The sequence below is a fragment of the Collinsella sp. AF04-24 genome (genome assembly GCF_003465685.1).
Classification (GTDB): domain Bacteria; phylum Actinomycetota; class Coriobacteriia; order Coriobacteriales; family Coriobacteriaceae; genus Collinsella; species Collinsella aerofaciens_AP.
This window is the reverse complement of sequence record NZ_QSBK01000006.1, coordinates 57,672-115,217: the sequence shown is the minus strand read 5'-3', so window position 1 is coordinate 115,217 and position 57,546 is coordinate 57,672. Positions and strand designations below refer to the sequence as shown.

General features: G+C 62.8%; 52 protein-coding genes, 1 tRNA gene and 2 pseudogenes (2 of these 55 running past the window's edge). 43 read left to right on the top strand and 12 right to left on the bottom strand.

Features of this window, described 5'->3' with window-relative positions:
* The 16 genes and pseudogenes from DWV32_RS10515 to DWV32_RS03690 all read left to right on the top strand — a co-directional run.
* Positions 1-97: pseudogene (locus DWV32_RS10515) on the top strand (topoisomerase DNA-binding C4 zinc finger domain-containing protein) (its annotated part extends 164 nt beyond the left edge of the window); the annotation flags it as partial.
* An 88-nt stretch (positions 98-185) separates the two neighbouring features.
* Positions 186-320 (top strand): annotated as a pseudogene (locus DWV32_RS03760) (chromosome partitioning protein ParA); the annotation flags it as partial.
* Between the two features lie 137 nt (positions 321-457).
* Positions 458-3,115, top strand: a complete 2,658-nt coding sequence (gene alaS / locus DWV32_RS03755; RefSeq protein WP_117757245.1) for an alanine--tRNA ligase — start codon at positions 458-460, stop codon at positions 3,113-3,115.
* Positions 3,116-3,124: 9 nt separating this feature from the next.
* Complete coding sequence (ruvX, locus tag DWV32_RS03750; protein WP_117583450.1) at positions 3,125-3,553, top strand: Holliday junction resolvase RuvX; 429 nt, start codon at positions 3,125-3,127, stop codon at positions 3,551-3,553.
* Positions 3,546-4,937: an endolytic transglycosylase MltG gene (mltG, locus tag DWV32_RS03745; RefSeq protein ID WP_233540392.1), complete on the top strand. Its 1,392-nt coding sequence runs from the start codon at positions 3,546-3,548 to the stop codon at positions 4,935-4,937. The genes ruvX and mltG overlap by 8 nt, the downstream gene beginning before the upstream one ends.
* Before the next feature lie 2 nt (positions 4,938-4,939).
* Entirely contained in the window at positions 4,940-5,437 is a 498-nt protein-coding gene (locus DWV32_RS03740) for a YqeG family HAD IIIA-type phosphatase (protein WP_117583452.1), read from the top strand.
* 8 nt (positions 5,438-5,445) lie between these two features.
* Positions 5,446-5,979 carry a shikimate kinase gene (locus DWV32_RS03735; RefSeq protein ID WP_089571747.1) on the top strand — a complete coding sequence of 178 codons (534 nt, stop codon included), beginning with the start codon at positions 5,446-5,448 and terminating at the stop codon, positions 5,977-5,979.
* Positions 5,976-7,085 carry a hypothetical protein gene (locus tag DWV32_RS03730; protein ID WP_117757243.1) on the top strand — a complete coding sequence of 370 codons (1,110 nt, stop codon included), beginning with the start codon at positions 5,976-5,978 and terminating at the stop codon, positions 7,083-7,085. The genes DWV32_RS03735 and DWV32_RS03730 overlap by 4 nt, the downstream gene beginning before the upstream one ends.
* Before the next feature lie 131 nt (positions 7,086-7,216).
* Positions 7,217-8,347, top strand: coding sequence for a Xaa-Pro peptidase family protein (locus tag DWV32_RS03725; RefSeq protein ID WP_117757242.1), 1,131 nt, complete (start codon positions 7,217-7,219; stop codon positions 8,345-8,347).
* 160 nt (positions 8,348-8,507) lie between these two features.
* Positions 8,508-9,071 carry an elongation factor P gene (gene efp, locus DWV32_RS03720; RefSeq protein WP_117757241.1) on the top strand — a complete coding sequence of 188 codons (564 nt, stop codon included), beginning with the start codon at positions 8,508-8,510 and terminating at the stop codon, positions 9,069-9,071.
* A 24-nt stretch (positions 9,072-9,095) separates the two neighbouring features.
* Entirely contained in the window at positions 9,096-9,458 is a 363-nt protein-coding gene (locus tag DWV32_RS03715) for an Asp23/Gls24 family envelope stress response protein (RefSeq protein WP_117757240.1), read from the top strand.
* A gap of 3 nt (positions 9,459-9,461) precedes the next feature.
* A complete protein-coding gene (gene nusB, locus DWV32_RS03710; RefSeq protein WP_117757239.1) occupies positions 9,462-10,049 on the top strand; it encodes a transcription antitermination factor NusB in 588 nt (195 codons plus the stop codon).
* A 2-nt stretch (positions 10,050-10,051) separates the two neighbouring features.
* Complete coding sequence (locus DWV32_RS03705; protein ID WP_006233978.1) at positions 10,052-10,291, top strand: exodeoxyribonuclease VII small subunit; 240 nt, start codon at positions 10,052-10,054, stop codon at positions 10,289-10,291.
* 35 nt (positions 10,292-10,326) lie between these two features.
* Complete coding sequence (locus DWV32_RS03700) at positions 10,327-11,130, top strand: TlyA family RNA methyltransferase (RefSeq protein WP_233540394.1); 804 nt, start codon at positions 10,327-10,329, stop codon at positions 11,128-11,130.
* Positions 11,127-11,987 (top strand): NAD(+)/NADH kinase, encoded by an 861-nt coding sequence (locus DWV32_RS03695; RefSeq protein ID WP_035138200.1) that lies wholly within the window; start codon positions 11,127-11,129, stop codon positions 11,985-11,987. Before DWV32_RS03700 ends, DWV32_RS03695 begins: the two co-directional genes overlap by 4 nt.
* The gene (locus DWV32_RS03690; RefSeq protein WP_117757237.1) at positions 11,977-13,605 is read left to right on the top strand and encodes a DNA repair protein RecN; all 1,629 of its coding nucleotides are present in this window, start codon (positions 11,977-11,979) and stop codon (positions 13,603-13,605) included. Before DWV32_RS03695 ends, DWV32_RS03690 begins: the two co-directional genes overlap by 11 nt.
* 59 nt (positions 13,606-13,664) lie before the next feature.
* On the opposite strand, the gene DWV32_RS03685 is transcribed toward DWV32_RS03690, so the two are convergent.
* Positions 13,665-14,522 (bottom strand): MurR/RpiR family transcriptional regulator, encoded by an 858-nt coding sequence (locus tag DWV32_RS03685; RefSeq protein ID WP_233540391.1) that lies wholly within the window; start codon positions 14,520-14,522, stop codon positions 13,665-13,667.
* A gap of 272 nt (positions 14,523-14,794) precedes the next feature.
* Here DWV32_RS03685 and DWV32_RS03680 point away from each other — a divergent pair, with 272 nt between their 5' ends.
* From DWV32_RS03680 to DWV32_RS03640, 9 genes are all read left to right on the top strand, one after another.
* Positions 14,795-16,804: a fructose-specific PTS transporter subunit EIIC gene (locus DWV32_RS03680; protein ID WP_117757235.1), complete on the top strand. Its 2,010-nt coding sequence runs from the start codon at positions 14,795-14,797 to the stop codon at positions 16,802-16,804.
* A 531-nt stretch (positions 16,805-17,335) separates the two neighbouring features.
* Positions 17,336-17,599, top strand: coding sequence for an HPr family phosphocarrier protein (locus tag DWV32_RS03675; RefSeq protein WP_022094575.1), 264 nt, complete (start codon positions 17,336-17,338; stop codon positions 17,597-17,599).
* A gap of 133 nt (positions 17,600-17,732) precedes the next feature.
* A complete protein-coding gene (gene ptsP / locus DWV32_RS03670) occupies positions 17,733-19,436 on the top strand; it encodes a phosphoenolpyruvate--protein phosphotransferase (RefSeq protein WP_117757234.1) in 1,704 nt (567 codons plus the stop codon).
* A gap of 74 nt (positions 19,437-19,510) precedes the next feature.
* Positions 19,511-20,443, top strand: a complete 933-nt coding sequence (locus DWV32_RS03665) for a 1-phosphofructokinase family hexose kinase (protein WP_117757233.1) — start codon at positions 19,511-19,513, stop codon at positions 20,441-20,443.
* Between the two features lie 188 nt (positions 20,444-20,631).
* The gene (locus tag DWV32_RS03660) at positions 20,632-21,564 is read left to right on the top strand and encodes a 1-phosphofructokinase family hexose kinase (RefSeq protein ID WP_117757232.1); all 933 of its coding nucleotides are present in this window, start codon (positions 20,632-20,634) and stop codon (positions 21,562-21,564) included.
* 164 nt (positions 21,565-21,728) lie between these two features.
* Complete coding sequence (locus DWV32_RS03655; RefSeq protein ID WP_117757231.1) at positions 21,729-23,123, top strand: CCA tRNA nucleotidyltransferase; 1,395 nt, start codon at positions 21,729-21,731, stop codon at positions 23,121-23,123.
* Positions 23,124-23,251: 128 nt separating this feature from the next.
* Positions 23,252-23,328 (top strand) — tRNA-Glu (locus tag DWV32_RS03650).
* A 150-nt stretch (positions 23,329-23,478) separates the two neighbouring features.
* Positions 23,479-24,786, top strand: a complete 1,308-nt coding sequence (locus DWV32_RS03645; RefSeq protein WP_117757230.1) for a lysylphosphatidylglycerol synthase transmembrane domain-containing protein — start codon at positions 23,479-23,481, stop codon at positions 24,784-24,786.
* 116 nt (positions 24,787-24,902) lie between these two features.
* Positions 24,903-25,514: a TetR/AcrR family transcriptional regulator gene (locus DWV32_RS03640; protein ID WP_158551920.1), complete on the top strand. Its 612-nt coding sequence runs from the start codon at positions 24,903-24,905 to the stop codon at positions 25,512-25,514.
* 111 nt (positions 25,515-25,625) lie between these two features.
* Here the strand turns inward: DWV32_RS03640 and DWV32_RS03635 are convergent, their stop codons facing one another.
* The 5 genes from DWV32_RS03635 to DWV32_RS03615 form a co-directional block, all read right to left on the bottom strand.
* The gene (locus DWV32_RS03635) at positions 25,626-26,942 is read right to left on the bottom strand and encodes an ABC transporter ATP-binding protein (RefSeq protein WP_117757229.1); all 1,317 of its coding nucleotides are present in this window, start codon (positions 26,940-26,942) and stop codon (positions 25,626-25,628) included.
* A complete protein-coding gene (locus DWV32_RS03630) occupies positions 26,943-27,965 on the bottom strand; it encodes an iron ABC transporter permease (RefSeq protein WP_117757228.1) in 1,023 nt (340 codons plus the stop codon).
* 22 nt (positions 27,966-27,987) lie between these two features.
* Positions 27,988-29,559, bottom strand: coding sequence for an ABC transporter substrate-binding protein (locus DWV32_RS03625; protein WP_147346208.1), 1,572 nt, complete (start codon positions 29,557-29,559; stop codon positions 27,988-27,990).
* Between the two features lie 4 nt (positions 29,560-29,563).
* Positions 29,564-30,097, bottom strand: coding sequence for a hypothetical protein (locus DWV32_RS03620; protein WP_117716075.1), 534 nt, complete (start codon positions 30,095-30,097; stop codon positions 29,564-29,566).
* Between the two features lie 146 nt (positions 30,098-30,243).
* A complete protein-coding gene (locus tag DWV32_RS03615) occupies positions 30,244-31,170 on the bottom strand; it encodes a sirohydrochlorin cobaltochelatase (RefSeq protein ID WP_117583469.1) in 927 nt (308 codons plus the stop codon).
* A gap of 458 nt (positions 31,171-31,628) precedes the next feature.
* Between DWV32_RS03615 and cobM the strand changes: the two genes are divergently transcribed.
* From cobM to cobK, 17 genes are read left to right on the top strand one after another with little or no spacing between them, the layout of a single operon-like run.
* Positions 31,629-32,420, top strand: a complete 792-nt coding sequence (cobM, locus tag DWV32_RS03610; RefSeq protein WP_117757226.1) for a precorrin-4 C(11)-methyltransferase — start codon at positions 31,629-31,631, stop codon at positions 32,418-32,420.
* Between the two features lies 1 nt (position 32,421).
* Positions 32,422-33,606: a cobalt-precorrin-5B (C(1))-methyltransferase CbiD gene (gene cbiD / locus DWV32_RS03605; RefSeq protein WP_222847436.1), complete on the top strand. Its 1,185-nt coding sequence runs from the start codon at positions 32,422-32,424 to the stop codon at positions 33,604-33,606.
* Positions 33,599-34,288: a precorrin-2 C(20)-methyltransferase gene (gene cobI, locus DWV32_RS03600; protein ID WP_117757225.1), complete on the top strand. Its 690-nt coding sequence runs from the start codon at positions 33,599-33,601 to the stop codon at positions 34,286-34,288. The genes cbiD and cobI overlap by 8 nt, the downstream gene beginning before the upstream one ends.
* A 42-nt stretch (positions 34,289-34,330) precedes the next feature.
* Positions 34,331-35,422, top strand: coding sequence for a cobalt-precorrin 5A hydrolase (locus DWV32_RS03595; RefSeq protein WP_233540389.1), 1,092 nt, complete (start codon positions 34,331-34,333; stop codon positions 35,420-35,422).
* Complete coding sequence (cobJ, locus tag DWV32_RS03590; protein ID WP_117757223.1) at positions 35,422-36,165, top strand: precorrin-3B C(17)-methyltransferase; 744 nt, start codon at positions 35,422-35,424, stop codon at positions 36,163-36,165. The genes DWV32_RS03595 and cobJ overlap by 1 nt, the downstream gene beginning before the upstream one ends.
* Positions 36,153-37,625 carry a precorrin-6y C5,15-methyltransferase (decarboxylating) subunit CbiE gene (gene cbiE, locus DWV32_RS03585; RefSeq protein ID WP_117757222.1) on the top strand — a complete coding sequence of 491 codons (1,473 nt, stop codon included), beginning with the start codon at positions 36,153-36,155 and terminating at the stop codon, positions 37,623-37,625. The genes cobJ and cbiE overlap by 13 nt, the downstream gene beginning before the upstream one ends.
* Complete coding sequence (locus DWV32_RS03580) at positions 37,622-39,004, top strand: cobyrinate a,c-diamide synthase (RefSeq protein WP_233502537.1); 1,383 nt, start codon at positions 37,622-37,624, stop codon at positions 39,002-39,004. The genes cbiE and DWV32_RS03580 overlap by 4 nt, the downstream gene beginning before the upstream one ends.
* Positions 38,997-40,139 carry a nicotinate-nucleotide--dimethylbenzimidazole phosphoribosyltransferase gene (locus tag DWV32_RS03575; RefSeq protein ID WP_117757221.1) on the top strand — a complete coding sequence of 381 codons (1,143 nt, stop codon included), beginning with the start codon at positions 38,997-38,999 and terminating at the stop codon, positions 40,137-40,139. The genes DWV32_RS03580 and DWV32_RS03575 overlap by 8 nt, the downstream gene beginning before the upstream one ends.
* Positions 40,136-40,684 (top strand): bifunctional adenosylcobinamide kinase/adenosylcobinamide-phosphate guanylyltransferase, encoded by a 549-nt coding sequence (locus DWV32_RS03570; RefSeq protein WP_117646458.1) that lies wholly within the window; start codon positions 40,136-40,138, stop codon positions 40,682-40,684. The genes DWV32_RS03575 and DWV32_RS03570 overlap by 4 nt, the downstream gene beginning before the upstream one ends.
* Complete coding sequence (cobS, locus tag DWV32_RS03565) at positions 40,681-41,448, top strand: adenosylcobinamide-GDP ribazoletransferase (RefSeq protein WP_089571795.1); 768 nt, start codon at positions 40,681-40,683, stop codon at positions 41,446-41,448. Before DWV32_RS03570 ends, cobS begins: the two co-directional genes overlap by 4 nt.
* Positions 41,449-41,489: 41 nt before the next feature.
* The gene (locus DWV32_RS03560; RefSeq protein WP_233540388.1) at positions 41,490-42,446 is read left to right on the top strand and encodes a histidine phosphatase family protein; all 957 of its coding nucleotides are present in this window, start codon (positions 41,490-41,492) and stop codon (positions 42,444-42,446) included.
* The gene (gene cbiB / locus DWV32_RS03555) at positions 42,446-43,420 is read left to right on the top strand and encodes an adenosylcobinamide-phosphate synthase CbiB (RefSeq protein WP_117757219.1); all 975 of its coding nucleotides are present in this window, start codon (positions 42,446-42,448) and stop codon (positions 43,418-43,420) included. Before DWV32_RS03560 ends, cbiB begins: the two co-directional genes overlap by 1 nt.
* Positions 43,417-44,640: a histidinol-phosphate transaminase gene (locus DWV32_RS03550; protein ID WP_158566048.1), complete on the top strand. Its 1,224-nt coding sequence runs from the start codon at positions 43,417-43,419 to the stop codon at positions 44,638-44,640. Before cbiB ends, DWV32_RS03550 begins: the two co-directional genes overlap by 4 nt.
* On the top strand, positions 44,633-46,132 hold the full coding sequence (locus DWV32_RS03545; RefSeq protein ID WP_233502355.1) for a cobyric acid synthase: 1,500 nt from the start codon (positions 44,633-44,635) through the stop codon (positions 46,130-46,132). The genes DWV32_RS03550 and DWV32_RS03545 overlap by 8 nt, the downstream gene beginning before the upstream one ends.
* Positions 46,129-46,644, top strand: coding sequence for a cob(I)yrinic acid a,c-diamide adenosyltransferase (locus DWV32_RS10290; protein WP_117583479.1), 516 nt, complete (start codon positions 46,129-46,131; stop codon positions 46,642-46,644). The genes DWV32_RS03545 and DWV32_RS10290 overlap by 4 nt, the downstream gene beginning before the upstream one ends.
* Positions 46,645-47,286 (top strand): precorrin-8X methylmutase, encoded by a 642-nt coding sequence (locus tag DWV32_RS10285; RefSeq protein WP_117646464.1) that lies wholly within the window; start codon positions 46,645-46,647, stop codon positions 47,284-47,286.
* A complete protein-coding gene (gene cobK, locus DWV32_RS03535; RefSeq protein WP_117646465.1) occupies positions 47,283-48,056 on the top strand; it encodes a precorrin-6A reductase in 774 nt (257 codons plus the stop codon). The genes DWV32_RS10285 and cobK overlap by 4 nt, the downstream gene beginning before the upstream one ends.
* A 212-nt stretch (positions 48,057-48,268) precedes the next feature.
* Here cobK and DWV32_RS03530 read toward each other — a convergent pair whose 3' ends face one another.
* The 6 genes from DWV32_RS03530 to metK form a co-directional block, all read right to left on the bottom strand.
* Positions 48,269-49,483 carry an ABC transporter permease gene (locus DWV32_RS03530; protein ID WP_117646466.1) on the bottom strand — a complete coding sequence of 405 codons (1,215 nt, stop codon included), beginning with the start codon at positions 49,481-49,483 and terminating at the stop codon, positions 48,269-48,271.
* Complete coding sequence (locus tag DWV32_RS03525) at positions 49,480-50,253, bottom strand: ABC transporter ATP-binding protein (RefSeq protein ID WP_117646467.1); 774 nt, start codon at positions 50,251-50,253, stop codon at positions 49,480-49,482. The genes DWV32_RS03530 and DWV32_RS03525 overlap by 4 nt, the downstream gene beginning before the upstream one ends.
* Positions 50,253-51,674, bottom strand: coding sequence for an efflux RND transporter periplasmic adaptor subunit (locus tag DWV32_RS03520; protein WP_158566046.1), 1,422 nt, complete (start codon positions 51,672-51,674; stop codon positions 50,253-50,255). Before DWV32_RS03520 ends, DWV32_RS03525 begins: the two co-directional genes overlap by 1 nt.
* Positions 51,675-51,806: 132 nt before the next feature.
* On the bottom strand, positions 51,807-53,522 hold the full coding sequence (locus DWV32_RS03515) for a L,D-transpeptidase (protein WP_158566044.1): 1,716 nt from the start codon (positions 53,520-53,522) through the stop codon (positions 51,807-51,809).
* Between the two features lie 149 nt (positions 53,523-53,671).
* Positions 53,672-55,279, bottom strand: coding sequence for an L-serine ammonia-lyase, iron-sulfur-dependent, subunit alpha (gene sdaAA / locus DWV32_RS03510; RefSeq protein ID WP_117757215.1), 1,608 nt, complete (start codon positions 55,277-55,279; stop codon positions 53,672-53,674).
* 312 nt (positions 55,280-55,591) lie between these two features.
* Positions 55,592-56,872 (bottom strand): methionine adenosyltransferase, encoded by a 1,281-nt coding sequence (gene metK, locus DWV32_RS03505; protein ID WP_117757214.1) that lies wholly within the window; start codon positions 56,870-56,872, stop codon positions 55,592-55,594.
* 283 nt (positions 56,873-57,155) lie between these two features.
* On the opposite strand from metK, the gene gltX reads away from it, so the two are divergent.
* A protein-coding gene (gene gltX, locus DWV32_RS03500; RefSeq protein WP_117757213.1) for a glutamate--tRNA ligase crosses the window boundary here: on the top strand, positions 57,156-57,546 show its 5' portion. The gene runs 1,085 nt beyond the window's last position; the window shows 391 of its 1,476 coding nt (coding positions 1-391); it begins with the start codon at positions 57,156-57,158; its stop codon lies beyond the right edge, outside the window.

Genomic DNA, 57,546 nt, shown 5'->3' with positions numbered 1-57,546 from the left:
GGTAAAAGGAATCAAAACGAAAGATAGAAAGTCCTACAATGCCGTTGTAAAAATCGGAGAAAAGGGATATATTGATTTTATCTCTTTTTCAAAATAAGCATAAAAGCCCTTTAAAGAGGGCTTTTATATATTAATCACAAATCACAAGTGATTAATCACAAATCACTTGTGATTTGTGATTCCTAATGATACAATATTACTATACAAAAAAAGAATGGGGCGTAGTTATGGAGAAGGAAGAACTCAAAATACTTGAAGAATTAAGACGTATTTTAAACAGTAAAAATGAAGCGATTGTTACTATAAACATTTTTTCAAAGGATTGCTTAGTCCTAAATAACATGCACTTTCGCTGGAGGGTCGCTGTTTGGCGGCCCTCTTTTTTGCACAGGCGCAGTGGGATGGTAATATCGTTACGTTTGAACTGTTTCGATGTGAAACCGAGGAGATTCCCTCTATGAGTGCTGACTACCCGTCAATGACTACGGCCGAGATTCGCTCTAAGTTCCTCAACTTCTTTGAGGAGCGCGGTCTTAAGCTCTATCCTTCTTCGTCCCTCGTTCCCGACGATCCTTCGCTGCTGCTCGCCAACGCCGGCATGAACCAGTTTAAGGAGTACTACCAGGGTAAGAAGACCATGAAGGAGATCGGCGCGATCTCCTGTCAGAAGTGCGTTCGCACCAACGACATCGACTGCATTGGCGAGGACGGCCGTCATCTGTCCTTCTTTGAGATGCTCGGCGACTTCTCCTTTGGCGGCGTCTCCAAGCAGCAGGCCTGCACTTGGGCCTTTGAGCTCATCACCAAGGAGTTCAAGCTGCCGCTCGACCGCCTGTACTTCACCGTCTTTACCGAGGACGACGAGACCCACGACGTGTGGCGCTCCCTTGGCGTTGCCGAGGATCACATCTCTCGTCTGGGCGAGGACGATAACTTCTGGGCCGCTGGCCCCACCGGTCCCTGCGGTCCGTGCTCCGAGATCTACTTTGACATGGGCGAAGAGGTCGGTTGCGGCAGCCCCGACTGCAAGCCTGGCTGCGACTGCGACCGCTTCCTTGAGTTCTGGAACCTCGTGTTTACCCAGTACGACCGCCAGGAGGACGGCTCCATGCCGGAGCTGCCGCACCGCAACCTCGATACGGGCATGGGTCTGGAGCGCATGGCCGCTATCATGCAGCACAAGACCGCTAACTACGACGGCGATCTGATGCAGCACCTCATCAAGCTCGGTGAGAAGATCAGCGGCAAGACCTATGACGCCGACGATTACTCCGGCGCCAGCCGCTCCCTGCGCATCATCGCCGACCACTCCCGTGCCGTCGACTTTATGATCTCGGACGGCATCCTGCCCGGTAACGAGGGCCGCGAGTACGTCCTGCGCCGCCTGCTCCGTCGTGCCGTGTTCCACGGTCGTCTGCTGGGCATCGAGGGCGCCTTCCTGACCAAGTTTATCGACGAGGTCAACGCTCAGATGGGCGAGGCTTATCCCGAGCTGCTCAAGAACGTCGCGCTCGTTAAGGGCATCGTCGCCTCCGAGGAGGAGCGTTTCTCAACGACGCTCGACAACGGCCGCGTTTACCTGGACGAGGCCCTGGCCGCGCTCGCCGACGGCGCTGTCCTTCCGGGCGATGTTGCCTTTAAGCTTCACGACACCTTTGGTTTCCCCATTGACCTGACTGTCGAGATCGCCGGCACCGCCGGTCACGACGTCGACATGGATGGCTTTACCGCTTGCATGGAGGACCAGAAGGCCCGCGCCCGCGCCAACGCTAAGGGCGATGCCTGGGGTAGCTTTAACGACGTGTGGGTCGAGCTTTCCGACAAGGTTGCCGCGACCGAGTTCGACGGCTATGACAACGACGTCATCGAGGGCGCCAAGGTTGTCGCCATCGTGAGCAACGGCGAGTCCGTCGAGTCCGTTGCCGCCGGCGAGGACGTCGAGGTCGTGCTCGACCGCACCCCGTTCTATGCCGAGATGGGTGGCCAGCAGGGCGACGCCGGCGAGCTTTCCGCCGAGGGCGTTGCGCTGACCATTTCCGATACCAAGAACCACAACGGCCTGTATGCCCACGTCGCCCACGTCGCCGAGGGCACGCTGACCGTCGGTGCTACCGTGACCGCCGCGCTCGACGCCGAGCGCCGTGGCTTCCTGCGTCGCAACCACACCGCCACGCACCTGCTCGACGCCGCGCTTAAGCAGGTCCTGGGCGAGCATGTCTCCCAGGCTGGCTCGTTGGTGACGCCCGAGCACCTGCGCTTTGACTTCACGCACTTCGAGGCCCTGTCCTCCGAGCAGCTCAAGGCTGTCGAGGACCTGGTCAACCAGCAGATCTTCGCTTCCAAGCCGGTTGTGACCCGCGTCATGGGCATCGACGAGGCCAAGGCCGCCGGTGCTGTCGCCCTCTTTGGCGAGAAGTACGGCGACGTCGTCCGCGTTGTCTCCGTGGGCGCCGAGGACCAGCCGTTCTCTCGCGAGCTCTGCGGTGGCACGCATGCCGCCAACACCGCCGAGATCGGTCTGTTCAAGATCATCTCCGAGTCTTCCACGGGCTCCAACGTCCGCCGTATCGAGGCCGTGACCTCCAAGGGCGCTCTCGACTACATGGCCGACCGCCTGGCGCTCGTTGACGCCGCTGCCTCTGCGCTCAAGTGCCGCGTTGATGAGGTTCCCGCCCGCGTGGAGAACCTGCAGGCCGAGCTGCGCGAGACTTCCAACAAGCTCAAGAAGGCACTCACCGGTGGCTCCTCCGATGCGATTTCCAGCGCCATCGAAGGCGCTGTCGAGCTGAATGGCTACAAGCTCGTTGTCGCTGAGCTCCAGGGCCTTGAGGCTGCCGACCTGCGCAATGTGTGGGATACCGTGCACCAGAAGGTCGCCGGTCCCGTCGCCTGCGTCGTCGCTAGCGTGACCGAAAAGGGCACCCCGGCCCTGCTCGCTGCCGGCTCCGATGACGCCGTCAAGGCCGGTTTCCACGCCGGTAACGTGATCAAGCAGATCGCGGGCCTGGTCGACGGTCGCGGTGGCGGTCGTCCCAACATGGCCCAGGCTGGCGGCAAGAACGCTGCCGGTATCGCCGATGCCCTCGCGGCTGCCAAGACCGCGCTCGGACGTTAAGTAGTCGCTGTGGTCGCGCTCGCGCTGGACATAGGGGAGACCCGGATTGGCATTGCCGTCTCGAGCCGTGATGGCAAGATGGCAATGCCCGTCAAGGTGCTCCCGGCTGCCGAGGTCACTGGCATGGCCAAGACGTTCCGTTACCTGGTTGAGGACTATGAGCCCGATATCCTTGTAAGCGGACGTCCCTTGACCATGGCCGGTGAGCCCGGCCCCCAGGCCGAGCGCGTTGCCGCCGTTGCGCAAAAGATTGCCCAAGAGCTCGATCTTCCGCTTGAGTTTGAGGATGAGCGCCTGTCCTCGCAAGAGGCAAAGCGTATCCTACGCGAGCAGGGACTCAACGAAAAGCAGATGAGGGGCAAGATTGACATGATCGCCGCCAGCCTGTTCTTGCAGACGTGGCTCGATCGCAAAAACGAGGAGGTTTCGCATGCCTAGCGCTTCCGATCCGCGCCAGCCGAATCGCCAGGGGCAGCCTACGCCGCGCCCTGTATCGTCCGGCCAGCGTCCGATGCAACCGACGCAGCGTGCGGCTCAGCCTGCTGCTCGTCCCGCACAGCCCTCCTCTCGTGCAGCACAATCTGCTCAGCGTCCTGCCCAACAGCCCGCTGCCCGCGCAGCCCGGGCCGCAAGCGGTACCCGCTTTAAGCAGCAGGCGCCCACGCAGCGTGCGCAGGCGCCTCAATCGCATACGCGTGCACATCATGCTCACGGCACACATGGCGTAGCTCCGGCCACGCGCTCGAGCTATAACACGCATGCCCGCCGTGGCGTCCAAAAGAAAAGCTCTCCGGTGCCTATGATTATCGGCGTTGTTGTTGCCGTACTTGCTCTTGCTGCCATTGCCTTCTTTGTCGTTCCGGCCGTCAAGGGCCTGTTTTGCGGGGAGGAGACAGGCGTCACCGCTGGCCAGCGAGTTACCGTCACGATTCCCGAGGGAGCTTCGGGCGATACGATCGCCTCGATTCTCTCCGAGAACCATATTGTCGAGAATCCCAAGGATTACTACGCGGCGGTCAAAAAGCTCAACGCAGATATGTCGCTCAAGCCCGGCACGTACTCGTTCACGACGCTGATGGATGCGACCAAGGTTGTCCAGCAGCTCATGGAGGGGCCCAATGCCGGCTCCGATGCGCTGACTATCCCTGAGGGCCTAACGGTCGACCAGGTCGCCGATCGCGTGGCCGCGGCATACGACAGCATCTCCAAGGAAGACTTCCTTAACCAGGCCAAGGCGAGCAATTATGTGAATGATTACGCTTTCCTTAAAGATGCCGCGAACGATTCGCTCGAGGGCTTCCTATTCCCCAAGACCTATTCGTTGGGTAAGGACCCGTCTGCCGATGATGCGATTCGCGCCATGCTTGACCAGTTCAACGCCGAGTATAAGTCGCTTGACTTTGCCAGCTGCGAGGCCAAGATCAAGGAGCGCTATGGCGTGGAGATGTCCGATTACGACATCGTTAACCTTGCCTCGATCGTCGAGCGCGAGGGCCTCAACGCCGATCAGCGCGCGCATGTGGCTTCGGTTTTCTATAACCGTATGGCGGGCAAGCTCGATGGCCTGCGTTACCTCAATAGCGATGCGACCATGATGTATGTCACCGGCGGCGAGGTTACCGCCAACGACCTGCAGAGCGATAGTCCGTATAACACCTATAAGCATGAAGGCCTGCCGCCCACGCCCATCTGCTCTCCGTCGCTCGAGGCGCTCAAGGCTACCCTTGAGCCGACCGACTCTGATGACCTGTATTTCTATATTACACAGGACGAGGAGTATTTCTCGAAGACCTACGAAGAGCACCAACAGTCTTGGAATTGATCATGAGGATTTTTAGCCCCAAACGATATGTTGCCTCAGTTGACCGCATCGACCTCGATACCCTCTGGGCCGACGGCAAGCGCGCCATTCTACTCGACCGCGATAACACTCTGGTGCCGCGCGATACCGAGCAGGTTCCCGCTGCGGTTTCAGCTTGGCTCGAAGCCGCCCATGCCAAGGGCTTTAAGCTGTGTATGGTGTCCAATAACTGGCATCGCGACCAGGTCATGGCATCGGCGCGCGAGCTGGGGCTCGAGGCTATCAGCCACGCCATGAAGCCCGCCCCGTTTGCCCTGAAGGCGGGTCTTAAGCGTCTGGGCGCCACGGCCGACGAGGCCGTGCTGATCGGTGACCAGCTTTACACGGACGTGTGGAGCGGTAACTTTGCCGGCGTTGACACTATTCTGGTCAAGCCGCAGGCGACCCAGGACCTGTGGTACACGCAGATCTTCCGTATCTTTGAGCGCCGGGCCCTGCGCGACCTTCCCTGCGAGGAATAGGTTTCGCCATGTCTCAGCACATCAAACACGGCTGCGACCATATCTTCTTTATCGGCTTTTTGGGCGCGGGCAAGTCGACGCTTGCGCGCAACGTGGGCACTATGTTCAAGCGGCGTTTTATCGATACCGATCGTTTGGTTGTGCGTCGATGCGGCAAGTCGGTGACCGAGATATTTGAGACCGAGGGCGAGGATCGTTTTCGCGAGCTCGAGACCTCGGCACTCCGTTCGCTTCAAAGCGAACGCAGCCTGCTGGTATCGTGCGGGGGCGGCATCGTCGAGACGCCGGTGAACATTGAGCTGATGCACGAGATGGGTACCTGTGTGTACCTCGAAGGCGACTTTGAGGACTCGTTGCGCCAGATTCGCCGCTCCGATACCCGGCCCGATTTCCGCTCGCCCGAGCACGCTGCGCGCCTGTTTGAGCATCGCCGTCCGCTGTATCGCCGGGCCGCCGATATTACCCTTGATATTCGCAACAAGTCCTTCGAGGACGTTTCCTACCTTTGTGCCGAGATGCTTTTGGAGCGTGGACTGCTATGATTCGCCGTCAACTTATCAATTTCCAAAACCGCAGTGTCGATGTCCGCGTCGGATTGGGCGCGTTCGAGGAGCTGCCGCGCATGTTTGCCTCGGCTGTGGGCAAGCCTAAGCGCGCGATGGTGGTTTGGAACGACGCCACATCCGAGCGTTTTGGCGAGGCTGTCGAGCATGCACTGGTTGACGCCGGTTTTGCCGTGTCGTTGCTCGTCCTCGAGGTTTCGCCTGCCGGTGCTACGCTGGTCGATGCCGATACCGTCTTTGGCGCCCTGTCGGCTAATGGCATTACCTGTGACGATCTCGTTGTCGCTGTCGGCGACACGGCGATCTGCTCAGTCGTTTGCTGGTGTGCCAATCAGTGGTGCGGTCGCACCGAGTGCGCCTTGCTGCCGACGACGTTTGACGCCATGCTCACGGTCGCGACGACCATGAAGCCGCTCGTTGCCTCGTCGGCGAATGCGCTTCCCGCTATCGCGTTCCGTCCCGAGCCGGGCTTGGTCGTGTGTGACCTCGACCTTGTTCGCGCGGCGGACCCCGAGGACCTTAAGCTCGGTTATGCGGTACTTGTTGGCACCATGCTTTCGAGCAGCAAGTCCCGCTGGAATCAGTTTACCGAGACCATTCCCGAGATTCTCTCGGGCGAGGAGGTCGCGCTCGTCAATGCCGTTCAGTGGTCTCAGACTGCTCGTAAGGACGTACTGATGGCCACGAACCCGAGCGCCCGCCATGCGCTCGATTTTGGCAAGACGGGGGAGTGTACCCTGCGCGCCTGCTTTGGCGATGCCGCTTCGCCGGTGCCTGCCTACCAGCTGTTGTCCGAGGGCATGCGCTTTGAGGCGCGCCTAGCACATGATGCCTGCGACTTCGATATCGATTACGTCTTTGAGGTCGATGACTGCCTGGAGGACTTTGGTATCGAGGAGCTTGCCTTCGATCTGGAGCCTGCCGCATATATCGAGGAGTTCCGCAGGCAGCAGTTTGTCCGCTCGAACCGCAGCATGTTGCCGCTGCCCGCGGCGCTCGGCGCCATTCGTCTAACGAGCGTTGAGGACGAGGTTCTCGACCGCCATGCTCACGCATACTTGGCTTCTCGTAACGAACTTCTCTAGGATTTATTGACATCCATCGTCTTTCGTATCATGTTGAGGGGCGGGTTTCCAATCGGTTGCGAATCGCTCGCGATTCCGTTCGTTGATTGAGCCCGTTCCGTCTTTATGAAGACAACAAGAAAGGAATCTGCATGTCTGAGTTTGCTGCCGGTCCTGCCGGTCGTATCGAGCGTGTCCGTGCCCTGATGGTTGAGCGCGGTTACGACGCCATCGTGGTGCGCGACGAGGCCAATCTTCGTTGGCTTACGGGCGTCAAGGGCGTCTTCGATTACACCTTCGAGTTCCCGCACGCTGCGTTTATTACGGCCGACCAGTGCCTGTTCCATACCGACTCGCGCTATCTCAACAGCTTTGAGGAGAACACGCCCGCCGGCAGCCCCTGGGTCTACGACATGGACGAGGGCACCATCCCCGGTTGGGTCGCCGGCAAGATCGCGGCCAATAAGTGCCGCGTCTGTGCTGTCGAGGACGATATGCAGATCAACTTCTACCAGGGCATTCAGCGTGGTCTGGAGGATCGTTCCGTCGCCTGCATGCTGCCGCTGATGCATGACGACATTCGCAAGATGCGCGCCATCAAGGACGCCGAGGAGATCGAGCTCATGTGCCATGCGCAGTCGATCACCGATGCCGCCTTCCAGCATATGCTCGGCTTTATTAAGCCCGGCATGACCGAGAAGCAGGTTCGCAACGAGCTCGAGAACTTTATGTTCGCCAACGGCGCCGATAGCCTTGCCTTCGGCTCCATCGTGGCGAGTGGTCCCAACACCGCCAACCCGCATGCCGTGCCGAGCGACCGCGTGATCGAGAAGGGCGATTTCGTTCTTATGGATTACGGCGCGGGCTACTGTGATTACCGCTCCGACATGACACGCACCGTCGTGATGGGCGAGCCTACCCAGGAGCAGCTCGACCTGTACGCGCTCGTGCGCCGTACACACGAGGAGTGCGTCGCCGCCATCCATCCGGGCGTTGAGGGCAACGACATTTTCAAGCTTTCCAAGAAGATCATCGGCGATGCCGGCTATGGCGATTACTACAACCATGGCTTGGGCCACGGCGTTGGTATCGACATCCACGAGCTGCCCAACTTCAACCGTAGCAAGAACACCATCGAGATCGGCTCGGTTGTCACCATGGAGCCCGGCGTCTACCTGCCCGGCGTGGGCGGCGTGCGCCTGGAGGACTACGGCGTTGTCACCGAGAACGGCTACGAGCCCTTCACCAAGACCCCGCACGACCTGCACGTTATCGACTGCTAGTCTACTTCGGTAGATAGTTTGGGGCGGGGCGTCCGAATCGATCCGGACGCCCCGCGTTCTCTTTTTATGCGCTCTCCGCAGGCGCCGTCTGCAAGTGTATAATTTCTGTCGTATGTAATTTGGACGCTTGTGCGTTCTGCCCATAACAAGAAAGGTCGCTATGCCTACCATTTCTACCGCCGACTTCAAGAACGGCCTCGGTCTCCGTATCAAGGACAAGGTCTACACCATCGTCGAGTTCCAGCATGTCAAGCCGGGCAAGGGCGGCGCGTTTGTGCGCTACAAGACCCGCGACATCAAGAGCGGCCGCGTCGTCGAGAACACCTGCAACGCCGGCACCAAGTTCGAGAGCGTTATGCTCACCACCCGTGAGTTCCAGTACCTCTACAACGATGGCACCGACTACATTTTCATGGACAATGAGACCTATGAGCAGGTTCCTGTTCCCGAGGACATGGTGGGCGAGAACTCCAAGTGGCTGCGCGAGAACGACATTTGCCAGCTGCTCTTCGCCGACGATGAGCTCATGGGCGTGACCCCGCCGATGTTCATCGAGACCACCATCGTCCAGACCGACCCGGGCTTTAAGGGCGACACCGTCCAGGGTTCCACCAAGCCGGCCACGATCGACACCGGCGCCGTCATCCAGGTCCCCATGTACCTCAACGAGGGCGAGGTCATCAAGGTTGACACCCGCGACGGCAAGTTCGTCTCCCGCGTCTAGCAACCAACTCTTCTAGGAGGACTCATGCCCCAGGAAATCAAGATTGACGGCATCGGCATTTCGCCCGATGTTCTGACCGCCATCGTCTCGCGCGCCGTGTCGGATGTCGAGGGCATCGCCTCCGTTGGCGTCAAGGACCTTGCCACCAACCTTGTCTCCATGATGCTCTCGTCCAAGGCCCCGGCTTCCGAGCCGGCGGTCGAGGCCGAGGTCATCGGCGACAAGCTCGCACTTACCGTGCGCGTTGTGGTGTTCTTTGGCTATCCGTTCAAGAAACTCGCCGTGGCCGTTCGCGCTGCCGTGGTCGCTGCCATCGATGCCCAGGTTGGCGTTGAGGTCGAGCGCGTTGACGTTTGCATCGACGGCCTCGTTTTCCCCAAGGAGTAACCTTTGAGCCTTAAGGTTTATCGCGGGCGCACGCTTGCCCGCAGTCAGGCGCTGCAGCTGCTGTTCCAGGCCGAGGCCACGGACAGCCCGCTCGAGCGCGTCCTCGAGGGCGATTTCCTGATCTCGAAGGGTCCCCTCGACCCCTATGCGCTGGAGCTGTGCCGCGGTGCTTACGAGCATATCGACCGCATCGACTGCGCTCTGCGTTCCGTTGCCAAAAACTGGGATCTTATGCGCATGCCCGGCGCCGACCGCAATCTGCTGCGTATCGCCGTTTACGAGATGCGTTTCCTCACCGACGAGGAGGTCTCGGATGCCATCGTGATCAACGAGGCCGTCGAGCTTGCCAAGGCCTATGGCACCGACCAGTCCGCGTCGTTCGTCAACGGCGTGCTGGGTAAGATCGCTCGCAGTGAAGAGCTGCCGGGCGAGGACCTGTACCAGGAGCTGCTGGCCGAAGATCGCGCTCGCGAGGAGGCACAGGCTGCCGAGGCTGCCGCAAAGGTTGCGGCTGCTCAGGCCGAGGCTGGCGTGCTGGCCGAGGACGCGGACGCTGCTGAGGCCGTCGAGGCCGACTCCGTCGAGGAGTAGCCATGCCAGAGGGTTCCGTCCGCAACTTCGACGAGATTTCGGACCGCTTGGATCAGATCATCGCTACCGTTCGCTCCAAGGATACCTCCTTGGAGCGTTCGCTCGATCTGTTTGACGAGGCGATTGAGCTGGGCTCCCGCGCGGTCGACATGGTCGATAAGTTTGAGCTGACGCCGCGTGAGGCCGACAAGCTCGAGCAGGAATACGATGAGGATGCGGCAAACGAATCCCAGGATAGCTAGGCCGCATCTCCGGATACGAATGGTTGATGGCATTCATGAAACGCGTGCGTCTTGATGACGAACTGATTTCACAGGGCATCTGCGCCGATCGCGCGGATGCCCTTCGCACTCTTATGGCCGGCTTGGTCTCGAGTGGCGGCGAGCGTTTGACTTCGCCGGGCCTTAAGGTGATCCCGGGTCTGCCGCTGCACGTGAAGGGACGCATTCCCTATGTTGGCCGTGGCGGTCTTAAGCTCGAAGGCGCGCTTGATGCGTTTGGTATCAATCCGACGGGCCTTGCCTGTCTGGATGTGGGCTGCTCTACCGGCGGCTTTACCGATTGCCTGCTTAAGCGCGGAGCTGCGACCGTTGTCTCGGTGGACGTGGGTCGCGCCCAGTTCGATTGGTCGTTGCGTCAGGACGATCGCGTGACGCTGCATGAGCGCACAAACGTGACGCAGCTGCCTGAGCTTGGCTATGCCGGCGCTATCGACCTGGCTGTGTGTGACGTCTCGTTTACCAGCATCGCGAACATTATCGATGCGGTGCTGGCGTGCCTGGCGCCTACGGGTGCATTCTGCACGCTCGTAAAGCCGCAGTTTGAGGCTCCGGCGGCGCTGGTGGGCGAGGGCGGAATTGTGACCGACCCCGCCGTGCGCCGCGATACACTCGTTGCGGCAGTTGAACTCTTTGCTGCCAAGGGGCTGTTCCCGGTCGATGTGTGCGTGTCGCCCATTCATGGTGCCAAGGGAAACGTTGAGTTTTTCCTGTACGGCACGAGATTTGACCCCGGCGACCGAACGCAAGACGAGCTGCAATTCCAGGTATCGGTTTTGAACGAGAAAGCTGCAACGCTATGAAGGTCTTTCTGGTTCCCAATTACTACAAGCAAGAGGCGGTCGAGAGCGGCCTGATGCTCGAGCTTTGGCTGACGCGCCAGGGCTATGAGGTCGCATGGGCTGCCGACCAGCGATCCAAGATTCAGAGCACGCCTGATATTGACGGCTCCGATCTGGTCATTACGCTCGGCGGCGACGGCACGCTCCTGCGCGCTGCCCGCATCCTCAACCATCGCGAGATTCCTATCCTCGGTCTTTCCTATGGTCACCTGGGCTTTTTGACGGCCGCTAGCCCCGAGGAGCGTGACATTTTGCAGGTTGTGAGTGATGCCCTGTCCGGTGAGCTGCACGTGAGCCGTCGCGCCACCATCGCCGCGGATATCGTGTCCGTGCGCGAAGACGGTACGAAGGATGTCGTTCGCACCTTCGCCCTCAACGACATGGCACTTACCCGCGGTCCGCTGTCCGATATGGTCGAGTTCGACATCACGGTGTCGGGCCACCATATCGATCGACTGCGCGGTGACGGTGTCGTCGTTTCGACGGCGACCGGCTCCACTGGCTATGCACTATCCGCAGGCGGCCCCATCGTGAGCCCCGACTATACGGGCATGGTCTGCGTACCCATTGCGCCGCACACCATTCAGGCTCGTGCCTTTTTGACCTCGCCGAGTGATGTCGTCGAAATCTTTATGTCTGATGACCGTCCGAGCGTTCCGGCGATCGCTATCGATGGACAGTTTATTACCTGCGATGGCACCGTTGAGAGCGTGGCGGTGCGCCGCGGGCCCGGCGATGTGCTGCTGCTCGACTACGGCCCCGAGAGTTTTTACAACTCGGTGAGCCGCGTATTCTACGGAGTCCGTCATGATCGATGAGCTGCAGGTTTCTAACATTGCACTCATTCGCGAGGCGACGCTGGTGCCGAGTACCGGCCTGACTGTCCTGACCGGCGAGACCGGTGCCGGCAAGACCGCGCTGCTCTCGGCCCTCAAGCTTATTTTGGGTGAGCGCGCGGATTCGTCGACGGTGCGCGAGGGCGAGGCGCTGGCGAGTGTCGAGGCGCGCTTGTTCGACGGCCCGCACGACACGGAAGGCTTCACGGTCCAGCGCAGCCTTTCTGCCGAGGGCCGCAGCCGCGTGAAGATTGACGGCCGCATCGCCAGTGTGCGCGAGCTTTCGGAGCGCGTTGGCGTGATGATGGATCTGTGCGGCCAGCACGAGCACCAGCGCTTGCTCGACCCGGCGCATCACGTTGCGATGGTCGATGCGTGGGCAGGGCGCTCTGCGCTCGAGGCGCTGGATGCGTATCGCGCCTGCTTTAAGGCATCGCGCGCTGCCGCCAAGGAGGTTCGACGCGTCGAAGAGGCCTCACGTGCGCAGGGGAGCCGCGTCGAGGAGGCGCGCTTTGCCCTCGAGCGCATCGGCGAGGTCGACCCCAAGCCGGGCGAGTATGAGGAGCTCGAGGAGCTGCTGCCGCGCTCGGAGCACGCCGAGGTCTTGGTGGCGACGGCTAACGATGCCCATGCATCGCTTGCCGCCGAAGGGGGAGCGCTCGATGCCGTGAACAGTGCCGTGGCAGAGCTTTCTCGAATGGCTACCGTCGATCGCAAACTGGGCGACATTGCCGATGCACTTTCGGATGCTTGTATCTCCCTTGAGGATTGCGCGAACGAGCTTCGTGCCTATCGCGATGGCATCGCCTTCGACGCGCGCGAGCTCGCTCGCATGCGTGAGCGGTATTCCGACCTCAAGGGCCTGTTGCGTCAGTGGGGTCCCACTATGGACGATGTTTTCGCCATGCGCGATCGCTCTCAAGAGCTGCTGTCCCTGGTTGATGATGGCGATGAACAGATCAAAAAGGCGCGTGAAGCGCTTGGCGCGGCGGAGCGCGAACTGTTTGCTGCCGCCAAGGCGCTTAAGCGCGCTCGCAATACGGCGGCCCCGCGCTTCTGTCACGAGGTTGGCCGCCAGATGGCTCGCCTGGAGATGGGCGGCGCCGAGCTCGTCTGGGAGTCGCGCGATCTTCCCCGTGCTGAGTGGACGCCCGTTGGTCCTTCGAGCTACGAGCTGCTATACCGTAGCGGTGCCGGCTTGACGCCGCGCCCCCTGCGTCGAATTGCGTCGGGCGGCGAGCTCAGCCGCGTCATGCTGGCGAGTAAGGTGGTTTTGGGTAACGCCGACGGTGTTGATACGCTCGTGTTCGATGAGGTCGATGCCGGTGTCGGCGGCTCCACGGCGCGTGCGCTCGCGGGCGTGCTGGCAGATCTCGCCGCTACACATCAGGTGATTGTCGTAACCCACTTGGCGCAGGTCGCCGTCATGGCTGACAAGCATTATGTCGTCAGCAAGGAACCGGGCGTGGTTCCCCAGACGCATTTGGACGAGGTAACCGGCGAAGCGCGTACCGCCGAGATCGCCCGCATGTTGAGCGGCGATCAATCGGAGGCGAGCTTAGCGCACGCCAAGCAGATGCTCGAAGAAGCTCGAGGTTAGGTCGTATCAGCGGTGTTGGTGGGACAAACTAGACTGAAATTTTTGTCCCACTACGCGTTTTACTCAACGACCTTATCCGGCTGGATGAGCTCCTCGTAGTAGCTGATATGTTCGCGAGCGTCTTCAATCTCGGGCAGCAGGAAGTTGTAGATGACTTCGATGATCATCGTGGCGCTGATCTTAGAGAACGCAAAGTCGCCCGTCGTCAGCAGCGCTTCGTGGTTGACGGTATTAAAAATGTAGTCTGCCAGGCGCGCGAGCGGGGATTTGCTGTCGCTGCTGATGACGACTACGGTTGCGCCGCAGTTGCGAGCCGCTTTTGCCATGCGATTCAGTCGGCGCGATTTGCCGGAGTTTGAGATTAGCACGATGACGTCACCTGGGCGTAACGTGAGCGCAAAGCCAATTGATGTCTCGCTAATGGTGCTCGCCATGCAGCGCAGGCCCAGCTGCGAAAACTTAAACGTCGCATCGAGCGCGACCGCGTTGGTATTGCCCACAGCCGCAAACTCAATAACCCCTGCATGCTTAAGGGCATGCACAACAGCCGCCAGCGTATCGTGGTCGATCCCGTCGATGGTCGCATTAAGCTCGCTCACCTTGGCAGCCAGGATGTTCTTGAGGCTCTGCTCCATATTGTCGAGCGAGACCTCGTCAGTCAGGCCCTCGTTGCGCTGGCTTTCCAAATCCCTCGCCAACGAAAACTGAAAGCTGCGAAAGCTGCCAAAGCCAAGCTTGCGGCAGAAGCGCGAAACGGTCGCCTCGGACGTGGCGGCGGCGCGTGAGAGCTGAGCGGCCGTGAGGCGCGGCGCCTCGGACTGGTGCTCCAATATATAGTCGACAATGCGCTGCTCGGACTCGCTGTATCCCTGATGGGTACTAATGAGGGAAAGTGCGCTCTTGCTACTATCGGTCATGGATGGCTCCTGGTTGGCATGAAAATCTAATTTGATTTGCAATGCCATAGTATAAGGGCATTTTCAATTACAAGATACACCTTGCCGTTTCAAATGTTGATGGTAAACTTTCACCTACCGTTTACGGTTATGAAAGAACCTTTCACCGGAGAATTGCACCTTGTCTCTTCTCACGTGGACGGTAGGTTGGTATCTTTCAGTTGTGGAAAAGCGCGCAAGGACGCGTGTGTAGGGGAGCGCCTGCGGGCGCAAAACTTAAAAAGGAGGGACACATGGCTAAGTTTGACATCATCGCCGCCACCGGTTGCCCGACCGGTATCGCGCACACCTTCATGGCGAAGGAGGCGCTAGAGAAGGCAGCTGCCGAGCGCGGTCTGACCATTAAGGTCGAGACCCATGGCCAGGTCGGTGTCGAGAACGAGCTCACCAAGAGCGAGATCGCTGGTGCCAAGGCCGTCGTCGTCGCAGCCGATAAGGATGTCCAGGCTGAGCGTTTCGCCGGCAAGCCCATGGTTTCCGTTGGTGTTTCCAAGGCCCTGTCCGTTGAGGCCGCCGGTAAGCTGATTGACCGCGCGCTCGCCGCCAAGGGCGACAACACGGTTGCAGCCGCTGCCGATGTCGAGGACGAGGCCGAGGAGAAGGAGTCCATCGGTCACGTCATCTACAAGCACCTTATGAACGGCGTCAGCCATATGCTGGTCTTCGTCGTTGCCGGTGGTGTCCTGACTGCCGTTTCGTTCCTGTGGGGCATTACGTCCTTCGATTCGACGGCGTCTGACTACAACAGCTTTGCTGCGATGCTCAAGATCATCGGCGGCATCGCCATGAACCTCATGGTTCCGGTGCTTTCCGCCTACATCGCCGAATCCATCGGCAAGCGCCCGGCGCTCGTCCCCGGCTTTGTTGCCGGTATGATCGCCATCCAGGGCCTGCCTGTTAATGCCGAGACCGGCATGATCGACGCCGGTGGTGCCGGCGTGGGATTCGGCTTCCTGGGCGGCATCGTGGGCGGCTTCCTCGCCGGTTATGTCATCCTGCTGCTCGAGAAGGTCTTTGCCGGTCTGCCCAAGAACCTGGACGGCCTCAAGGCTATCTTCCTGTATCCGCTGTTCTCGACGGCTATCGTCGGCCTGGTCATGCTCGGCATTTCCGGCCCCATGGCTGCCATCAACACCGCCATGATGGACTTCCTCAAGGGCCTGTCCGCCTCTGGCGCCGTTGTCCTGGGTCTTGCCATCGGCTGCATGTGCGCCTTTGACATGGGTGGCCCGGTCAACAAGGCTGCTTATGTCACCGGTACCGCTATGCTCACCGAGGCCCTGGCTGCTGGTGTTGGCACCGATACCTACAACTTCGGCACCAACTTCATGGCTGCCGTCTCCGCCGCTTGCATCGTTCCGCCGCTGATCACCACCTTCGCCGTCGTTGTCGGCAAGAAGTACTTCAGCCAGGAGGATCACGACGCCGGTATCGTCAACCTCATCCTTGGTTGCACCCACATCACCGAGGGCGCCATTCCGTTCATGACCAAGAACATCTGGCCCGTCATGCCCATCATGATGCTCGGTTCCTCTATCGCTTCGATCCTGACCATTATGTTCAACGTCCACGATCCGGTGCCTCACGGTGGCTTCCTGGTCCTGCCCGTTGTCGAGAACGGTCCGCTGTGGGTCCTCGCGATCCTCATCGGCGCTGTGGTCGGTGGCATCCTGTTCGTGGCCTTCAAGAAGTACGACTTCGAGAAGAATCAGAAGGCCGCTCCTGCTGCTCCCTCTAAGGCGGTCGAGGCTCCCAAGCCCGCTGCTGTCGAGGCCCCCAAGGCCGAGGCTGCCGACTTCGTGAAGGTCGAGAATGTCTTTGTCGCCGAGGACTTCGCTTCTCGTGACGAGGCTCTGAGCTTCGTTTCCAACCAGGCTGTCAAGGCCGGTATCGCCAGTGACGCCGACGCCGTGATGAACGCCTTCCTGGCCCGCGAGGCCGAGGGCACCACGGGCATGATGGAGGGCTTCGCCATCCCGCATGCCAAGTCCGACGCCATTACCGAGGCTGCCGTCATCGTCGTCAAGGACGAATCTGGCGTGACCGGTTGGGACACCATGGACGGCGCTCCCGTCAACGTGGCCATCGCTCTGCTCATTCCCGGTGCCCAGGCCGGCACTACGCACCTCAAGATCCTGTCCAAGGTCGCCGAGGCGCTCATGGACGAGGACTTCCGTGCCACCGTCAAGGGTTCCACCGACGCCGCCGAGATCGCCAAGACGATCAACGCCCGCCTGGTCTAATCCCGCAACTCGCGAGTAACATCGCCCCTTGTATATAAGGCGGAGACTCCACTAGGAGTCCCCGCCTTTTTTCAAGCCACCCGGCAGTTGGGGGGGTGTTCCTTTCCTGCCGGCAGTTCGGGACACTCCTCAGTCCGCAGAAGGGCATAGATAACCCCCCTCAATATGATCTCCCGTACGAACAGAGATTCAGCCAGAATTCCGTTCGCACGATATTACTCTGGACCGACCAAGTTTCCGCAGCTTGCTCGCCCACAGAGGGCCGGGAGCGGCCTGTGAGATTTATCGCGAGTTCCGCACGAGCCGAAGAGCACTTAATGTGCTCTTCGTGCGAGCAGGACTGTAGAGCAGGAAATCTCACAGGCCGCTCCCGGCCCTCTGTGGGCGAGCAAACGGCAACCAACGACATCCGTCCAATAATTCGTGCGAAACACAATGAAAATCCGTTTGATGTGAGTTAATATAAACAACGTCGTGAATCTGACTCCTGCCGCATACACGACAGGGGTTAAACACAAAAAGGAGTCAATTATGGTTTCTGAGAAGGCTACCCTCGTTAATCCTCAGGGTCTGCACATGCGTCCGGCTGGTCTGTTCGCCTCCACCATGGGCAAGTATGCCTGTGACGTGACGGTCGTCACCCCCGAGAAGGAGGTCAACGGCAAGTCCCCGATGGCCCTCATGGCTGCCGGTATCCCCTGCGGCACCGAGGTCGAGGTCAAGTGCGACGGCGCTGACGAGGCCGAGGCTCTGGCTGCTGCCATCGAGCTCATCAAGAGCGGTCTTGGCGAGTAGAACTCAAACGGGTCGCATGTTGAACAACTAAGTTCATATTTGGGGGCGCAGTGACCTGTTGTAAGGTAGCTGCGCTCTTTTGTCATGGATATGGCAAAACGCTTTATCACATGACACGGAGAGAGGAATGGGAATGTATCAGGGAGTCAACGCTTCCGAGGGCATCGGCATCGGCACCGTCATGGTCGCCGTCGATCCCGACTTGACGTTTGAGCCGCACGAGGTTGCTGATTCGGCAGCAGAGAAGGAGCGCTATCAGACCGCTCTTTCGGTCTTCTGCGAGAAGACCCAGGCTCAGGCCGACCACATGAAGGAGACGGTGGGCGAAGCCGAGGCCGAGATCATGAGCGGACACATTGTCCTGGCTCAGGACCCGGGCATGACCGACGCCATCAACGCCGCCATTGACGGCGGCACCTGCGCCGAGCAGGCGCTCATGGACACCTCGACCATGTTCGAGAACATGTTCCTGTCCATGGACGACGAGATGTTCCGTCTGCGCGCGGCCGACATCGCCGACATCCGCACCGGTATTCTGGCCGAGCTGTTGGGCAAGGAGGTCGTCGACCTCTCCGTCTTGCCCGAGAACACCGTCGTTGTCGTGCACGACCTCACGCCGTCCATGACCGCCACGATTGATAAGGCCCACGTTGCCGGTATCGTCACCGAGACCGGTGGCCGCACGTCGCACTCCGCGATCATCGCGCGCGCCCTCGAGATCCCGGCTGTCCTTTCGGTTTCCAACAGCTGCACCGCGCTGCGCAACGGCATGACCGTTGTCGTCGACGGTGGCAAGGGTATCGTCGAGGCCGATCCCGACGAGGAGACGCTCGCTGCCTACACCGCCAAGGCCGAGGCCTTCGCTGCCGAGAAGGCAGCCCTCGAGGCCTTCCGTGGCAAGCCGTCCGTGACTGCCGATGGCATCAAGAAGATCATCGCCTGCAACATCGGTAACCCCGATGACGTGCCCAACGCGCTCGATCACGACGCCGAGGCCATCGGTCTGTTCCGCTCCGAGTTCCTGTTCATGGACTCTGCTGAGCTTCCTTCCGAGGAGGAGCAGTTCAACGCCTACCGTAAGGTCGCCAGCGCGCTCAAGGGTGCTCCGGTTATCATCCGCACGCTCGATGTGGGCGGCGACAAGGAGATTCCGTATCTGCACATGGTCAAGGAAGATAACCCCTTCATGGGCTTCCGCGCCGTGCGTTACTGCCTGGCCAATCCCGACCAGTACAAGGTTCAGCTCCGCGCTCTTCTGCGCGCCAGCGCCTTTGGCGACGTCAAGATCATGATCCCGCTCGTCACCTGCGTCGAGGAGGTCTTGGCTGTCAAGGAGCTCGTCGAGCAGTGCAAGGCCGAGCTGACCGAAGAGGGTCGCAAGTTCAACGAGAACATCGAGGTCGGCATTATGGTCGAGACGCCTGCCGCTTCGCTGCTCGCAGACCGTCTGGCCGAGGTCGCCGACTTCTTCTCCATCGGCACCAACGACCTCATCGGCTACACCATGTGCGCCGACCGTGGCAACGACACCATCTCCAACCTGTACCAGGTGTACTATCCCGCCGTGCTCCGCTCGCTCAAGAACATCATCGAGAGCGGCGTGAAGGCCGGCATCATGGTCGGTATGTGCGGCGAGGCCGCTGCCGATCCGTTGCTCGAGCCGCTGCTGATCAGCTGGGGCCTGGAGGAGTTCTCGATGAGCGCTCCGTCCATCCTGCGCGCCCGCAAGACCATCAGCCAGTGGACCAAGGCCGAGTGCGACGAGCTCGCCGAGAAGGCGCTCGCCTGCAACACCGCCGCCGAGGTCAAGGCACTGCTCGAGTCCGCAGCTCGCTAATTTGGTATCAGAGGTAACCGCGTGGTTGGAATGGGCCGGCCACGCGGCCCTCACATATACAGGGGGTACTGTAAATGTTCTACACGCTAACCGCTAACCCGGCTGTCGACATGACGGTTTCGAGCTCTCCGCTCGAGCCCGACGAGAACGTCCGCACCGGCTCGGCCAGCTACACGGCTAACGGCAAGGGCCTCGACGTGTCCTTCGCCTTTAAGAAGATGGGCGTCGACACCGTCGCGCTCGGCTTCTTCGCTGGCTTTACGGGCAAGTTTATCGTTGAGGAGGTCATGAACCTGGGCTGCCTGTGCCGCCCGGTCTGGACCGACGGTATCACGCGCATCAACACCTACGTCAACGATGGCCAGCATGAGTACGGCATCCTGAACCCCGGCGCTCCGATTACGCCGCAGCACCAGGAGGAGCTCTACAACATCTTGGACACCGCGGGCGATCTTGAGTGCCTGATCGTCTCCGGCTCCGTGCCTCCCAAAGCTACGCCCGACTTCCTGGCTCAGGTCATGGAGCACGCTCAGGCCCGTGGCGCTGACGTCGTCCTGGATCTGTCCTCTGACAAGCTCAAGGAGCTCGCTCACAAGAAGCCGCTGCTCATTAAGCCGAACCATCACGAGATGAAGGCCATCTTCGGTGTGCCGGTCGACACCGACGACGAGGTCCGCGTTGCCATGAAGCTGGCTCACGAGGCCGGCGTTCAGAACGTGCTGCTCACCCGTGGTAGCCGCGGAGACGCCTACTTCTCCAACGGCGAGGACATCTGGTACGCCAAGCGTGAGTTCAACATCAAGCTGGTCTCTTCCGTCTGCGCCGGCGACTGCACCCTCGCTGCGTTCCTGCACAAGTGGTACAGGAATCGCGACAACGTCGAGGAGGCCATGAAGCTCGCTATGGCCACCGGCGCCAACGTTGCCGAGTCCGTCGGCATCGGCGACTTCGGTCACGTCGACGAGTACAGCAAGCGCGTTGCTGTCCGCAAGCTCGATCGTCAGTAATCGAAACGCGACATATTCGTGCGCATGTGGTGCCCCGGTTTCGGCTGGGGCGCCTTTTTGTTCCGCCACGGGGGAGAGGTGTCCCGCCGTACTTCATCGCTTCCACACCGTTCGCCGAGTTGTTGTAGCCTTTTGCCGAAGCGTGGAATATACTTTCATTAACACGTTGCTTCGTGAAAGGAACATTCATGATTTACACGCTCACCGCAAATCCCGCTATTGACTACAACATCGCCTGCGACGGTCTTTCCGCCAACACCGTCACCCGCACGCACGACGCGGTCTATACGCCCAACGGCAAGGGCCTCAACGTCTCGTTCACCCTTGATCACTACGGTGTCGACACGACGATCTTGGGCTTTTTCGCCGGCTTCTCGGGTGAGTTTATCGTTAAGGGCGCCGAGGCCCTTGGCGTGCCCGTCAAGCCCGTGTGGACTGACGGCATCACGCGTGTCAACGTGTTCCTCAACGCCGGTCCCGATACCGAGTACAACATGGTCAATGCTGGTGCCGCCATCAATGCTGCCAACGAGCAGGAGATGTTTGAGCTCATCGATTCGCTTGACGACATGACCTGCCTGGTCATTAGCGGATCGCTGCCCCCCAACACTTCCGAGGGCTTCCTGGCAGAGGTCCTGCGTCGCGTGAAGGCGAAAGGCGCCGAGTTCGTGCTCGATATCTCGAGCCATCAGCTGGTCGACCTCATCGCCATGGAGCCGTTGCTCATTAAGCCCAACGATGACGAGCTGCTCGACATCTTTGGCATTAAGGTGAGCGGTGGCGATGACGAGTCCGTCAAGGCTGCTATGGCCGAGCTTCACGCCAAGGGCGCTAAGAACGTACTGCTGACCCTGGGTGGCGACGGCGCGTACTTCTCCAACGGCGAGCACATCTGGTTTGCCAACCGTACCTTTGAGGTCAAGGTGCTGTCGACCGTCTGCGCCGGCGATTCTTCGCTCGCTGCCTTCTTGTCCGTGTGGCACGACGCCCCCGAGCGCGTCGAAGACGCCCTGCGCCTCTCGATGGCTACCGGTGCCAATGTGGTCGAGTGCGCGGGCCTGGGCGATTTTGCCAAGGTGGACGAATACAAGAAGAACATCGATGTTCGTCAGGTCCGCTAGTTCCGGCACCTTGCCTGAATAGTTCGATTAATTCGCATCCGTCTTAGACCAGGACGGATGCGTTTTTGTTTATCGGACTTGCGTGTGCAGTAGAGGCTGTTTCTTGCTAGACTTCTTGCAGATGCAATCGATAGCCAATTTGATAGTCGTAGGAGGCCATAGGCATGTGCAATGTTTCGCTCAACGGTACGCAGCCGACCGATGCCTCCATCCGTGTCCTGCGTGCGCTTGAGGCGGCCGGTCTTGAGGCTTGGTACGTAGGCGGTTGGGTACGTGATGCCCTGATGGGGCGTCCCAGCCACGATGTCGACATGTGCTGCAGCGGCCTGTGGCAGGAGTCAAAAGCGGCGCTCGAGGCCGCCGGCATTGCGGTAGTTGAGTCGGGCATTAAATTTGGCGGCATTACGGCTATTTGCGATGGCGAGCGCATTGAGGTCACCACCTATCGCCTGGACGGCTTCTATACCGACGGTCGTCATCCTCAGAGTGTGGAGCGCGCCGCTTCGCTTGAGGACGATCTGGCGCGCCGCGACTTTACCGTCAATGCCATGGCGTGGCATCCCGAGCGCGGCCTTGTCGACCGCTACGATGGCCAGGGCGACCTAGACCGCAAGCTGATTCGTGCCGTCGGAGATCCCAAGCGCCGCTTTAACGAGGATGCCCTGCGCATGTTGCGTGCGGTGCGTTTTGCCTGCCGCCTGGACTTTGTGATTGAGCCCGAGACCAAGTGTGCCCTTGCCGAGTGCGCGCCGCTGCTCGATGCCGTGGCGCGCGAGCGCGTGGGTATTGAGCTCGAGGGCATTCTATCGACCGGCCACGGGGGAGACGCGATGCTGCGCTACCCCGAGCTCATCTGCGCCGCCGTGCCCGAGCTTGCGCCGGCTCGTGGGTTTGACCAGCGCAGTGTCTATCATGCGTTTAACGTCTACGAACATATCGCCCGCGTGCTGACGGTGGCAGGGGAGCTGGCGCTGTGCGATGGCGTGGCGCCTTCGCCGAGCTTAATGTGGGCAGCGTTTTTGCATGACGTCTCCAAGCCCGATTGCTTTACGGTCGATCACGCCGGCAGCGGCCACTTCTACGGTCATCCCGAGCTCGGCGCCAAGAAGGCGCGCGTCATTATGGATCGCCTGGCGCTCTCGCACGATTTGGTGCGCGATGTGTGCCTGCTCATCAAATACCATGACAAGCCGCTGCGCCCCGAGCGCTCCTGCCTGCTCAATATGATGCGCGCGCTTTCGGGCGAGGGCGTCGACACGCCGCGTCTGATGGACGAGCTCATGGATCTTAAGCGTGCTGACACACTTGGTAAGGCCCCGTCGTGCTTCTATTACGTCGAGACGATTGAGGAGATGCGCGCGATGGCGCACGAGCTGCTGAAGGCGGGGGAGCCCTATACGCTCAAGATGCTCGCCATTAACGGCGGCGACCTGATCCGCGCCGGTGTGAAGCCGGGGCCCGAGCTAGGCCAGCTACTCAACTCCGCCCTCGACGCCGTGATCGAAGACAACATTTCCAACGAGCGCGAAGCTCTTTTGGTCCATCTCAACTTGAATTAGCTACCCAGTTTACCTGCGCGTTCCATAACCTGCCGACAATTTTTTCGGCAATTTGGAATTTCTTCTTGCGCTGATGTTTTTTGTCCCGTAATATATGTCCTCGCAGCACGGCAGTGCAGATGTCATGTGGCCCGTTCGTCTAGCGGTTTAGGACGCCGCCCTCTCAAGGCGGAGATCACCAGTTCGAATCTGGTACGGGCTACCACGCATCTGATACCCGGTCTTCCCATGGAAGGCCGGGTTTTTTATTTTCAAACAACCGTCTGCAATTCCCGTTTGAACCAGAGCTTTGCGTTCTGCCTATGGCCCTTACGGGTACAATAACCAAGATATTTTGACTGTTAGAAGGAGTCTCATGACGGAGTCCTCTCAGCATACGTCTAAGCCCCAGGTCGAGGTTGAGGCCTCGGGCGGAGATGACAATAAGAGCGCACGCCGCGGCGCCATCTTTATCGGCGTCGTGCTGGTGGGTTATATCGTCTATCTGGTGGTAACCGGGCAGATGGGGCAGTTCTGGGCCGCTATGTCGAGCGTCCAGGCGCCATGGCTCGTTATCGCGTGTCTTTGCATGTTCATGTATCTGTTCTTTGGCATTGTGGCCTATGCGATCGCCGTTTGGCTCGACCCTTATTCGCCCGTCGGCATTCGCGACCTGATCTCGGTCGAGGCGAGCGGTATCTTCTTTGGCAACCTGACGCCCATGATGATGGGCTCTACGCCCGCCCAGATTTACCGCCTGACCAAGGCAGGCCAAAATGTCGGCGAGGCCGGTGCCACGCAGTTCACGCGCTTTATCGTGTATCAGTTTGGCCTCGTTGCCTGGGGCGCCATTCTGCTGCTTGCCCGAATGCCGTTTTTCGCCGAGCGCTATGGCGACATGACGCTGCTGTGCGTCTTTAGCTTTGGCGGTCACTGCTGCATTCTGCTTGGCATCTTTGCCGTCGCGCTCATGCCTAAGACCGTCACGCGCGTCGCGCACTGCATTATCAATTGGCTCGAGCGAATGGGCGTCTCGGCCACCAAGATTGAGGGCTGGCGTACGTTTGTCGACGGCGAAATCTACTCTTTCTCCGAGAAGTTCAAGCTTTCAGCCGGCCACTTTTCGTCCATGCTGCTCACGGTGGTCATCACCATGATGCAGCTCGCGTTTTTCTACCTCGTGCCGTATTTCCTGATGCTTGCCTTTGGCCACCACGAGGTCGACTTTTTCTCGGTCATGGCCGCGAGCGCCTTTGTCCAGCTGTTGAGCTCTGCGGTCCCCTTGCCCGGTGGAACTGGTGGCGCTGAGGGCGGCTTTGCATTGTTCTTGGGTCATTTCTTTGGGTCGGCTTCGACCGCCGGCTATCTGCTGTGGCGCCTCATTACGTTTATTGCGCCGACCATTTTGGCTGCGCCCCTGTTGGGCCTTAAGAGCGCCCACAACGAGAGCATCCATGCGCGCTGGGATCGCGTGATGCGCAAACTCGGCCGCACGCCTCAGACGCCCTCTGCGCCCACTAAGCCGCACCCCACGAATGCTGTTACCGTTGATCCCAAGAAGCACGCTCAGAAGGCTTCTGGGACCGCTAAGCCGGCTCATAAAGCCTATGTGCGCCAGACAGGCGACGGTATTCGCGTATCTCCGTCGGCACTCAATAAGAAGAAGCACCCTAAGTCGCAGTAGGGCAGTCGTGCGTTCTTCATATTGCCGGGCTTTTTTGTGCCGGATGGGGGATAATCCTCTTACGTAGATTATCTCTCATCTGTTGATGAATGCCCGCATATCGAAGGGACACGCCCATGGCCACCAGCAAACCGCGTATTGATCGCCGCATCGTTCGCAGCCGCAATGCCATCCTTTCCGCTTTCGAGCGCCTGCTCATGGAAAAGCCGCTGGCAGACATTACGGTGAGTGCCATCGCGCGCGAGGCCAATGTCGACCGCAAGACCTTTTACGTTCACTTTGGTACGGTCGACGGCCTGCTCGATGCCATTGCCGTCGATGTGGTGGAGATGATTGTCGACTCGGTCGAGAAAACGCTTGCTTCAATGGACGGTGACACCAACGAGCGCGCCCTGGGAGCGGCGGCGACCTTCTTTAAAACCGTTAACGAGGCGTTATGCAACAACCTGGTGCTCAATCGTCAGCTGATCGAGAACATTCCGCTCGATGATTTTATGGCTCGTCTTCGTGCACCTCTCGAGCACGAGATTGCCGAGCGCAATCTGCTGCCCCAAGGCCTTAAGGATGAGATGTTCGACTACTATCTGGCGTTTTTGCTGTCAGGCATTATCGGTATCTATCGCACGTGGGCGCTGTCTGACGGCTCGGTTCCTATTGAGCGCGTCTCTGAGGTCGCCAACGACCTGACTCTCAATGGCCTGTCGAGTCTGGAATCTCGCTTGGATTAGGCCTAATTGGGCTCGTCGGCGTGGAAATTCCTGTTCATGAAGTTCTCCGGCGCCTTGTAGACCTCGCCGCGTAGGAGCTGTAGCCTGAGGATCCTTAAAAGAAAGTCCAGTTTATCCTTCCCACTCCAATTGGGAATCCTCCGATGCGCCTTCGCACGCTTGCATGACCTCGATACCATGCGATCGTGCGAACTCGACGAGCTCTACGTTGCGGGCGTTTATGGTGCCGAAGGCGGCGGGGCACACGATAAGACGCGCGCAGTGGACGAGGAGCTCTTTGGCGCGGGCTATGGTTTTATCCCCGATCGGCTCGAAGGCGCGCTCGGCCACGCATTCCGCCGCTAGGTCGCGCGCAAGCTCGCAGTCGATGTCCCCTTCGTGCAGAACGCCCGCGTAGAACGCCTTGCCCTGCCGGATGAGCTGGCGAAACACAGCCGACCCCGTACCTGCGCCGGCGATGACGAACGTGTGCGCATCGCCGTGCGGGCGTCCAATTTCCACGCTGCCGAAGCGCTCGTTGAAGGTGCCATGTTGAAGGCCGTAGAGCTCGCCAATCGTCTCGCGCGTGAATATGTCCTCGGGTGCGCCGGCGCGGAAGACCCGGCCGTCCTTCACGCAAATCACCTTGTCGGCGCTTTTCTGCGCGAGCTCGAGTTCGTGGATGGACATGATGACAGCCACATTCCGCGATTTCGCAAGGTGGCGAAGTATTCGCAGCAGGTCGATCTGGTAGCGGATATCGAGATACGACGTGGGCTCGTCGAGCACGAGCACACGCGGATCCTGTGCGATGGCGCGTGCGAGCATGACGCGCTGGCGTTGCCCGTCGCTTATCTGCATGAAGTCGCACTCGGCGAGCTCTTCCATATGTGCGGTTTTCATGGCCTCGTCGACCCGACTATGGTCGTTAGGCGAGAGTGCGCCCATTCGCCCGGTGTAGGGATGTCTTCCCGCCTCTACGATATCGCGGCAGGTGAGGAGCTCGGTCCGGGGGCGATCTGTCAGCATAACGGCAAGGTTCCTTGCGAACTCCGCCGTCTTCCATCGGGAAATCTCCCGCCCGTCGAGCTCGACCGCGCCGGCAAGCGGTGCCAGATGGCGTGTGATGGTTTTCAAGATGGTCGACTTGCCCGAGCCGTTCGGCCCGATGAGCGCCACGACATCGCCCGGGCGAACCTCCAGATCGACGCCTTCGACTACGACCTTCTTGTCGTAGCCCGCCGACAGGTCGCTTATGCGGAAAAGCGGCGCTCCGTCAGCCTGCGTTTCGACCGGAGTTTCGAGGTTCGGCTCCGCTCGGAGGAGGCGTTCCTCGCGCAGTTCCGCACGAGCCGAAAGTGCCTTCTGGCGCTTTCGTGCGAGCTCAGGACTGTCTAAGCATGGAATGTCCCCTCCGAGCGTTTTGGGCCGCGGCGCGAATTCCCCCATCTACCTCACCCGCTTCTTCAACATGAGCGCGATAACCACCGGCGCGCCGAAGATGGCGGTGACAGCGCTGATGGAAAGTTCGACAGGAGAGAACAGTGTGCGCGCGATCAAATCGCAGCCCGCGCAGAAGATGGCGCCTCCCAAGAAGCACGCAGGAATCACGCGGATGGGCTTCGACGACTTTAGCACCGACTTCACGAGATGCGGAACCGCAATGCCTACGAACGACACCGGACCAGCGAACGCGGTCACGCAGGCGGAGAGCATGCTCGCTAGAAGGACGAGCGCCACGCGGAAGCGTGCGACGTTCACGCCGACGCTTTTCGCGTAGGCTTCTCCCAGCTGGAAGGCGGAAAGGGGCTTCGATATCGCGAATACGCATGCGCTTACGGTGATCACCACGACCGTGATGACCGCGACGTCGTCCCAGCTCGAACCCGAGAAGCTACCCAAAGACCAGTTGTGCAGGTTCACGATGGACTGGTCGTCGGCGAAGGCGATGAGGAAGTTCGTCGCCGCCGAGCAGATGTATCCCACCATGACGCCCGCCACGATGAGCATGGCCATGGAACTTATGCGCCGTGCAATGAGGAGCACGAAACCGATGGTGATAAGCGAGCCCAGAAACGCTGCGGCCACCATGGCCGGCGAGGACATGGCCTGGTTTGCGCCCAGAAGTACGATCATCGTAAGCGCGACGACGAACTTTGCGCCCGAGGAGACGCCCAAGATGAACGGGTCGGCGATGGGGTTGTTGAAAAACGTCTGCAGCAGGAACCCGGAGAGCGAAAGTGCCCCGCCGAGAAGCACGGCTGAAAGTACGCGCGGCAGTCGAATCTCCCAGATGACCTGGCTTTCCATGGAATTGGCCGCGCCGCCCGAAAGGATGCCGGGGATGTGGTCTGCGGGCACGAGCACGCTCCCGATGCACAGGTTGGTCCCGATGAGCACGATGAGGGCAACAGCGAGCAGCGCCGTCACGACGCGACACCGCGCGGCGCGCCCCGATTCGTCGTATGCCATGGAAAGTCGGCTTCTCATGGTGCTAGCCGAGCTTCCTCAGATAATGGAAGTCGCTCGTGTCATCGCCGGTGAACGCCCCGTGCAGCTCGTCGATAATGTCGGCGGTAGAAGTCATCTGCTGGTACATGTCGGCGCTTGTGACCCAGACGTTGCCGTTCCTCACGGCTTTGAACTGCGACAATAGCGCGTTTTTGCCTACGAAGTCGTTCAAGGTGGCAACCGATTCGTCGATGGTGCCGTTGTAGACGATGATGTCGGCATCCTTCGCTGTCGCGTAGAAGCGCTCCATTTCGAGCGTTACTGACGAACCTGACGTCGACGCCGTCTGCGCGTCATCGAGCGCGTAGCTGCCGCCTGCAAGCTCGATCATCTGCGCCACGTAGTCGCCCGCCCGCCGCGTGACGGCGGCCCCGTTCGAGTTAATGTAGAAATACGCCACGGTTTTACCTGACGACGCGAGCCCCGACGTTTGCTCGACGCGGGCCTTCTGCTCGTTGAACAGGTGCGTGGCCTCGTCTTCCTTGTCGAACAGGACGCCGAAAAGCTTAATCCACTCGACGCGCCCGAGTGCTTTGGGCTCGCTCGACGACTGTTCGGTGAGCACGACGAGCCCGAGCTTCTGCAGCTTTTCCTTCACATCGGGCGTGTGGTTGATCATGGTGTTCTCGATGGCGAGCGTGCAGCCCGAGGCCGATATTCGCTCGTAGTCGGGCGCGCTGTACTTGCCGCCGTAGGCGATCGCCCCACTTCCGAGCGCGCTTTTGAAGCCCGCGACCGAGCAATCGTCGGCTTTCGTGCCCGACATTAAGATATTGTCGTTCGCATCGAGCGCGTCGACCAGGCACATCGTCGCCGACGACACGAGGTACACCTTGTCGGCGGGGCGCCTTATGACCGCGATGTCGGAGCTTAACCCATCAGGTACCTTCGCATCTTGCGGCACCACGAGGAAGCGCTCCCCGTTCGAAACGCAGATAAGCCGCAGGCCGCCTTCGAACTCGTCGACAGTGAAGTGCTCGGCGTATTCAAGCTGAAGCGCTCCCGTCGGCTCCCAGCCGCAGCCCAAATCGGCGTTGTGGAAGTCGGCCGCGGCGCTTGAAGCCGTTCCCGCAGGGGAGCCGCCGCTTGCATCGTCGCCCGATTTCTCCTTCATGGTGGATGAGTCGAAGTGGAGCGTGTAGTCGATGGTGTGCGGCGTCGACATGGCGACGGTCTCGGCCGACACGGCGATGTCCTCGTCGAGCGTGACGGGTATCTCGAACGTGGAGTTGCCGCCGTCGTTTACGGGCGCGTAGTCCACGCCGTCGACGGTCATCTTGTCGTAGTTCGAACTCGACCAGGTGATGGTCGCGGTGTAGGTGTCGCCATCCTTCACAATTGTGGTGGGTGAGGCGATGCTTGCGCGCCCTGACCCGCCGGAAAGCGAGACGCTCACCGTGTATTCCTGAGAGCCCGCCGTGCCACCGGTCGCGTTCGGGCTCGCACTGCACCCCGCGAAGGGAAGCGCGAGCAGGGCGACGAGAACGCAGGCGATCGCGCGCGCCGCGATGCTGTGGAGCTTCCTGTTTTCCCCCTTGGGAAGAATCGACCGCATGGCGTTACTTCAGTGCGTCGGCGCGCAGATCGACGCCGGCGGATTCGAACACAAGTGTGCGGTCGTACCACTGCTCTTTTCTAATACTCCACGCGGCACAGGCGGTGTCCTCGTCGAGCGCATCAACGGGCACGTCGTAGGTGTACTTGCCTTCCGCGTTTTCCACATAGGGGATGAAGTCGGCCTCGCTCGCGGCGGCAGCCTCGTCGCCCGTGCCCATGAAGAGCTTGCCGTAGCCCGTGCCGGAAAGCGTCATCACGCAGTGCATGGAGCCGTTTTCCACGATGAGCTGGGCGTCCACGATCCTGAACATGTTCGAGCTGGAATCTACGGTGATTGGATAGGTGCCGTCGGCCACCTTGTCGGCGGTGATGGGGGCAGCGCTTGCGCCCGCGGGCGCATCGGCCGCCTGTTCGGTCTTTTCCTGGGAATCGGCATCGCTTGCCTTTGCGCTGTCGATTGAATTTCCGGCGCAGCCGGCGAGCGAGAATGCGCAAAGCGCCGCCGACAGGGCGAAGACGAGGGTTTTCTTCAACATGGAGGGGGTTCCTTTCAATCGCTTCGACCGCCCGTGCCGTGCGGTGGGCGGTCGGGATGCGAATGCAACGGGCATGCGTCGTCAGTCGGGTAAAGGCGCATGCCCGTTGCACGGGGACGCGACCGGCGCCCCCGTGCGCGGCGAGTTTACAGCTTGGCGATGGCGTCGTCCACGTGCGAGACGTAGATGTCGTCGACCGCGACGTTCTGTCCCAGACCCTGGAGCAGGCACGTCACTTCGAAGCCGGCGGCCACGAACTTCGCAGCCCAGCTGTCGGGGTCGGTCTCGTCTGCCATGTCGTTGTTCGCGTGGTCGCCCGCGACCACCATGAACGGCGCGAGCACGGCCTTCTTGTAGCCTGCGGCGCTCGCGGCGGCGATAACATCCTCGCAGGTCGGTTCAGCCTCGACGGTGCCGACGAAGAACTGCGTCAAACCCTCGTTCTTGAACACTTCCTGCATCTTGGCATAGTCGGCGTTGGAATCGGCTTCGGTGCCGTGGCCCATGAGGCACAGCGCCGTCTCGCCGTCGTCGAAGGACGCCATGTTCTCCTTAATGGCTGCGGCCACCTTTTTGTAGTCGTCGTCGGAGGTGAGCAGCGGGTCGCCGAGCGAGATCTTGTCGAACTTGTCGGCGTACTTGTCGAGCTCGTCTTTCACGTCGGCGTATTCCAGGCCAGCCATGAGATGCGTCGGCTGCACGACGATTTCCTTCACGCCGTCTTCCACGCAGCGGTCAAGCGCCTCGGTCATGTTGTCGATCGTGATGCCGTCGCGCTTCTTCAGCTTGTCGATGATGATCTGCGCGGTGAAGGCGCGGCGGATGTCGTAGTCCTGCCAGTACTTCTCGCGGATAGCGTCTTCGATGGCGCCGATGGTGATGTGGCGCGAGTCGTTGTAGCTCGTGCCGAAGCTCGTGACGAGGATGACCGGCTTCGCGGCCTTCTCCTTTTCACTAGATTTCTCGGAACTCGCGGAGGTGTTGGAGCAGCCCGCGAGCGCGACTCCGGCGAGCGCGACGGCTCCGGTTGCTGCGGCGCCCATGAAGCCGCGGCGTGACATCTGGTCGGACATGGTTTTTCCTTTCCTCGGTTTGCCGGTCCCCCGGCGACAGTTGCTTGTCGGCACAAGCGAAAGAAAAGCGCACCCCTCGGGGTTCACAAGGAGCTAACGCCACGGCGATGCCGTGAGGAAAAGGCGAAGCAGTCTGGCTTGGGGCGCGAGGCGGTTCGCCCGCGCGTCCTATACAGTAATGTCCCTTGCCCAGGATTCCCACCTGGTTCCCTCCGCAAGCCAGCGCGGGCTGTGCAGGCGCCGCGCCGGTCATTTCCTTTTATCCGATTGTCATATGCTCGTTGCCGAAACTTTTACTATGATAGTGGGCACTTGTGAACGTGTCAAAGCCAGCGCGGGCGGCATTGCGCCTCCTGCCTGCGTATTTGCGCCGATTGCTGCCGCAGGCGCCGTGTTTTGCCCGCTGCGCGAATGGCGGCGTAAACGGTTGCGATGAGAAACGGGAAGGGAAGGCTCGGATGATTCATATCGTTGGCGCAGGTTCGGGCGCCGCCGACCTTATCACGCTGCGCGGGGCGCGTCTTCTACGCGCGGCCGACGTGGTCGTTTGGGCGGGGAGCCTTGTGAACCCCGAGCTGCTCGCCGAGTGCAAGGAATCCTGCGTCGTCTACGACAGCGCGCACATGACCTTGGAGGAAGTGCTCGACGTGATGTGCACGGCGGATGCGCGGGGCGAGGAAGTGGTGCGCCTGCACACGGGCGACCCGTGCCTGTACGGCGCCATCCAGGAGCAGATGGACGCGCTCGACGCGCGCGGCGTGGTCTACGAGGTGGTGCCCGGCGTGTCGAGCTTTTGCGGTGCCGCGGCGGCGCTTCGCCAGGAATACACGCTGCCGGGAATCAGCCAGTCGGTCGTGATCACGCGGCTTTCCGGGCGCACCCCCATGCCCGCGGGCGAGGGCATGCGCACCATGGCGGAAAGCGGCTCGACTATGGTCATCTTCCTGAGCTCGGGTATGCTCGCCGAGCTTTCCGCCGAGCTTTTGGCCGCGGGCCGCAGCTCCGACGAGCCGGCGGCGCTCGTGTACAAGGCGACCTGGCCTGAGGAGCGCGTGGTGCGATGCACAGTGGGCACGCTCGCTGATGCGGGCGCGCGAGAGGGCATCGACCGCACGGCGCTCGTGGTGGTGGGCCGCGTGCTCGGAGTTCGCGGTGGGCTTGCGCACAACGGCGCGCAAGCGGAGTCGTACGAGCGCAGCAAGCTTTACGACCCTTCGTTTGCCACGGGGTATCGGAAGGCGAGCAGCTAGCGTGGCCTTCGAGCACTACATATATACCGGGACGACCCGCCTGCGCTGCGGCTACACCACGGGGAGTTGCGCCGCGCTTGCGGCGAAGGCGGCCTGCGAGATGCTTTTGTCACGAAAGCCCGTCGGCCGCGTGTCGATCGTCACCCCCGGCGGGCTGCCCGTCGAGACGGACGTGGTCGACGCATGTATCGGCGAGGGGTGCGCCCAGTGCGCCGTGCGAAAGGACGCAGGCGACGATGCAGATGTGACCGACGGCGTGCTCGTGTACGCGCGCGTGGAACATGCGGGGTCGGGCACGGGCGCTGCGGGCAGCAAGGGCGTGCCCGCGCGCGAATCGGAAGTTTCCGTCGATGGCGGCGTGGGCGTGGGGCGCGTGACGTTGCCCGGGCTCGAGCAGCCGGTGGGGGCGGCCGCCATCAACGCGACGCCGCGCGCGATGATCACTTCGGCGGTGCGCGAGGTGTGTGCCGCGCACGGCTTTTCTGGAAATATTGCTGTGACGATTTCGGTACCCGAGGGTGTTGCCCTTGCCGAAAAGACCTTCAACCCGCACCTGGGGATAGAGGACGGCATTTCCATCCTGGGCACGACGGGCATCGTCGAGCCGCGCAGCCTTGCTGCCTTGCGCGACAGCATCGAGCTCGAGATCCGGCAGCATGCGGCTATGGGGCGGCGCGGAGTCGTGCTCACGCCCGGCAACTACGGCGGGCAGTTCATCTCGGGGCATTTCCACCTAAACGGTGCGCCGGTGGTCTTCATCTCCAACTTCGTGGGCGATGCGATTGATTGCTGCGTTCGCGAGGGATTTACCAATGTCCTTCTTGTGGGACACATCGGCAAGCTGGTGAAGGTTGCGGGCGGCATCATGGACACCCATTCGCGTACCGCCGACTGCCGCGCGGAGATTCTGGCCGCCCACGCGGCCTTGGCCGGCGCTGGCGCGAAGACCGTGCGCGATATCATGTCGTCGGTCACGACCACGGCGGCGCTTGAGGTAATCGAGGCCGCCGGCGTGGGGGACGCTGCGCGCGCCTCGCTCGCTGTGGCAATCGAGGACAGGTTGCGCCGCCGCGCGGCGGGCGGATGCGACATCGCCGCGGTCGTGTTCGACGCCGAGCGCCGCGAGCTTTTCCGCACGTCGGGCGCCGATGCAGTTATCGGGGAATTGGGGGCGACGTATGAGTAAAGGCGTGCTGTACGGGGTGGGCACGGGGCCTGGCGACCCCGAGCTGCTCACGATCAAGGCCGTCCGCACAATCGAATCGTGTCCGGTCATCGCCGCACCACAGACGGCGGACGGGGCCATGGTCGCGCTCGACATCGTACGCGGTGCCGTCGACCTTACAGGCAAGACGGTGATCCCCGTGCGATTCTCGATGACGCGCGACGTCGAGCGCCGCGCGGCCGAGCATGCCTCGCTTGTTCGCGAGCTTGTCGCGCACCTGGATGCTGTCCGCGACGTCGCGCTGCTGAACCTGGGGGACCCGAGCATCTACGCCACATTCCAGCGCATAGCGCCCGACGTGCGCGCCCGCGGGTTCGAGGCGCGCGCTATTCCCGGCGTGCCGAGCTTCTGCGCGGTCGCCGCGGCGCTCGAGCGCGACCTCACGCCCGAGATGTCGTCGCCTCTGCACATCGTGCCCGGCGGCTACGACGACGTGCGCCGCGCAATCGGCTGGCCGGGGGCGAAGGTGGTCATGAAGGCGCGCCGCTCGCTTGCGGACACGAAGCGCATCCTTCGCGAGGAGGGCGCCTTCGACGGTGCCGAGCTCGTAGAGGACTGTGGGCTTCCGGGCGAGCGCGTGTACTGCTCGCTCGACGATGTGCCCGATCGGGGCAGCTACTTCTCGACGATGGTGGTGCGCTAGATGAGGGTTTCCTGCATAGCGTTCACTGAGAGGGGGTATGCGTTGGCGGAGCGCACCGCACGCGCGCTTTCCGATTGCGCGCAGACAGGTGAAGATGACCCTGGCTGGGACGTTTCCGTTTCGCGCGGGTTCGGCGAGGGGAAGGCCGACCTGCGCGCATGGACGGCGCTCGCGTGGGAAGCGTCGGACGCGCTTCTGTTCGTGGGCGCGGCGGGCATCGCCGTGCGGGCGATCGCGCCGCATGTCGCCTCGAAGGCAAGCGATTCCGCGGTTGTGGCGATCGACGAGGCGGGGCGCTTTGCCGTCCCGCTTTTGTCGGGGCATTTGGGCGGTGCGAACGAGCTTGCGCAAACTGTGGCACGCGCGGCAGGGGCCATCCCCGTCATCACCACGGCGACCGACGTCCGCGGCGTGTGGGCGGTGGATACGTGGGCGCGCTGTGCGGGGCTCGCCGTTTCGAATCCCGAGGCCATCAAGCGAGTGTCGGCGCGGCTGCTTTCGGGCGGGCGCGTGGCGCTCTATTCCGACATGCCGATTTCGGGACAGCCGCCTGAGGGGGTTGACATTGCGTCCGACCGCGCTCGGGCCGATATCGTCGTGTCGCCGTTCGCTGGCGCGAATGCAGGTGCGTCCGTTCGCGCAGCGGAGACGACGGGCGATGTCGTGCCCGCCGGTGAGGCGGGGAAGCCGGCGGGCGTGCGGGCGCAGGCGCCTGCGCCCGAGCCGCTTTGCCTTGTCGTGCCCTGCATCGTTGCGGGCATAGGGTGCCGTCGCGGTGCGTGCGCCGAAGCGATCGGGGAGGCGTTTCTTCTCGCGTGCGGGCAGGCGGGTATCTCGCCTTCGGCCGTGCGCGAGGCGGCGACGATCGACGTGAAGGCGCACGAGGAGGGTCTGCTCGCCTTCTGCCGCGCGCGCAAGATTCCGCTTGCGACGTATTCCGCAGAGGAGTTGTCGCAGGTCGAAGGCAGCGTTTCGCCATCTGATTTCGTGCGTGCGACGGTGGGGGTCGACAATGTGTGCGAGCGCGCGGCGCTCGCGGGCGGGGGCAAACTTATCTTCCCGAAGCTCGCTCACGGCGGCGTGACCGTCGCGTTTTCCAAGGTAACTATCGAACTTTCGTATAAGGAGCGGTGATGGGAAAGCTCTTCGTGGTGGGGATCGGCCCGGGCGGCCCCGACGGCATGACGATTGCGGCTCGGCGCGCGCTCGAGGCGGCCGACATCGTTGTGGGGTACACGAAATACGTGGAGCTCGCGCTCGCCGCCGTGCCCGACGCGGCGCATCTCGCGACGCCGATGATGCACGAGGTCGAACGGTGCCGCCTGGCGCTTTCGCGCGCGCAGAGCGGAGAAGCCGTGGCGCTCGTGTGCAGCGGTGACGCGGGCGTGTACGGCATGGCGAGCCCCGTGCTGGAGCTTGCGGAGGACTACCCCGATGTAGACGTGGAAGTTATCGCCGGGGCCACCGCGGCTCAGAGCGGGTCGGCGGTGCTCGGCGCCCCGCTTGCCCACGACTTCGCGGTCGTGTCGCTCTCCGACCTGCTCACGCCGTGGGAGGTCATCGAGCGCAGGCTCGCTGCCGTGGCGAGCGCCGACTTCTGCATCTGTTTGTACAACCCGCGCAGCAGAAAGCGCGCCGACAGGCTCTCGCGTGCGGCGAAGATTATGCTCGAATGGAAGGCCCCCGACACGCTCTGCGGCTGGGTACGCAACGTCGGGCGCGAGGGGCAGCAGTCGGGCATGTGCAGGCTCTCCGAGCTGGGGGAGTTCGACGCCGACATGTTCACCACCGTGTTCGTCGGCAACGCGGACACGAAGCGCGTAGGCGGCCGTATGGTCACGCCGCGCGGGTATCGGGAGATTCCATGCGAAAGGTAACGATCATCGGGGCGGGGCCCGGAAACCCCGACTTGCTCTCGCGAGCGGCGCTCGACGCGATCGACATCGCCGACGTGGTCATCGGCGCTCATCGCGCGCTTGTCGGCATCGACGTGCCGCCCGACGTGGTGAGATGCGAGCTCGTGAAGACGGCGGACATCGTCGCCGCGCTCACCGATGCGGCGTCGTGGCAGCGCGCCGTGGTCGTGATGACGGGCGATGTGGGGCTGTTCAGCGGCGCGCGCCGCCTGGTGGAGGCGCTCTCCGGCGACGCGCGGGTGGACGTGCGCGTCATTCCCGGCATAAGCTCAGCGTCGTATCTCGCCGCGCGCCTCGCGCGTCCATGGCAGGATTGGCGCTTCGCGAGCGCTCACGGCGTGGCGTGCGACATCGTGGCCGAGGCCGAGCGCGCAGGTGAGCTCTTCCTCGCCACTTCGGGCGGGGAAGACCCCTCGCGGCTTTCGGGCGAGCTTGTGCAGGCGGGCTTCGCGGACGCGCGCGTGACGGTGGCCGAGCGCCTGTCGTACCCCGACGAGCGCATCACCTGCGCGACCGCAAGTGAAATCGCAGGTCAGACGTTCGACGACTTGAACGTGATGCTTATCGAGTTCGCAGGCTGCGCCGGGTCGCCTGCGGGCTCTAGCGCAGCCTCCGAGGCGCCGGCCGGCGCGTCTGCGCCCGCGGCGGCTTCTTTCGCGGCGGACTCTGCGGGCGCATCCCGCGCCGCGAGCTCCCGCTGGCCGTACGCTTCCTCGGGCATTCCCGACGAGCTCTTCATCCGCGGCGACGTTCCCATGACCAAGCAGGAGGTGCGCGCCGTCGCGCTCGCGAAGCTGCGCCTTACCGCGACCGACACCGTGTGGGATGTCGGCGCCGGCACGGGGAGCGTGTCGATCGAGGCGGCGCTCGTCGCGCGAGCGGGGTCGGTATGGGCGGTCGAGCGCAACGCGGCCGGCGTGCGGCTCATCCGAGAGAACGCGGATGCATTCGGGTGCGGCAACGTGCATGCGGTCCCCGGTGTTGCCCCCGAAGCGCTCGCGAAACTGCCCGTCCCCGACGCCGTGTTCGTCGGCGGGAGCGCGGGCGAGCTTCCCTCCATCGTGGAGGCGGCGCTCGAGAAGAACTCGCAGGTTCGCCTGTGCGTCCCATGCGTAACCGTTGAGACGCTCACCGAGGCGTGCGCGCTCCTCTCGGGTTCGCGCTTTAAGGGGTTCGAGGCCTGCCAGGTGTCGGCCGCCCGCGCCGAGGCTGTAGGCTCGCACCATCTTATGAAGGCACAAAACCCCGTGTTCCTCGTCAGCGCGCGTGGTACGGGCGCGGATGCCGAGGAGCTTGCCGATGTCGGGGCGCTTGTTGAGTCGCCTGTCGGGGAGGACCCCTCTACCGAGGGGAAACCATCCGTTGAGGTGGTCTCGCTTGCTAACTGCAACGCCGCAGGCGGGGAAGGCGGTGCCCGGTGAGCACGTCCATCCCGCGCTTCATGGTCGCTGCGCCCTCGAGCGGGAGCGGCAAGACGGTCGTCACGTGCGCGCTCCTGCGCGCGCTCGCGCGTCGCGGCCTTGCATGCGCGGCCTTCAAATGTGGCCCCGACTACATTGACCCGCTCTTTCACCGCCGCGTCGTGGGTGCGCGCTCGGGCAACTTAGACGGCTTCTTCGCTGACGCCCCGACGCTGCGCGCCCTGCTCGCACGCGGCGCCGCGGGTGCGGATGTCGCGGTGCTCGAGGGGGTCATGGGCTTCTACGACGGCATGGCGCCCGGCGTGGCCGAAGCGAGCAGCTACCAGGTTGCGCGCGACACGGAAACGCCGGTCGTTTTAGTGGTGAACGGGCGCGGGGCGTCTTTATCGCTCGCCGCCGTAATCCGCGGCATCGCCGAGTTCCTGCCTTGTGCGAACGTGCGCGGCGTCGTGCTGAACAGGACGAGCGCCGCTGCCTGCGCCTACGCGGCGCCTGCGATCGAGAAGCACACGGGCGTCGCGGTTTTGGGGAATATCCCCGCCGACGAGACGTTCTCGCTCGAAAGCCGGCATCTGGGGCTTGTGACCGCCGACGAGGTCGAGCAGCTCTCCGCGCGCATCGACAAGATGGCCGAGCTGGTGGAAAAGAGCGTCGACGTCGACCGCTTGCTCGAAATAGCTGCGACGGCCCCCGATATCCGCGAGGAACCTTACCGGTTGGAGCCGATCGCGGGAGCGCGGCCCATCGTCGGCGTCGCGCGTGACGAGGCGTTCTCGTTCTACTACGAGGAGAACCTGCACGCGCTCGAGGACCTTGGTTGCGAGCTGGCCTTTTTCAGCCCCCTGTGTGATAGCGAGTTGCCCCGGGGGACAAGCGCCCTCTATCTGGGGGGCGGCTACCCGGAGCTCCATGCGCGGCAGCTCTCCGAGAACGCGCCGATGCGCGAGGCGGTGCGGCGCGCGGTGGAATCCGGCATGCCGACGGTCGCCGAATGCGGTGGGTTTCTGTACCTGCAGCGCGAAATCGCCGATAGCGAGGGGCGGCGCTGGCCTGTTGCGGGCGCCCTTGAGGGCGCAAGCGAGAACGGGGGAAGGCTGTCCCATTTCGGGTACGTGGAGCTCACTTCCCAACGCGACGGGCTCTACGGGCCGCGCGGCACACGCATCCGCGCGCACGAGTTCCACTACTGGCAGTCCACCTGCCCGGGCGGCGACTTTTGGGCGCAGAAGCCCCGGCGCGACAAGGGCTGGCCGTGCATGTCGACCACCCCGTCCCTGGTTGCGGGCTTCCCGCATGTGTACTATCCTGCGAACCCCGACGTTGCGCGCGCGTTCGCGTCTGCCGCGGCGTCGTTTGCAGAGAGGAGACGGCATGGCTGAAGCAACCGAAACCGCGCTTGCCTGCATCCGCGAGGAAGTCGAGCGCGCGTTCTCGTCGGCGCCGGGCGCCGTGCTCGAAGCCACGCTCTCCCGGATCGAGCCCGCAGACGAGTGCGCCCGCGCCGCCGCGTACGCCGCGTGGGACTCCATCGCGCACCCCTTGGGGGGATTGGGCGACTTTGAAGACGCCGTCGCGTGTATCGCCGCAGCTCAGGGGAGCGCCGAGGTGGCCGAGTTTCCCCGTGCGCTCGCGGTATTCTTCTCCGACAACGGGGTTGTTGCCGAAGGCGTGTCGCAAAGCGGGCAAGACGTGACGCGAGCCGTCGCGCGTAACATGTGCGAGGGGGCCACGAGCGCCTGCCGCATGGCGGCGTTCGCGGGTGCCGAGGTCGTGCCCGTCGACGTGGGTATGGCCCGGGGCATAGAAGACGCGCGCATGGTGCGCGCGAACGTGCGGCGGGGGAGCGGCAACATCGCGCACGGCTCCGCTATGTCTCGAGATGGGGCCGTGCGCGCGATCGAGGTCGGAATCGCCGTCGCGTGCGGGCTTGCCCGCGCCGGCGTGCGCCTTCTCGCCGCGGGCGAGATGGGCATCGGCAACACGACCACCTCGGCGGCGGTGGCCGCAGTGCTCATCCGGGCGGACGCGCGGAGCCTCGTCGGGCGCGGCGCGGGGCTCTCGGACGCCTCGCTCGCGCGCAAGCGCGACGTGGTCGAGCGCGCTATCGACGCGAACTTGCCCGATCCCGCCGACCCGATCGACGTGCTCTCGAAGGTGGGCGGCTTCGACATCGCGGCGATTTGCGGCTTCTACCTGGGGGCCGCGGCCTCGAAGGCGCCGGCGCTCCTCGACGGGGTCATATCCTGCACGGCGGCTCTGTGCGCGGCGCGCCTGTGCCCCAACGCCTTGGGCTACCTCGTGGGCACCCACGCATCAAGTGAACCCGCAAGCCGGGAGCTCCTTCGCGAGCTCGGCATAAAGGCACCCCTCGACGCAGGCATGCACTTGGGCGAGGGCGCGGGCGCCATGGCGTATCTGCCCCTTCTGGATTCGGCGCTGCGCGTGTACCGGGATGGGAAGACGTTCACGGCGACTGGCATGGCTGCTTACGAGCATTTCGAGGCCGGGAAATGACGGTGACGCTCGTCATCGGCGCCGCCACGAGCGGCAAGAGCGCCTACGCCGAGTCCCTGTGCCTCGGGCACGACGGCCCCCGCGTGTACCTGGCAACGATGGAGCCCTTCGGGGAAGAGGGCGCCCGCCGCATCGCGCGCCATCGGGCGCTGCGCGAGGGCAAGGGGTTTTCCACCCTCGAGCGCACGCGTGACGTGGGCGCCGCAGTGCCCGGGCTTCCGCGCGGCTGCACGCTTCTTTTGGAGGACGTGGGCAACCTGGTTGCGAACGAGCTTTTCGCGGAAGGCGGCTTGTCCCCACGTGACCCCGACGCTGCGGCGCGCGAGGTGCTCGGAGGCATCGAACGGCTCGCTCAGGCCGCTGCGTATACGGTGGTGGTCACCGTCGACGTGTTCGCCGATGAGATGCGCTACGATGAGGGGACCGAGGCATGGAGGCGCGCGCTCGCGCGCGTGAACGCGGGCGTGGCGGCGCTGGCCGACCGCGCAGTCGAAGTGGTATGCGGGATTCCCGTGTGGATGAAAGGTGAAGGACCTACAAGGTGAAGATAGCAGAGGCAATCGGCGCGGCGTTCGGAACGTTCTCGCGCATCCCCGTCCCGAAATCGGCCTGGACCGATTTCGGGTCAACCCATGCGCTTGCCGCGTTTCCCCTGGTGGGCCTTGCGGAAGGGTTCCTCATGACGGCGTGGGGACACGTTGCGAACCTGCTCGGCGTGCCCGCGACCATCGTCGCGGCCGTGCTCGTGGCGCTGCCTGTTGCGGTGACGGGAGGCATCCACCTAGACGGGCTCTGCGACACCTCCGATGCGCTTGCAAGTTGGGCCCCGCGCGAGCGAAAGCTCGAGATCATGCACGACCCGCGGGCGGGCGCCTTCGGGGTCATCGGTGTTGTTGTGTACCTTATTCTGCAGTTTTCCCTGTTCACCGCGCTGCCGCTTACGGCGGGGGCGTTCCTCGCGCTTCTGTGCTCGCTCGTGTTCTCCCGCGCGCTTTCGGGACTCGCCGTTGAATGCTGGCCTGCCGCGCGGGCGGACGGCATGGCCGCGGGGCTCTCGCCTGCGAAGAAGCGCGCGGCGATCGTCGTGCCGCTTTGCGCTTTCGCTGCGGCTTCGGCTGCAGGGATGGTCGCGTGCGCTCAGGCTGTCGGCGCCCTTATGGCGGTGGCGGGGCTTTTGGCGCTCGCGTGGTACCGCCATGTTGCCCTGTCCCGCTTCGGCGGGGTGACGGGGGATTTGGCCGGATGGTTTCTGCAATGGGCCGAGCTCGCGATGCTTGCCATGCTGGTGGCGGGGGGCATGCTCCTATGATGCTCGTGGTAGGTGGCGCGCATTCGGGGAAGAGGACCTTCGTGCGTGAAAAGCTCGGGTTCGCGGCGGACGATTTCGTCGACGCGGCGCAGCTTGCGGAGGGCGGCGTGCCCGCGGCTTTTGCCGGCCGCGTCGCATACCGTGCTGAGGAACTCGTACGCGCGCTCGACTCTGACCGGGCGCTCGAGCGGCTGATCGGCTTCGACGCAGTGATTCTGCCCTTGGTCGGCTCGGGGGTCGTCCCCATGCGTGCGGAAGACGCCCAATGGCGCGAGCGCGCGGGGCGCCTGGGATGCGCGCTCGCTGCGCGCGCCGACGTCGTCGTGCGCATGACGTGCGGGATTCCCCAGGTCATCAAAGGAAACCTTGCCGATGCGCCTCGAGGGACGCAGGGCGCGGGTGCGCCTTTGGAAGTCGTCTTCGTGCGCCATGGTGCCACGGCGGGCACGGAAGACCATCGCTACAGCGGGGCGGGCACCGACGAGCCCCTGTCGATTGCGGGCGAGCGCGCTTTGCGCGACCTCGCGTGCGATCGTGACGTGTTCCGTGTTATCACGAGCGGCATGGTCCGCACCGACCAGACGGCGCGCATCCTCTTCCCGAATGCGGAGCTTATGGCGTGCCCCGGTCTGCGCGAGATGGATTTCGGCGACTTCGAGGGGCGAAGCGCCGCCGAGCTTAAAGAGGATGCGCGCTATCGCGCCTGGGTAGACTCCTGGTGCGAGACGCGCTGCCCGCATGGCGAGGACAAGAGCGATTTCACCCGCCGCGTCGTCGCGGCGTTTCGGGAGGCGTGCAAATCGGAGCGCGCCCAGGGGAGCGGGCGCGCCGTCTTCGTCGTTCACGCGGGTACCGTGAAAGCGCTGCTCTCCGAGCTAGCTGTCCCGAAAATGGGATACTTCGACGTGCATACCGAGCCGGGCGGCGCATGGGCCGCCACTTGGGATGGGCGCTGCCTTCGCGACGTTCGCCCCGCTTCGGGGGGCGATGCCCGGTGATGACGATTCTTGCCATCGCCGCCGGGTTCGCGGCCGACCTTGCCTTCGGCGACCCGCGCTGGCTTCCCCATCCCGTCGTCGCCATGGGGCGCGCGATCACGTGGGCCGAAGGCCGCCTGCGGCGCGCATTCCCGCAAACGTCCGCGGGTACGCGCGCCGCAGGGCTTGTGCTCGCCGTGGCGCTTCCGCTTGCGTGTGGGCTTTTGACCTGGGGAATCCTGCATCTTTGCGGCATGGTTCACTCCGGCTTGCGCTTCGTGGCCGAGGCATGGGCGAGCTATCAGATTCTCGCGGCATGCGAGCTGCGCCGCCAGAGCCTGGCCGTTGCCCGCGCGTTCTCGAAGGGCGGACTTGTCGCGGCGCGCGAAGCCGTCGGGCTCATCGTGGGACGTGACACGTCTGTTCTCGACGAGCAGGGTGTCGCGCGCGCCGCCGTGGAAACGGTGGCGGAGAACGCGAGCGACGGTGTCATCGCGCCGCTTTTCTACCTTATGATTGGGGGTGCGCCCTTGGGCATGGCGTACAAGGCGGTGAACACGCTCGACAGCATGGTGGGCTACAAAAACGAGCGCTACATCGACTTCGGCTGCGCCTCGGCGCGCCTCGACGATGCGGTGAACTGGATTCCCTCGCGGTTATCGGCCCTGTTCATGATCGCCGTGTGCCCGATCGTCGGGCTCGACGCGCGCGGGGCGGCGCGCATCTGGCGCCGCGACAGGCGTCGCCATGCGAGCCCGAACGCGGCGCAGACCGAGTCGGCGTGCGCGGGTGCGCTCGGACTGCGCCTGGCAGGACCCGCGGTGTATTTCGGTAAGCTCGTTGAGAAACCGACGATAGGCGACGCGTCCCGCGAAATCGAGTGGGGCGACATCGCCCGGGCGACAAGGCTCATGCTCGCCGCGTCCGTATGCGCGCTCGTCGTCTTCGGCGCCGCGCGTGCGGCGGTCGTACTCGCCGTGGGGGCGATGGCATGAGGAAAGACCACGCCGCGCCCCGGGCTGCCGGGGGAATCCTGCGCGCCCGCACGCATGGGGGCAGCGCGCAATCGCTCGGCATCGCTTGCGAAGGGGGTGCCTCCGACCTCATTGACTTCTCGGTGAACGTGAATCCGGCAGGCCCCTCGCCGCGCGCCGTCGCCGCAGCTTGCAAGGCGCTTTCTCGAATCGACGCCTACCCCGATAGGGAAAGCCTCGCCCTCGTTCGCGCGCTAGCGCGCGACCAGGGCATTCCCGAAGATACTATCGTCTGCGGCGCGGGCGCGTCCGACATCATCTGGCGGCTCGCAGCGGCGGTGCGCCCGAAACGCATCGTCGTGTGCGCGCCGACGTTCTCTGAATATGCTGAGGCGGCATCGTACTACGGCGCATGCGTGCAGGAGTTCCCGCTCTCTGAAGCGGACGACTTCGACGTGCCCGCCTCCTTCGCCCGCGCGATCGAGGGGCCGGGAGACGTGGCGTACCTCTGCAATCCGAACAACCCGACGGGGCGCCTCGTCGACCCCAGCGTGATCGAGGCCGCGGCTTGCCGCTGCGAGCAGGTGGGCGCGCTGCTTGTCGTGGACGAGTGCTTCCTCGGATTTGCGCCCGACGCCCGCGAAAGGAGCGTGGCCGCACGCGCCGCGTGTTCGCGCCATGTGGCCGTGCTCTCCGCGTTCACCAAGCTCTACGGAATGGCGGGGTTGCGGCTGGGATATCTGATCAGCGGAAACGCCCAACTCATCGAGGGGATTCGCCGGGCGGGGCAGGCGTGGCCCGTCTCCTCGGTCGCCGAGGCCGCGGGCATCGCCGCCCTGGAAGACGTTGAATACGTCTCGCGCACGCGCGACGTATTGGCGGGCGAGCGAGCGTGGCTTTCCCACGAGCTCTCCTCGCTCGGGCTTTCCGTCGTGCCGTCGGATACGAACTTCCTTTTAGTCCGCACGCCGGCGAAAGACATCCCCGAGCGCCTGTATAATCAGGGTGTTTTGGTCCGCACGTGCGACTCGTTTTCGGTACTGTCCCGTTTCTGGTGCCGCGTCGCGGTGCGCACGCACAGGGAGAACGCCCGGCTTGCGATGGCGTTCAGCCGCGCGCTTCGGGCGGAAGGTGCATCGGGCGAAGGCGAACCCGACGAACGGGGCGGCGCTTCTTGCGGCGGCGCTATGGCGGGCGCGGATGGCCGAGGCTTGGCGAAGGAGGTCGATACCCGTGGGTAGGGCCAAGCCCATCATGATCCAGGGCACCATGTCGAACGCGGGGAAGAGCCTGCTTGCGGCGGGGCTGTGCCGCGTGCTTTCGCAGGACGGCCTGCGCGTGACTCCCTTCAAGAGCCAGAACATGGCACTCAACAGCGGTGTCACGGCCGACGGGCTCGAGATGGGGCGCGCCCAGATCATGCAGGCCGAGGCGTGCGGCATCCCGCCCGACGTGCGCATGAACCCCATCCTGCTCAAGCCTGAAAGCGGCCACCGAAGCCAGCTCATCGTGGCCGGCAAGGCGCAGGGAGCCTTCGCTGCGAGGGACTACTTCGCGCGAAAGAAGGCGCTCATGCCGCAGATTTTGGAGGCGTTCGATTCGCTCGCGGAGGAAAACGACGTCATCGTCATCGAGGGCGCCGGCAGCCCCGCCGAAATCAACCTTGCCGAAAATGACATCGTCAACATGGGGCTCGCGCGCGCCGTGTCCTCCCCCGTGCTGCTTGCGGGCGACATCGACCCGGGCGGGGTATTTGCCCAGCTCTACGGCACGGTCGCGCTCCTTGCGCCCGAGGACCGCGCGCTTTTGCGGGGGCTTGTGGTAAACAAGTTCCGCGGCGATGTGGAAATCCTGCGCCCGGGTTTGGCCCCGCTCGAGAAGATGTGCGGAGTTCCCGTCGTGGGTGTCGTGCCGTATCTTACGCTCGACCTTGACGACGAGGACTCGCTCGCGCCGCGCCTATCTGCCCGCGAGGCGCGCGGCGTCATCGACGTCGCCGTCGTGCGCCTTCCGCATTTGTCGAATTTCACCGACTTCGACCCGCTTTCGCGCGTGCCCGGCGTGGGCGTGCGCTACGTTTCCTCGACGACCGATCTGGGCCGACCCGACCTGGTGGTGCTTCCCGGCTCGAAGACTACGCTCGACGACGCGCGCTGGCTTGCGGCTAGCGGCATCGGAGCCTGTGTACGCGCGCTTTCGGGCGCGGGCACGCCGGTGCTCGGCATATGCGGAGGCTACCAGCTTTTGGGAGACGAGCTTTCCGACCCGCACGGCAGGGAAGGCGCTGGCACCGCGCGCGGGCTCGGGCTCATCCCTGCAAGTACGGTGTTCAAGGAGGAAAAGCGCCTCGCCCAGTCGGAGCTGCGCATCACGGGCGCCCAAGGCGCGTTCTCGGCGTGGAACGGCATGACGGCGCGCGGGTACGAGATTCACGACGGCGAAACGACCGTCTCCTGCGCCCCTGCGGGCACAATTGGCGGCAAACCAGAAGGCGCGGCCTGCGGAAACGTGTTCGGAACCTATCTCCACGGCCTGTTCGACGAACCGGGGGTTGCGCTCGCCCTCGCGCGCTCGCTCGCGCGCATGCGCGGCCTGCCCGAGAGCGTCGTGGGTGCTGCGGGCGCGGCGTCCGCGGCCGATCACCGTGCGCGCGAGTTTGACCGCCTGGCCGACGTCGTGCGCGGGGCGCTCGACATGGAGTATGTCTACCGCATTATCGAGGAGGGCGTATGATCCACGTGTATCATGGCGACGGCAAAGGCAAGACCACGGCGGCGATGGGCCTCGCCCTTCGCATGCTCGCTGCAGGCCGCCGCGTCGTCGTCGTGCAGTTCCTGAAAGACGGCGAAAGCGGGGAGGTGCGCCTGCTCGCCGAGCATTTCGGCGTGCCCGTGTTCGCGGGGAAGGTGTCGGACAAGTTTACCTGGTCGATGACGTCGGAAGAACTTGCCGCGACGTGCGAGCTGCACGATGGGAACCTCGCTTCTGCGCTCGCCGAGCTCGAGGGCGCGCAAGAGGGACTGCTCGTGCTCGACGAGGCGCTCGACGCGCTTTCGAAGGGGCTTGTCGACGAGGCGCTCGTGGACCGCGCGCTCGATATGTCCGCGCGCGGCGTCGAAGTAGCGCTCACCGGGCGCGCGCCTTCCCGCAAGATCGTGGAGAAGGCCGACTACATAACCGAGATGCGGTGCGAGAAACATCCCTACGAGCAGGGGATATGTGCAAGGGAAGGAGTGGAGTACTAGATGGATTCCAAGGAGATGGCGCCCGGCGACATCGAGCGGCGCAGCTTCGAGATCATCACCGAAGAGCTTGGCGGCCGCACGTTCCCGCCGCTCGAAGAGCCCGTCGTGAAGCGCGTCATCCACACCACTGCCGACTTCTCGTACGCCGATTCCCTCGTGTTCACCCATGACGCCGCGCACTGTGCGCTCGACGCACTGCGCGCAGGGGCCACGGTGCTCACCGACACGAACATGGCGCTCGCAGGCATAAGCAAGCCCGCGCTCGAGAAGCTCGGCTGCAAGGCCGTGTGCTACATGGCCGACCCCGATGTCGCCGCGGCTGCGCGCGCCACGGGCACGACTCGCGCCGTTGCGAGCATGGACAAAGCTAGCGGCATCGAGGGTCCGCTCATCGTGGCCGTCGGCAACGCTCCCACAGCACTTCTGCGCCTCGCCGAGCTCATGGACGCGGGGAAGATCGCGCCCGCGCTCATCGTTGGGGTGCCGGTCGGGTTTGTGAACGTGGTCGAGGCGAAAGAGGAGTTACTTGCGCGACGCGTGCCGGCCATCGTCGCGAGGGGTCGCAAGGGCGGCTCGACCGTGGCGGCCGCCATTATGAACGCGCTGCTCTACCAGATCACGCGCACGGGTGGCGCGAAGTGACGGCCCCCGCATCCGTGCCGGCGCTGCGCATCTTCGCCGGCACCACCGAGGGCCGCCTTCTGTGCGAATGGGCGAGCGGGGCGGGCATCCCCGCCCGTGCCTACGCGGCAACCGAGTACGGAGGCGAGCTTTTGGGTGAGCTTCCGGGCATCGAGGTGCATGCGGGCAGGCTCGACGATGCCGACATGGAGCGCGAGCTTTCCGGCGCGCGCATCGTCGTCGACGCCACGCACCCCTTCGCTACGCTCGCAAGCGACAACATCCGGGCCGCTTCGCTCGCCGTGGGTGCACGATGCCTGCGCCTTGCGCGCCCGGTCGAGGCGCTGCCCAAAGGCATCGTGCCGGTCGCGTCGATTGCCTGCGCGGCGCGCTTTCTCTCCGAGAACCCGGGTCGCGTTCTTCTCACGACGGGGAGCAAGGAGCTTGCCCCCTACACGCGCGTCGCCGATTTCGCGGAGCGCTTCTTCGTGCGTGTGCTCCCGCTGCCCGGTGCTATAACGAAGTGCATCGACGCGGGGTTTTCGCCGTCGCATGTCATCGGCATGCAGGGGCCCTTCACCCGCGAGCTCAACGAGGCGATGCTTCGGCAGGTGGGCGCCCAGTGGCTTGTGATCAAGGACTCGGGAACCGTAGGCGGCACGGCCGAGAAGCTCGCCGCAGCGCGCGCCGTGGGAGCGCGCTGTATCGTGGTCACCCGTCCCGCCGAGGGAGGCGGGACCCTTTCGCTTCGGGAAGTGGAAGATGCGCTCTTACGGGAGTTCGCGCGCTAGGCGCTCGCCGCGCCTAGCGCGCCCTCCCGCCCGCGAGGAGGATCGCCCCGAGCAAGCTCGACCCGTACAAGCCCGTCATCCGCCAGTAGCTCGAGGACGACGCCCGGAACTGGCGCAAACAGCCCTTCAATGAGTTGCGGTGAAATAGTGTCTGTTTTTGCTGCTAGATAGCATATTCAGTCCCTAATTCACCGCAACTTGTTGGTGGTGGCTTACTGGTAGCGTAGGCACTCCACCGGGTCGAGCTTTGCCGCGCGTCGAGCGGGGTAGAAGCCAAAGATTACGCCGATGCCGACGGAGACGGCGAAGGCCAGCAGCACCGTGGCGATTGAAAAACTCGGGGTGATTTGCCCGCTGGCACCGAGCTCGCCAAGAATCCCGGATCCGGAGGCAAACATCGCGAGGCCCCAGGCCAGCAGATAGCCTATCAGGACACCCAGCAGGCCACCGGTGACGCACAGCGCCGAGGACTCGGCCAAAAACTGCGCGGTGATATCGCGACGACTGGCGCCCAGAGCGCGACGGATGCCGATCTCGCGGATGCGCTCAGTCACGTTGGTGAGCATCATGTTCATAATACCGATACCGCCGACAAGCAGCGAGATACTGGCGACAGCACCCATGATGAGCGAGAAGGCGCCCATAAAGGAATTGAGGGAGTCGATAGCGCTTTTCATGGAGGTCGCCGATACACTGTCGTACTCATCATCCTCCGCGATGCCCTTCATCGCGCGCACCTTGGACTCGATGGTCTTGCAGAGCTCATCCATGTCCGTGCCCTCGGCGGCAAGTGCCGTCACGCTGGGGAATGAAGGATTCTCGTCGCCAAATAGGCCGGAGATGGTTTCGCGTGGCATATACAAAGTGAGCGAGCCCATGGAGTCGCTGCCGCCATCAATCACGCCTACAATCTGCACCTCGCCGTTGGACACTTTGATGGTTTTTCCCAGCGCATCCTGTTCGTTGCCGTAAAGCTGATCGGCGCCGCCGCGGCTGATGAGCGCCACGCGCGAGCCTGCCTTTGACTCGACATCGGTGTAGGTGCGCCCCGCAACGAGCTTACTGGCACCCACGGCGTCGAGTATGTCGCTATCGACACCCTGTGCCATGACGGTATAGCTTTTATCGCCGGTCTTGTACTCGGTATACGCGCTTTTGACAATGCCGATCTGTTCTATCTGCGGCACCAGTTTTTTAAGCTTCTGGACGTCAGAATCAGAGAGTTCTTGGGACGAATAGATCTGAACCATGCGAGCTGCGTTGAGGCCCAGGCTGTTGACCAAGCTGTTTTGGATGCCGCCGATGAGCGAAGTCATGGCAATGACCGAGGCGATGCCGATGACAATGCCCAGGATGGTGAGCAGGCTGCGCCCCTTGTTGGCCTCGAGCGAGTGAAGGGCTTCCTGGATAAGATCGCGGGCGCTCATGCCATCACTCCTTTCGGCGGGTTGGCGGAGGCGGAAATCATGGGCAGGCTATCTACGGCGCTGCGTAGGGTCCGCGGTGCATGCGGAATATACGCGCCGTCGTGAATGCGACCGTCGCGGATGGTCACGGCACGGTCGGCCTCGGCGGCGATGCCGGGGTCGTGTGTGATAAGCACGATGGTTTTGCCGCGCTCCTGGAGCTTGTGGAAGGTTTCCATGACGAGCGCTCCCGTGGCGGAGTCCAGGTTGCCCGTCGGCTCGTCGGCCAAAATGATGGGTGGATCGTTGACAAGGGCGCGCGCGATGGCGACGCGCTGCATCTGTCCGCCCGACAGCTCCGATATACGATGGTCCCAATGGTCGACCGGAAGCGTGACGGCCCGCAGCGCGTGTACGGCGCGCATCTCGCGCTGGCTGCGCGGCACATTGGTGTAGGACAGCGGCAGCATGACGTTTTCGATCACCGTCAGGCGCGGCAGCAGATTAAAGCTCTGAAAGACAAAGCCGATGCTCAGCGCTCGCACCTCGGTGAGCTCGTCATCGTCGAGCTCAGCGACGTTGAGCCCTTGCAGGAAGTAATCGCCCGCCGTCGGTTTGTCCAGGCAGCCCAGGATGTTCATGAGCGTCGACTTGCCTGAGCCCGAGGGGCCGGTGATGGCAACGAACTCACCGGGATCTACTGCCAGGCTCACGTTGTGCAAGATATGGGCGCAACCCGCTTCGCTCTCAAAGATGCGATGCACGTTGCGAATGTCGATGACGGGACGCATTACTTGCCCTCGTCGGCAGGCATGTTGTCGCCGCCGTCTGCCGTCATGCCTGTGCCGGTATCCGTCACGATGGTGTCGCCGTCGCGAAGTTTGGTAACCGGGACGTCTGGGTTGATCTCGTTGCCTTGGTCGTCGCGCTTGACCTGCGTCTTACCGACTACAGCCTCGTTGTCGTTTTGCGTCACGACGGTCACCTTCACGCGGCGCGTCTTTTTGCCCTCCGAATCGGTGGCCAGATTGACGTAATAGTGCTCGCCATCTTCGGTCATCAGCGCCATGGTCGGCACCATCACTACGTCGTCGAGCTTCTCGGTCACTACTGAGACCTCGGCAGTCATACCCGGCTTAAGGCGACTGTCAGGTGCTTCGATGAGGATGTCGACGTTAAAGGTCACACTGCCGCCGCTCCCGGAGGAGGAGTCGGAGTTTGCCACCGAGGCGATAGCCGTGACGGTGCCCTGGCTCACGATATCGGGAAACGCGGGATAGGTCACGTTGGCGCTTTGGCCCACGGCAATTTTGGCGATATCCTTTTCGCCCACCTGAACCGTCACCTTCATCTTGGACAGGTCGGCGATCTGCATGCACTGCTTGCCGCCGCTCGTATCGCTTTCGCCCATGATCATGCCGCCTGTTACCGTGGCGCCCACCTTGGCGTTGAGCTCCACGATGTTGCCCGAGCTCGGGGCCGTGACCGTACGGCTGGCGGCCTTGGCGTTCGCCTGATCGAGGTTTGCCTGGGCCGATGTGAGGCTGCGCTGCGCGGCCGATACGGCGTTCGTGTCCGCTGATGCGGCGGAGATGCCAGCCGCTGCGGAACCTCCGTCGACGTCCGTCGTTGGGTTGGCCTGCGCGGCAGCTGCGGCTTTCTGCGCGTTGGCGAGGTCTTCTTGAGCGGCTGCAACTGCACGCTGCGCCTCGGCAACGTTGCGATCGAGCTCGTCGTTTTTAATGGTCATAAGCACGTCGCCCTCGTTGACGGATTGGCCTGCCTGCACGTTGATCGAATCGACCGTGCCGTCGACAGAAGGGGAGACCACTGAGGACGAAATGGGTTTGAGCTGGCCTTTTGCCTCGACCGTTGTGCTAAACGTGCCCTCAGTCACCATGTCGGTCGCAGGCCCGCTATCGCCCTGTGGCTGCGCATTGATAACCAGGGTTGCGACAATAGCAATGAGCGCGATGACACCCACGATGCCGGCGGCAATGCCGCGTCGAATCAGCTTTTTGCGTCGACGTTCGGCACGTTTTGCCTTGAGCTTGGCATATGCCTCTTCATCGGAAATCTCGACCGTATCGTTCGTGCGTCCGCTCTCCTTGTCGGCATGTACGTCTGTGATCAGAGGAAGCGTTTCGGTGGCACCTTCGGGCGTGTGCTCGGTATCATCCGGGCCCGGGGTGATGTTGGGGACATTCGGCATAGCGTCTCCTTTATAGAAAGAACCTTGATAAGTATATGCGCCCGCCGGTTGGGGCAGGCGCATAGGACGGTATCTTTCGGAATTGTTAGATTGGTCGCAGCAGTTCCACGTTGTATGAATGTGCGCGTTGCACTACGAGTGGACAACCACGCACAGGCCGACTTTGATGCAATCGTGCAGCGCCTTGGCGTCGGCCAGGCGAAGGTTGATGCATCCGTGGCTGCCGCACCACTTGTAGGAGTTGGGATCGTCGAAACTCTTGTCGTTTTGCCACGTTGCATCGTGGAAACCGACCATGTTTCCCTCAAACGGCATCCAATAGCTGACCGGGCTCTCGTATTTTGGCTTGCCGGTCTCAGGGTCCTTGGCACCGATGAGCTTGCTGGCGCCATTGTTGCTGTTGATCTGCCATACGCCCTCGGGGGTGGCGTCCTCTCCCGGCTTGCCGGAGATAAAGTTGGCCTCCCACACGATATTGCCGCTCTCGTCGTAGTAGCGCGCGTGCTGCTCGGACAGATCGACATCGACGTATGCCTTCCAGTCGGGCTCTCCCTTTGCAGTAAAGGTGTCGGCCTTCTGGGAGTACTTGATCTCGATTTCGCCGGTCTGCTTGTTGTTAATGGCGTCCTCGACCTGCTTGGCGAGCGAGCTGCTGTCGATGGACCAACCAAAGTCGCCGCCTTCGACGGCGCATTGCTTGCCATCGGCGCGCGTCCACCAGCGAGTGGAGCCCACGGTATTGAAGCCGTTGGCGAGCTCGGCTGCCCAGCTGCTGATCTGCGACGTATCGAGTGTGGGGTTGGCCGGATCGGCAAAGCTGATCCACTGCAACACGGAGCTGCCATCAACCTTGCCGGCATCCTCGCCGTTGAGCTTGAGGGTCACGTTGACGCCCAGGAAGTTGTTGGCGGCATCGCATGCGGCCTGAATCTGATCATCGGTCAGCGTTCCATTGAGCGGCTCATAGGCATCGTTGCCGAGCTTGGAAAGGTCTACGGTCTCGGACAGCGAGGCAAGCTCGAGCTCGGCATACTTAATGACATGCTCGCGGTCGAGTTTTTCGTTGTAGCGCGCCTTCTCGACGGTAAACTTGCCGGCCTGCTCGTCATAGGAGCTATTGGCCTCGAACGTGCCCGAACGCCTCTCGTTAAACTCGTCGATGGCGGCGCCCAGATCCTCCTCAAACTTCTTTTGGTCAAAAGTGTCGGAGAGCATGGACAGGTCGACGTCTTGATCAAGATCGACTTCGTTGGAGGTAGCGGTTGTTTTGGTCTTTCCGCTTAAGGATTCCACAAGGCGGACCGGCCATACAAAGGCTTCGTTGTGGCTGATGATCTCTTTTGCGGCAGCTTCGCCGTCGACGATGGGCTCATCGGACTCGGGCTGATACGTCCAGCTAAAGTCATCGCCTGTCACGGTGAGCTTATAGTGCTTCCATGCCGAGTTGACCTTGGTGGCGGCAGACGAAGCGTTGGAGAACGAGACGTCGACGCCGGCGATGGTGGTGTTGGGGTAGGCTAGCTGGGAAAACGCTACGACGCCTACGATATAGACAATGACGATAAGACCCAGGACGACAAAGAGCGTCGTCTTTTTGCCCGACTTATTGTTCCCGGTGGGTTTGCGCGCGGGGCCGCGATCGCCTCGACCGTGCGTGGGGGGCTGCTTGGGCGCATTGCCGTTTGCCTGGCGCTGCTGACGTTGCTGGTTCGGGCGTTGGGAAGCGTTTGCCGCACCACGCTGCTGACCGTGACTCGGCGCGATAGGACGCGGCGACTGAACGCCACCGGTGTGCCTGCTCGGCTGCTGCGGATCGGGAATCAGTTGAGTTCGATCGTTTTGCGACATCGTATGCATATCCTTCGAATTTCGCCTTGCGGCTCATCGTGTTTTTACTGGGCTTGCATTATAGCGATTGCCCTGCTGTTTGTGGTACGGAAACGGTGGCATTCAAAAGAGGTGGGACATTTGTCCCACCTTCGAGTCGTTCTTTGTCGCTATCCGCACACACCGCATTTTGCGCAGGCCGAAAGTGCGGCCGGAGCCTGCGCGATGCCGCCCTTTGCCGTCTCGCGCAGCGTGGCCGGCAACGCGTGGCCCACTGAGAGCATGACATATGCCATCTGGTCAAACGGCACCAGGCTCTTAATGCCGGCGAGGGCGAGTTGTGCCGAGCTAAAGGCCGCTGCCACGCCGATGGCATTGCGGTTTTGGCAGGGCACCTCCACGAGGCCTCCGACGGGGTCACAAACGAGGCCCAGCAGGTTACTCAGCGCGATGGAACTGGCGTCGAGCGCCTGCTCGGGCGTGCCGTCGAGCATCTGCACCAGCGCGGCGGCAGCCATGGCGGCGGCGCTTCCCACCTCCGCCTGGCATCCGCCCTCGGCGCCGGCAACGCAGGCGCTCGTGGTGAGGTTGAGGCCGATGGCGGCTGCGCAGTAGAGCGCGTCCATGACCTGTTCGTCGTCGAGCTGCAGGTGGTCGGCGAGCGCCAGCACGCAGCCGGGCACGACGCCTGCGGAGCCCGCCGTGGGGGCGGCGACGATCACGCCCATGGTGGCCGAGCGCTCGAGCACGGCCATGGCGCGGGCCACGGCGTCAGTCTGGACGGCGCCCATTAAATTGGAGCTCAGGTCGTTGCTGCCGGTGGCATCGACAAGCTTTGCCTCGCCGCCGATAAGCCCGCCGAGCGAGCGCTGCGGATTGACGATGGGGGCCGTGGTCTCCTCGCGCATGACGTCGAGCACGCGGTGCATGGCGGCGACGGCGTGGGCCTCGTCGGTCAGACGCGCCTCGCGCAGGGCCATGACGGCGCCGATGCTGAGTCCCCGTTTCTCGCACGCATCGAGCAGCTGCTCGCCGTCGTCAAAGATTTCCTTTGCTGAGACGCCGGGAGAGAGCGACGAGGCAGAGCCGGGGAGCTCGATAAAGGTCGCGTAATCGACATTGTCGAGCTTGCGCAGCATAGGGACGACGGTGTCGTCGGGCGCGCCGTCGGTCTCAAAGACGGAGTAGGCCTGGCCGCCCACCTCAGTGCGGTAGGTGCGGCAGAAGGCGATGTTCACGTGTACGTAAGCGAGCAGGTTCGTGAGCGCGGCGAGCACGCCGGGAACATCCTGGTGCGCCACGAAGAGCGTGGAGTACATGCCCGAGATGTCGACGCCGACGCCGTTAATGCGGCTGATGCGCATCTTGCCGCCGCCCAGGCTTTCACCGCGGACCTGTGCCGTGGCGCCCGTGTCGTCGACCATGTCGATGTCGACGGTGTTGGGGTGGATGGAGGCGTCGTCGCCCTTAATTTCAAAGTGATATTCGAGGCCCTGCTCGCGTGCGAGGTCGAAGGCCTGCTTGATGTTTTCATCATCGGTGTCGAGGCCTAGGATGCCCGCGACGAGTGCACGATCGGTGCCGTGGCCGCGGTAGGTGTGGGCAAAGGAGTTCCACAGGCCAAAGGTGACCTTGGTGATGCGGCCTTCCAACAGGCTGGCGGCAACTTGGGCGCAGCGCAGGGCGCCGGCGGTGTGCGATGAACTTGGGCCGACCATGACGGGGCCCAAGATCTCGAATGCCGAGGTCGTAGCTAATGTTTGCGGCTTGCCTGCCATATGCGCTCCTGTTCTATCCCGTCGTTCCGAGGGCTTTGGTATTTGGTCGCCTGCTCTACAGTCCTGGCTCGCACGGAGGCCACATTAAGTGGCCTCCGGCTCGTGCGGAACTCGCGATCGACCAAATACCAAAGCCCTCGGAACTTAGGATACATGGTTGGAGTGGCTGGATGTCAAAATTCATCAGCTGGGGACGTGCTGTTCATTGCGCATCGAAATATTCACACCACCGTGTAAATAAAAAGAAGTACCGGTTGGGGCCGGTACTTCTTTTGGTTCTAATGCTTTACTGTCTGGGTTCTGCGAACCTATTTACAGGCCGCAGGCTGCTTTGAGTTCGTTGACTCGGTCGGTCTTTTCCCAGGTGAAGTCGGCGTCTTCTCGGCCGAAGTGACCGTAGGCTGCCGTCTTTTCGTAGATGGGGCGACGCAGGTCTAGGTCGCGGATGATTGCGCCCGGGCGCAGGTCGAAGGTCTTCTCGACGGCCTCGACGATCTTGTCCTCGGCAACATGCGCGGTACCGAAGGTGTCGACCATGATTGAGAGGGGCTTGGAAACGCCGATGGCGTAGGCAAGCTCGACTTCGCAGCGGTCGGCCAGGCCGGCGGCGACTACGTTCTTGGCGACCCAGCGCGCGGCATACGCGGCGGAGCGGTCAACCTTGGTGCAGTCCTTGCCGCTAAAGGCGCCGCCGCCGTGACGGCCGTAGCCGCCGTAGGTGTCGACGATGATCTTGCGGCCGGTGAGGCCCGTGTCGCCCATGGGGCCGCCCACGACAAAGCGACCGGTGGGGTTCACGTAGATGTCCGCGTTGTCCCACGGCATGTTCTCGGCGGCCATGACCGGGGTGATGACGTGTTCGATGAGGTCGGCCTTGATCTTGCCCATGTCCTCAATCTCGGCGGCGTGCTGCGTGGAGATGACGATGGTCGTGACCTCCACGGGCTTGCCTTCCTCGTAGCGCACCGTGACCTGGGTCTTGCCGTCGGGGCGCAGGTAGGGCAGGGTTCCGTCATGGCGCACGGCAGCCAGGCGCTCGGCCAGGCGGCTTGCCAGGTAGTGCGGCATGGGCATGAGGGTCTTGGTCTCGTTGGAGGCATAACCGAACATCATGCCCTGGTCGCCGGCGCCGATCAGGTCGATCGGGTCGGTGGTAGCGCCGGTCTGGGTCTCGAAGGACTCGTCAACGCCCTGGGCGATATCGGGCGACTGCTCGTGGATGAGGCTCATAACGCCGCAGGTGTCGCAGTCAAAACCGAACTTGGCGCGGTTGTAGCCAATGCGGCGGATGACGCCGCGGGCGATTTCCTGTACGTCGACGTAGGCCTGGGTGCGAATCTCGCCGGCGACGATGACCGTGCCGGTGGTCACGAGGGTCTCGCAGGCGCAGCGGACGTTCTCCACGTTGGCGGGCACACCGTTGGGCGCAATATAGCCCTGCTCCTGCAGCTCTATTTCTTTGGCGAGGATTGCGTCGAGGACGGCGTCACTGATCTGATCAGCGATCTTATCGGGATGACCTTCGGTCACCGACTCCGACGTAAAAACAAAGGACCCGTGTTGGGGTGGGATGGAACGAAGTTCTTCTGACATGATTGTCCTTTCAAAAACGTGTCCCAGCGACCGTTACCATTCCGCCGGGCTCTCTATGCAAGGGCACATCATAGCGCGTAAATCAAACATTCACACCCTTTCCGCACCTACTCATTGGGGACAGACTTAAATGACCAGCCTTGCCTAAGTGCCGACAGGTTGCCCAAAGACTGATCATTTAAGTCTGTCCCCAATGAGTAGGTCGGTGCCCTTTGTGCGGAGGTTGCTTTGATGCTTTATACTGGTGCGGTTAGACATCCATCCTGCAATCGAGGAGATTTCCATGGCATCAGACGTTCGCGTCCGCTTTGCACCCTCACCGACGGGCAAGCTGCACATCGGCGGCGCCCGCACCGCTATCTATAACTGGGCTTTCGCCCGCGCAAACGGCGGTACGTTCATTCTGCGCATCGACGACACCGATCCCACCCGTTCCACCGACGAGAACACGCAGATCATTTTGCGCGCCATGCGTTGGCTGGGCTTGGACTGGGACGAGGGCCCCGAGGTGGGCGGCGACTATGGTCCCTATGCCCAGACCGAGCGCCTGGACCTGTACAAGCAGGCCGCCCAGAAGCTTTGGGATGAGGGCAAGGCCTATCCCTGCTTCTGCACCAAGGAGCAGCTCGATGCCGACCGCAAGGCCGCGCAGGAGCGCAAGGACCCCTTCCAGG

Coding starts and splice junctions, on each gene's coding strand:
- DWV32_RS03645 (WP_117757230.1), top strand. CDS start 23,479: ATGACGGAGTCCTCTCAGCATACGTCTAAGCCCCAGGTCGAGGTTGAG.
- mltG (WP_233540392.1), top strand. CDS start 3,546: ATGCCTAGCGCTTCCGATCCGCGCCAGCCGAATCGCCAGGGGCAGCCT.
- metK (WP_117757214.1), bottom strand. CDS start 56,872: ATGTCAGAAGAACTTCGTTCCATCCCACCCCAACACGGGTCCTTTGTT.
- DWV32_RS03655 (WP_117757231.1), top strand. CDS start 21,729: ATGTGCAATGTTTCGCTCAACGGTACGCAGCCGACCGATGCCTCCATC.
- DWV32_RS03615 (WP_117583469.1), bottom strand. CDS start 31,170: ATGTCCGACCAGATGTCACGCCGCGGCTTCATGGGCGCCGCAGCAACC.
- DWV32_RS03635 (WP_117757229.1), bottom strand. CDS start 26,942: ATGGGGGAATTCGCGCCGCGGCCCAAAACGCTCGGAGGGGACATTCCA.
- DWV32_RS03680 (WP_117757235.1), top strand. CDS start 14,795: ATGGCTAAGTTTGACATCATCGCCGCCACCGGTTGCCCGACCGGTATC.
- DWV32_RS03690 (WP_117757237.1), top strand. CDS start 11,977: ATGATCGATGAGCTGCAGGTTTCTAACATTGCACTCATTCGCGAGGCG.
- cobI (WP_117757225.1), top strand. CDS start 33,599: ATGAGTAAAGGCGTGCTGTACGGGGTGGGCACGGGGCCTGGCGACCCC.
- DWV32_RS03730 (WP_117757243.1), top strand. CDS start 5,976: ATGATTCGCCGTCAACTTATCAATTTCCAAAACCGCAGTGTCGATGTC.
- ptsP (WP_117757234.1), top strand. CDS start 17,733: ATGTATCAGGGAGTCAACGCTTCCGAGGGCATCGGCATCGGCACCGTC.
- DWV32_RS03660 (WP_117757232.1), top strand. CDS start 20,632: ATGATTTACACGCTCACCGCAAATCCCGCTATTGACTACAACATCGCC.
- DWV32_RS03705 (WP_006233978.1), top strand. CDS start 10,052: ATGCCAGAGGGTTCCGTCCGCAACTTCGACGAGATTTCGGACCGCTTG.
- DWV32_RS03695 (WP_035138200.1), top strand. CDS start 11,127: ATGAAGGTCTTTCTGGTTCCCAATTACTACAAGCAAGAGGCGGTCGAG.
- DWV32_RS03525 (WP_117646467.1), bottom strand. CDS start 50,253: ATGCGTCCCGTCATCGACATTCGCAACGTGCATCGCATCTTTGAGAGC.
- efp (WP_117757241.1), top strand. CDS start 8,508: ATGCCTACCATTTCTACCGCCGACTTCAAGAACGGCCTCGGTCTCCGT.
- DWV32_RS03665 (WP_117757233.1), top strand. CDS start 19,511: ATGTTCTACACGCTAACCGCTAACCCGGCTGTCGACATGACGGTTTCG.
- DWV32_RS03735 (WP_089571747.1), top strand. CDS start 5,446: ATGTCTCAGCACATCAAACACGGCTGCGACCATATCTTCTTTATCGGC.
- DWV32_RS03575 (WP_117757221.1), top strand. CDS start 38,997: ATGGCTGAAGCAACCGAAACCGCGCTTGCCTGCATCCGCGAGGAAGTC.
- DWV32_RS03715 (WP_117757240.1), top strand. CDS start 9,096: ATGCCCCAGGAAATCAAGATTGACGGCATCGGCATTTCGCCCGATGTT.
- DWV32_RS10285 (WP_117646464.1), top strand. CDS start 46,645: ATGGATTCCAAGGAGATGGCGCCCGGCGACATCGAGCGGCGCAGCTTC.
- cobM (WP_117757226.1), top strand. CDS start 31,629: ATGATTCATATCGTTGGCGCAGGTTCGGGCGCCGCCGACCTTATCACG.
- DWV32_RS03515 (WP_158566044.1), bottom strand. CDS start 53,522: ATGTCGCAAAACGATCGAACTCAACTGATTCCCGATCCGCAGCAGCCG.
- DWV32_RS10290 (WP_117583479.1), top strand. CDS start 46,129: ATGATCCACGTGTATCATGGCGACGGCAAAGGCAAGACCACGGCGGCG.
- DWV32_RS03685 (WP_233540391.1), bottom strand. CDS start 14,522: ATGACCGATAGTAGCAAGAGCGCACTTTCCCTCATTAGTACCCATCAG.
- cbiB (WP_117757219.1), top strand. CDS start 42,446: ATGACGATTCTTGCCATCGCCGCCGGGTTCGCGGCCGACCTTGCCTTC.
- DWV32_RS03675 (WP_022094575.1), top strand. CDS start 17,336: ATGGTTTCTGAGAAGGCTACCCTCGTTAATCCTCAGGGTCTGCACATG.
- DWV32_RS03700 (WP_233540394.1), top strand. CDS start 10,327: ATGAAACGCGTGCGTCTTGATGACGAACTGATTTCACAGGGCATCTGC.
- alaS (WP_117757245.1), top strand. CDS start 458: ATGAGTGCTGACTACCCGTCAATGACTACGGCCGAGATTCGCTCTAAG.
- DWV32_RS03625 (WP_147346208.1), bottom strand. CDS start 29,559: ATGCGGTCGATTCTTCCCAAGGGGGAAAACAGGAAGCTCCACAGCATC.
- sdaAA (WP_117757215.1), bottom strand. CDS start 55,279: ATGGCAGGCAAGCCGCAAACATTAGCTACGACCTCGGCATTCGAGATC.
- DWV32_RS03530 (WP_117646466.1), bottom strand. CDS start 49,483: ATGAGCGCCCGCGATCTTATCCAGGAAGCCCTTCACTCGCTCGAGGCC.
- DWV32_RS03620 (WP_117716075.1), bottom strand. CDS start 30,097: ATGTTGAAGAAAACCCTCGTCTTCGCCCTGTCGGCGGCGCTTTGCGCA.
- cbiE (WP_117757222.1), top strand. CDS start 36,153: ATGCGAAAGGTAACGATCATCGGGGCGGGGCCCGGAAACCCCGACTTG.
- DWV32_RS03630 (WP_117757228.1), bottom strand. CDS start 27,965: ATGGCATACGACGAATCGGGGCGCGCCGCGCGGTGTCGCGTCGTGACG.
- DWV32_RS03740 (WP_117583452.1), top strand. CDS start 4,940: ATGAGGATTTTTAGCCCCAAACGATATGTTGCCTCAGTTGACCGCATC.
- DWV32_RS03725 (WP_117757242.1), top strand. CDS start 7,217: ATGTCTGAGTTTGCTGCCGGTCCTGCCGGTCGTATCGAGCGTGTCCGT.
- DWV32_RS03520 (WP_158566046.1), bottom strand. CDS start 51,674: ATGCCGAATGTCCCCAACATCACCCCGGGCCCGGATGATACCGAGCAC.
- cobJ (WP_117757223.1), top strand. CDS start 35,422: ATGGGAAAGCTCTTCGTGGTGGGGATCGGCCCGGGCGGCCCCGACGGC.
- DWV32_RS03550 (WP_158566048.1), top strand. CDS start 43,417: ATGAGGAAAGACCACGCCGCGCCCCGGGCTGCCGGGGGAATCCTGCGC.
- DWV32_RS03570 (WP_117646458.1), top strand. CDS start 40,136: ATGACGGTGACGCTCGTCATCGGCGCCGCCACGAGCGGCAAGAGCGCC.
- DWV32_RS03640 (WP_158551920.1), top strand. CDS start 24,903: ATGGCCACCAGCAAACCGCGTATTGATCGCCGCATCGTTCGCAGCCGC.